General features: G+C 65.0%; 45 protein-coding genes and 7 pseudogenes. 27 read left to right on the top strand and 25 right to left on the bottom strand.

The window, feature by feature from the left end; translation table 11 throughout:
* Window positions 1-105: 105 nt before the first annotated feature.
* The 5 genes from ASE50_RS06350 to ASE50_RS06330 all read right to left on the bottom strand — a co-directional run bounded on the left by ASE50_RS06350 (window position 106) and on the right by ASE50_RS06330 (window position 5732).
* A complete protein-coding gene (locus ASE50_RS06350) occupies window positions 106-867 on the bottom strand; it encodes an SDR family NAD(P)-dependent oxidoreductase (protein WP_056397257.1) in 762 nt (253 codons plus the stop codon).
* 81 nt (window positions 868-948) lie between these two features.
* Window positions 949-2034, bottom strand: coding sequence for a catalase family protein (locus ASE50_RS06345; protein ID WP_056397656.1), 1086 nt, complete (start codon window positions 2032-2034; stop codon window positions 949-951).
* Window positions 2035-2045: 11 nt separating this feature from the next.
* Complete coding sequence (locus ASE50_RS06340) at window positions 2046-4076, bottom strand: alpha/beta fold hydrolase (RefSeq protein WP_056397252.1); 2031 nt, start codon at window positions 4074-4076, stop codon at window positions 2046-2048.
* Window positions 4077-4156: 80 nt separating this feature from the next.
* Window positions 4157-4732 (bottom strand): hypothetical protein, encoded by a 576-nt coding sequence (locus ASE50_RS06335; RefSeq protein WP_321163367.1) that lies wholly within the window; start codon window positions 4730-4732, stop codon window positions 4157-4159.
* A 49-nt stretch (window positions 4733-4781) separates the two neighbouring features.
* Window positions 4782-5732, bottom strand: coding sequence for an alpha/beta hydrolase (locus ASE50_RS06330; RefSeq protein WP_235512219.1), 951 nt, complete (start codon window positions 5730-5732; stop codon window positions 4782-4784).
* A gap of 270 nt (window positions 5733-6002) precedes the next feature.
* Between ASE50_RS06330 and ASE50_RS06325 the strand changes: the two genes are divergently transcribed.
* Window positions 6003-6749: a Crp/Fnr family transcriptional regulator gene (locus ASE50_RS06325; protein ID WP_162234708.1), complete on the top strand. Its 747-nt coding sequence runs from the start codon at window positions 6003-6005 to the stop codon at window positions 6747-6749.
* A gap of 230 nt (window positions 6750-6979) precedes the next feature.
* Window positions 6980-8002, top strand: coding sequence for an IS110 family transposase (locus ASE50_RS06320; protein ID WP_055996930.1), 1023 nt, complete (start codon window positions 6980-6982; stop codon window positions 8000-8002).
* Window positions 8003-8331: 329 nt separating this feature from the next.
* Here the strand turns inward: ASE50_RS06320 and ASE50_RS06315 are convergent, their stop codons facing one another.
* Window positions 8332-9228, bottom strand: coding sequence for an AraC family transcriptional regulator (locus tag ASE50_RS06315; protein WP_056397243.1), 897 nt, complete (start codon window positions 9226-9228; stop codon window positions 8332-8334).
* Window positions 9229-9376: 148 nt separating this feature from the next.
* On the opposite strand from ASE50_RS06315, the gene ASE50_RS06310 reads away from it, so the two are divergent.
* From ASE50_RS06310 to ASE50_RS06290, 6 genes and pseudogenes are all read left to right on the top strand, one after another.
* The gene (locus ASE50_RS06310) at window positions 9377-10102 is read left to right on the top strand and encodes an SDR family oxidoreductase (RefSeq protein WP_056397236.1); all 726 of its coding nucleotides are present in this window, start codon (window positions 9377-9379) and stop codon (window positions 10100-10102) included.
* 270 nt (window positions 10103-10372) lie between these two features.
* Window positions 10373-11482: an alkene reductase gene (locus tag ASE50_RS06305; protein ID WP_056397233.1), complete on the top strand. Its 1110-nt coding sequence runs from the start codon at window positions 10373-10375 to the stop codon at window positions 11480-11482.
* 542 nt (window positions 11483-12024) lie between these two features.
* Window positions 12025-12366: pseudogene (locus ASE50_RS19455) on the top strand (SDR family NAD(P)-dependent oxidoreductase); the annotation flags it as partial.
* On the top strand, window positions 12269-13060 hold the full coding sequence (locus tag ASE50_RS19665) for a GMC family oxidoreductase (protein ID WP_321163366.1): 792 nt from the start codon (window positions 12269-12271) through the stop codon (window positions 13058-13060). The pseudogene ASE50_RS19455 and the gene ASE50_RS19665, both read left to right, overlap by 98 nt.
* Window positions 13061-13071: 11 nt before the next feature.
* On the top strand, window positions 13072-13875 hold the full coding sequence (locus tag ASE50_RS06295) for an SDR family NAD(P)-dependent oxidoreductase (protein ID WP_056397228.1): 804 nt from the start codon (window positions 13072-13074) through the stop codon (window positions 13873-13875).
* 118 nt (window positions 13876-13993) lie between these two features.
* Window positions 13994-14709 (top strand): annotated as a pseudogene (locus ASE50_RS06290) (IS5 family transposase); the annotation flags it as partial.
* Here ASE50_RS06290 and ASE50_RS19445 read toward each other — a convergent pair.
* The 3 genes and pseudogenes from ASE50_RS19445 to ASE50_RS06280 form a co-directional block, all read right to left on the bottom strand.
* Window positions 14695-14865: pseudogene (locus ASE50_RS19445) on the bottom strand (ATPase); the annotation flags it as partial. The pseudogenes ASE50_RS06290 and ASE50_RS19445 overlap by 15 nt on opposite strands.
* 10 nt (window positions 14866-14875) lie before the next feature.
* Window positions 14876-15360: pseudogene (locus ASE50_RS19440) on the bottom strand (IS3 family transposase); the annotation flags it as partial.
* A 149-nt stretch (window positions 15361-15509) separates the two neighbouring features.
* Complete coding sequence (locus ASE50_RS06280; protein WP_056397223.1) at window positions 15510-16376, bottom strand: AraC family transcriptional regulator; 867 nt, start codon at window positions 16374-16376, stop codon at window positions 15510-15512.
* Between the two features lie 203 nt (window positions 16377-16579).
* On the opposite strand from ASE50_RS06280, the gene ASE50_RS06275 reads away from it, so the two are divergent.
* Window positions 16580-17254 carry a fatty acid hydroxylase family protein gene (locus tag ASE50_RS06275; RefSeq protein ID WP_156347405.1) on the top strand — a complete coding sequence of 225 codons (675 nt, stop codon included), beginning with the start codon at window positions 16580-16582 and terminating at the stop codon, window positions 17252-17254.
* On the opposite strand, the gene ASE50_RS06270 is transcribed toward ASE50_RS06275, so the two are convergent.
* The gene (locus ASE50_RS06270) at window positions 17195-18154 is read right to left on the bottom strand and encodes an IS481 family transposase (protein ID WP_056397219.1); all 960 of its coding nucleotides are present in this window, start codon (window positions 18152-18154) and stop codon (window positions 17195-17197) included. The genes ASE50_RS06275 and ASE50_RS06270 overlap by 60 nt on opposite strands.
* Here ASE50_RS06270 and ASE50_RS19210 point away from each other — a divergent pair.
* The gene (locus tag ASE50_RS19210) at window positions 18100-20331 is read left to right on the top strand and encodes a glycoside hydrolase family 3 N-terminal domain-containing protein (RefSeq protein ID WP_268794918.1); all 2232 of its coding nucleotides are present in this window, start codon (window positions 18100-18102) and stop codon (window positions 20329-20331) included. The genes ASE50_RS06270 and ASE50_RS19210 overlap by 55 nt on opposite strands.
* Before the next feature lie 56 nt (window positions 20332-20387).
* Here the strand turns inward: ASE50_RS19210 and ASE50_RS06260 are convergent, their stop codons facing one another.
* Entirely contained in the window at window positions 20388-21425 is a 1038-nt protein-coding gene (locus tag ASE50_RS06260; RefSeq protein ID WP_321163365.1) for an NAD(P)/FAD-dependent oxidoreductase, read from the bottom strand.
* A gap of 41 nt (window positions 21426-21466) precedes the next feature.
* Window positions 21467-22570 carry an aldo/keto reductase gene (locus tag ASE50_RS06255; RefSeq protein ID WP_056397212.1) on the bottom strand — a complete coding sequence of 368 codons (1104 nt, stop codon included), beginning with the start codon at window positions 22568-22570 and terminating at the stop codon, window positions 21467-21469.
* 95 nt (window positions 22571-22665) lie between these two features.
* Between ASE50_RS06255 and ASE50_RS06250 the strand changes: the two genes are divergently transcribed.
* Entirely contained in the window at window positions 22666-23553 is an 888-nt protein-coding gene (locus ASE50_RS06250; RefSeq protein WP_055998375.1) for a LysR family transcriptional regulator, read from the top strand.
* A 229-nt stretch (window positions 23554-23782) separates the two neighbouring features.
* Here ASE50_RS06250 and ASE50_RS06245 read toward each other — a convergent pair whose 3' ends face one another.
* The 3 genes from ASE50_RS06245 to ASE50_RS06235 all read right to left on the bottom strand — a co-directional run bounded on the left by ASE50_RS06245 (window position 23783) and on the right by ASE50_RS06235 (window position 27637).
* Window positions 23783-24064: a hypothetical protein gene (locus ASE50_RS06245; protein WP_156347404.1), complete on the bottom strand. Its 282-nt coding sequence runs from the start codon at window positions 24062-24064 to the stop codon at window positions 23783-23785.
* Window positions 24065-24076: 12 nt separating this feature from the next.
* Window positions 24077-24571 (bottom strand): class I SAM-dependent methyltransferase, encoded by a 495-nt coding sequence (locus ASE50_RS06240; protein ID WP_082438846.1) that lies wholly within the window; start codon window positions 24569-24571, stop codon window positions 24077-24079.
* A gap of 237 nt (window positions 24572-24808) precedes the next feature.
* Entirely contained in the window at window positions 24809-27637 is a 2829-nt protein-coding gene (locus ASE50_RS06235; RefSeq protein WP_056397206.1) for a tandem-95 repeat protein, read from the bottom strand.
* A gap of 206 nt (window positions 27638-27843) precedes the next feature.
* Here ASE50_RS06235 and ASE50_RS06230 point away from each other — a divergent pair, with 206 nt between their 5' ends.
* On the top strand, window positions 27844-28848 hold the full coding sequence (locus ASE50_RS06230) for an AraC family transcriptional regulator (RefSeq protein WP_055998366.1): 1005 nt from the start codon (window positions 27844-27846) through the stop codon (window positions 28846-28848).
* Between the two features lie 402 nt (window positions 28849-29250).
* On the opposite strand, the gene ASE50_RS06225 is transcribed toward ASE50_RS06230, so the two are convergent.
* A complete protein-coding gene (locus ASE50_RS06225) occupies window positions 29251-29709 on the bottom strand; it encodes a GNAT family N-acetyltransferase (RefSeq protein ID WP_056397204.1) in 459 nt (152 codons plus the stop codon).
* A gap of 141 nt (window positions 29710-29850) precedes the next feature.
* A pseudogene (locus ASE50_RS18180) lies at window positions 29851-30608 on the bottom strand (IS5 family transposase).
* A 560-nt stretch (window positions 30609-31168) separates the two neighbouring features.
* On the opposite strand from ASE50_RS18180, the gene ASE50_RS06210 reads away from it, so the two are divergent.
* The gene (locus ASE50_RS06210) at window positions 31169-32008 is read left to right on the top strand and encodes a hydroxypyruvate isomerase family protein (RefSeq protein ID WP_056397201.1); all 840 of its coding nucleotides are present in this window, start codon (window positions 31169-31171) and stop codon (window positions 32006-32008) included.
* 394 nt (window positions 32009-32402) lie between these two features.
* Entirely contained in the window at window positions 32403-35327 is a 2925-nt protein-coding gene (locus ASE50_RS06205; protein ID WP_235512218.1) for a TonB-dependent receptor domain-containing protein, read from the top strand.
* 24 nt (window positions 35328-35351) lie between these two features.
* On the opposite strand, the gene ASE50_RS06200 is transcribed toward ASE50_RS06205, so the two are convergent.
* Both ASE50_RS06200 and ASE50_RS06195 read right to left on the bottom strand, forming a co-directional pair.
* Entirely contained in the window at window positions 35352-36785 is a 1434-nt protein-coding gene (locus ASE50_RS06200) for a sensor histidine kinase (protein WP_056397198.1), read from the bottom strand.
* Entirely contained in the window at window positions 36775-37440 is a 666-nt protein-coding gene (locus tag ASE50_RS06195; RefSeq protein ID WP_200909514.1) for a response regulator transcription factor, read from the bottom strand. The genes ASE50_RS06200 and ASE50_RS06195 overlap by 11 nt, the downstream gene beginning before the upstream one ends.
* A gap of 97 nt (window positions 37441-37537) precedes the next feature.
* Between ASE50_RS06195 and ASE50_RS06190 the strand changes: the two genes are divergently transcribed.
* The 10 genes and pseudogenes from ASE50_RS06190 (at window position 37538) to ASE50_RS06150 (ending at window position 46170) form a co-directional block, all read left to right on the top strand.
* Window positions 37538-38608, top strand: coding sequence for an ABC transporter substrate-binding protein (locus ASE50_RS06190; protein ID WP_056397196.1), 1071 nt, complete (start codon window positions 37538-37540; stop codon window positions 38606-38608).
* Window positions 38605-40098, top strand: coding sequence for an OprO/OprP family phosphate-selective porin (locus ASE50_RS06185; protein WP_056397192.1), 1494 nt, complete (start codon window positions 38605-38607; stop codon window positions 40096-40098). The genes ASE50_RS06190 and ASE50_RS06185 overlap by 4 nt, the downstream gene beginning before the upstream one ends.
* Before the next feature lie 22 nt (window positions 40099-40120).
* On the top strand, window positions 40121-41422 hold the full coding sequence (locus tag ASE50_RS06180) for a CitMHS family transporter (protein WP_055998178.1): 1302 nt from the start codon (window positions 40121-40123) through the stop codon (window positions 41420-41422).
* Window positions 41423-41426: 4 nt separating this feature from the next.
* Window positions 41427-41905 (top strand): annotated as a pseudogene (locus ASE50_RS19435) (YjbE family putative metal transport protein); the annotation flags it as partial.
* Between the two features lies 1 nt (window position 41906).
* A pseudogene (locus tag ASE50_RS19430) lies at window positions 41907-42160 on the top strand (TerC family protein); the annotation flags it as partial.
* A gap of 117 nt (window positions 42161-42277) precedes the next feature.
* A complete protein-coding gene (locus tag ASE50_RS06170) occupies window positions 42278-43327 on the top strand; it encodes an AbrB family transcriptional regulator (RefSeq protein WP_056397189.1) in 1050 nt (349 codons plus the stop codon).
* Window positions 43324-43989 (top strand): alpha/beta fold hydrolase, encoded by a 666-nt coding sequence (locus ASE50_RS06165; RefSeq protein WP_056508072.1) that lies wholly within the window; start codon window positions 43324-43326, stop codon window positions 43987-43989. The genes ASE50_RS06170 and ASE50_RS06165 overlap by 4 nt, the downstream gene beginning before the upstream one ends.
* A gap of 25 nt (window positions 43990-44014) precedes the next feature.
* Window positions 44015-44719 (top strand): NAD-dependent deacylase, encoded by a 705-nt coding sequence (locus ASE50_RS06160; protein ID WP_056397183.1) that lies wholly within the window; start codon window positions 44015-44017, stop codon window positions 44717-44719.
* Between the two features lie 168 nt (window positions 44720-44887).
* Window positions 44888-45415, top strand: coding sequence for a sterol desaturase family protein (locus ASE50_RS06155; protein WP_055998190.1), 528 nt, complete (start codon window positions 44888-44890; stop codon window positions 45413-45415).
* 26 nt (window positions 45416-45441) lie between these two features.
* Entirely contained in the window at window positions 45442-46170 is a 729-nt protein-coding gene (locus ASE50_RS06150; RefSeq protein WP_056397180.1) for a fatty acid desaturase, read from the top strand.
* 20 nt (window positions 46171-46190) lie between these two features.
* Here ASE50_RS06150 and ASE50_RS06145 read toward each other — a convergent pair whose 3' ends face one another.
* Both ASE50_RS06145 and ASE50_RS06140 read right to left on the bottom strand, forming a co-directional pair.
* Entirely contained in the window at window positions 46191-46565 is a 375-nt protein-coding gene (locus tag ASE50_RS06145) for a hypothetical protein (RefSeq protein WP_056397175.1), read from the bottom strand.
* Between the two features lie 77 nt (window positions 46566-46642).
* On the bottom strand, window positions 46643-47275 hold the full coding sequence (locus tag ASE50_RS06140; protein ID WP_162236170.1) for a TetR/AcrR family transcriptional regulator: 633 nt from the start codon (window positions 47273-47275) through the stop codon (window positions 46643-46645).
* A gap of 87 nt (window positions 47276-47362) precedes the next feature.
* Here ASE50_RS06140 and ASE50_RS06135 point away from each other — a divergent pair, with 87 nt between their 5' ends.
* From ASE50_RS06135 to ASE50_RS06125, 3 genes are all read left to right on the top strand, one after another.
* On the top strand, window positions 47363-48826 hold the full coding sequence (locus ASE50_RS06135) for an efflux transporter outer membrane subunit (protein ID WP_056397167.1): 1464 nt from the start codon (window positions 47363-47365) through the stop codon (window positions 48824-48826).
* A complete protein-coding gene (locus ASE50_RS06130; protein WP_056397165.1) occupies window positions 48819-49973 on the top strand; it encodes an HlyD family efflux transporter periplasmic adaptor subunit in 1155 nt (384 codons plus the stop codon). The genes ASE50_RS06135 and ASE50_RS06130 overlap by 8 nt, the downstream gene beginning before the upstream one ends.
* Window positions 49974-50150: 177 nt before the next feature.
* A complete protein-coding gene (locus ASE50_RS06125) occupies window positions 50151-51677 on the top strand; it encodes a DHA2 family efflux MFS transporter permease subunit (protein WP_056397160.1) in 1527 nt (508 codons plus the stop codon).
* 24 nt (window positions 51678-51701) lie between these two features.
* Here ASE50_RS06125 and ASE50_RS06120 read toward each other — a convergent pair whose 3' ends face one another.
* Genes ASE50_RS06120 through ASE50_RS06105 form a run of 4 tightly spaced genes read right to left on the bottom strand, consistent with a single transcriptional unit; the run spans window position 51702 to window position 57277 of the window.
* Window positions 51702-52196, bottom strand: a complete 495-nt coding sequence (locus ASE50_RS06120; RefSeq protein WP_056397645.1) for a DUF427 domain-containing protein — start codon at window positions 52194-52196, stop codon at window positions 51702-51704.
* Between the two features lie 2 nt (window positions 52197-52198).
* A complete protein-coding gene (locus ASE50_RS06115; protein WP_162236169.1) occupies window positions 52199-53908 on the bottom strand; it encodes a tryptophan-rich sensory protein in 1710 nt (569 codons plus the stop codon).
* A gap of 55 nt (window positions 53909-53963) precedes the next feature.
* Window positions 53964-55013, bottom strand: coding sequence for an alpha/beta hydrolase (locus tag ASE50_RS06110; RefSeq protein WP_056397157.1), 1050 nt, complete (start codon window positions 55011-55013; stop codon window positions 53964-53966).
* 14 nt (window positions 55014-55027) lie between these two features.
* A complete protein-coding gene (locus tag ASE50_RS06105; RefSeq protein WP_235512217.1) occupies window positions 55028-57277 on the bottom strand; it encodes a glycosyl hydrolase family 95 catalytic domain-containing protein in 2250 nt (749 codons plus the stop codon).
* Window positions 57278-57671: the final 394 nt, after the last annotated feature.

Here is a 57671-nt window from a genome sequence, read left to right as displayed (position 1 = left end):
GACGTGACTCCATTGGCATGAGCAATTTGCCCGTGATGAATCTGGCACCAGCGGCACGGTCCAATCCTGAATAGTGGGCGGGCGCAAGGGCCCGCCTCACATTCATTAAGACAGCGGCGGTTGCCCGTTTGACGCGGTCAGCCCGCCATCGACCGGCAGATTCACGCCCGTCACGTAATGCGCATCGTCGCTCGCCAAGAACGCGATCGCCCCCGAGATATCGGCGGGCTGGGCACCGCGGCCCATCGGAATACGCTCTTCGAACTTGGCAATCAGCTCAGGCTGTTTCTTCATGCCCGCGGTCAGCGCGGTGTAGGTGAGCGACGGATTGACCGCGTTGACGCGGACGCCGTGCTTCGCCTCGTCCATTGCCAGCGCGCGGGTAAAGTTGCTGACCGCCCCCTTCGCCGCGCAGTAGAAGCTGTGGTTCCAGTCGCCACCCAGGCCCGACACTGACGACACGTTGACGATGCAGCCCTTGGATTGCCGCAGGTGCGCGATCGCCGCGCGGCTCATGTGGACGACACCATAGAGATCGGTTTCGATCACCTTGGTGAATTCAGAGAAGTCGCCCTCGTCGACTTTGCCCAGATGATCGACGCCGGCGTCGTTGACCAGCACGTCGATCCGACTGAAGCGATCGATCGCAGCCTGGACGAGAGCTTCACATGCCGCGCGGTCCGACACGTCGATCTCGCGGGTTTCGACTGTGCCGTGCAGCTCGCCCGCCAGCTTGTCGAGCGCGGCCTTGTCGATGTCGCCTAACACCAGCGTTGCGCCTTCCTCAGCGAAGCGGCGCGCGGCGCCTTCACCGATCCCCGAGGCGGCACCGGTGATGACGATGACCTTGTTGGAAAAGCGCGCCATTACGCATTCTCCGCCTGAACGTCGTGCTTGCCTTCGAACTTCATGATTGTCCTTTCACTATCGTCAGCACTGGCGTTCAGCTTAGGCTGGAATGTCCCGGATGTCGGCGGTGTTCGCGGCGGCAATGCCGTTCTCTCGGTGGCGGAAGTCGCTGAGCGCCTGGTAGACCTGCATGCGCGCGCGCATCACGCCGCCGAGCGGGCGATGCACTTCCAGACTGTGGGCCGGGCGGAACGTCATCACCTCGTCGAAGTAGCGGACGCGGTCGGGACCATAGGCTGACTGCCGCGGCAGTCGGATCGTGGCGACGGTGCGATACGGGCTTTCGCTCGTCGGCCAGTCGACGGAGGTGTCCTCGATGGGCTGCGTCTCGGCATCGGTCCACAGCTGCGCCCGAAGCTCGAACACCGCATCGTTGCCCTCGAAGTAATCCACCGCGGCATGGCGGAAGCCATCCTCGTCCTGATGAGGGTCGAGCTGCCAATCGGCGAGTGCCTTTTGCTCGGCTGCAACGGGAAACGCCCCGATCTTGGCGACATGGTCGCCGAAGCGCACCGGGCATTGGCTGAAATATTCCTCGATCAGCGGGTGGCTGAAGGGATGGCCGTAGAAGTCCAGCGTCGGGCTTGGACCCGCGCCGACGGCGTTCAGCACCTTGTTGATGTTGCGAGCGACGGAAGCGGCCGCGCTTTTCACCCCCTCAGGCATCGGAACCGTCAGGCCGATCTTCTTGGCCTGGGAAAGGAAGCCGGCGGCGGTCCCCGCCGGAAAGGTCGTGCCGCTGGCAAGGACGAAGTCCTGCGTTGGCGCATCATGGCCGGGCAGCTTCGCGCCCTCGACGCCGAACACCTTGATAGACATGCCGCGATGGGTCGAGACGCGATCGCCGAGCTTCTCACCGGGTCCTTGCGCGAAGCGGACGGCGACATCGAACGTGCCAGGTTCCGCGAACAGGCCCTGTGCGAGCTCGGGCGGCAATCCGGGCGCGACGATGAGCTTGCCGATCACGCACGCCGTGCTCTTGGCGTGGCTCGCCCGCACCGCGTGCCCGTCGCGCTTCTCGACCGTCTGGCTCTCCTGGGTCATGCCCTGGATGATGCCGTCGGTGCTCTCCTGTTCGTCGGGCTCTCGTGTTTCGACATCGGGCGAATAGCGAAGATAGGTCATGGGATGTCCGATCACTTGGCGGGAGCGAAGGAGAACAGCTGCGTCTTGATCGACGGCGGTGCGCCGGGCGTGAACCAGTTGGTGTCCTGTATATGGCTGGCGGTGACGTACATCGTCCCGTCGCGCCCTTCCGAGAAGGTGTCGGGCCAACGCAGCCGGCGATCGGTCAGCACTGTCTCAACGGTCGCTCCGTTCAGACGCTTGATCGCATAGTCAGTGGGCGAGGTCAGGTAGAGCACGCCTGCCTTACTCATCCACAGACCATCAGCGACGTGGGTCTGCGCGACCGTCTTCACCGCTGCCGCCCTATCGGCCTCGCTGACGTCTGATCGCAGCTTCGCGGTGTCGATCGAATAGAGCGTCTTTCCGGTCAGCGCCTGATAGAAGAGCGTCTTGCCGTCCTTGGAGATGGCGATGCCATCGGCGGCGAAGGCGGGCTGCCGGCCATCGGGGCGGACCAACGGCTTGCCGTCGAGCGTAACCTTCACCGTCTTGTCGATCTGCGTCGAGGCGTACCCATCGAGCGCGCGGTGGCTCTTGCCGCTTTCCAGGTCGACGACGATGATCGCGCCGCGCGTGCCGCTGTCGGTGATGTAGCCGGTCTTGCCGTCGGGCGAGAAGCGGATGTCATTGAGATACGTGCCCTGCAGCGCGACGTCGCCGGGAACCAGGATCGTCTTCGTCACCGTGTTCGACGCCAGATCGATGCGGACGAGCTTGGGCGCGCCTTCGAGGATCTTCTCGTTCCCCGGCGCGCCGGGATCGAGCACCCAGAGATTGCCGTGACCATCGGGCACGATCGACTGCACGCAGACGAAATATTCACCGACCGGCAGTTCGTTGGCGCGGGCGTTGCGCCAGCTGTTCCACTTGGCGTCGGGATAGGGGCGTAAGGATCCGTCCTTCATCACTTCGGCGACGGAGATAGGCGCGTCGTCGGTCCAGCGGGGGAAGTTGACGAAGCGCCGTCCATCCTCGGTCACCGCCACGCCGGTCGCCTGATGATCGAACTGCGCCACCTGCGTCAGCTGTGCGCTGCGTCCCTGGGCATGGGCAACGCCGGCTGCGGCAGCGGCGACCAAGCCGATGGCGGCAATCCCGGCGGCATAGGGGGCGGCTTTCTTCATGGACAGGTTCCTATCGGTGACATCGGTGAGCACGGCGGGATTGCCGGCGAAGAGGGTAAGGAGGTGGCGCACCACCGCTTGCGGGTTCTCCCGCTGCGGGAAGTGGCCGACCCCGGTCATGGTGATGCGCGCGAACGGCCCGGCGAATTTCGCTCGCACGTCCTTCGCGGTCGAGGGAGGGTTCACGCCGTCGGCATCGCCGTGGATGTAGATCGTCGGCAGCGACAACGTCTTGGTCGCCTTGACCTTGTTCTCCAGCCAGGCGCTTCGTGGATCGGGTTCCGCTTCGCCCCAGCGTGCGCGATAGCTGTGGAGCGTCACGTCGACCCAGTCGGAATTGTCGAACGACCGGGCGACACGGTCGAACGTCGCCTCGTCGAACCATCCCGGTGGCGACCAGTTGACCCAATGCAGATGGGTGAACCCGCGCCAGTCCGCACGTACCGCCTCCGCCCCGCGCGCGGTTGCCATGAACCAGTGATACCATTGCCGCTGGGTCTGCTCGAACGGCGGCGTAGGCATGCCGCCGAGCCGGGGCGGGGTCGACAGCATGGCCATCCGCTCTACCCGATCGGGCCACCCGACGGCCAAGGCCTCGGCGGTGTTCGATCCCCAATCGTGCCCGGCGACCATGAAGCGGTCGATGCCGAGCGTGTCGAGCAGCGCGATCATATCGATCGCGAGCATCGCGCTGTTGCCGGTTCGCGAGGTATCGTCGTTGTGAAAACGCGTGGCGCCGAACCCACGCAACGTCGGGACGATGACGCGGAACCCTTCCGCGGCCAGTGTGGGCGCCACCTGATCCCACGTCGAAGCGTCATCCGGCCAGCCATGGAGGAGGAGCACCGGCTGTCCCTCCTCCGCGCCGTGAATCGACACCTCCATGTTGAGGTCGCCGGCGGTAATCATCGGCATTCGTCAGCCTCCTGGCGGTTCAAACCTTTGCGGACGTTTCGTCGACCCTGCCATTTCACCGTCGCTGCGAAACCAGCGGTTCAACGGCCTTCAGAACGGCCAAGTGCCCAATTCGCCTCCAAGCCGATCTGTCCACGGTCAGCGTCAAGGGACCGAACGCCACCTTCGCCGTTCAGGCGCGACCGCCAACAGGCTCGTGATAGGGGCAGCCGTTTACCCAGGAACTGGGCGGCGGTCTTGTTCTGGAACACCGGGCCGTTGACCATGACGAAGTCCTGCGTCTGTCCGTCGGCACCGGGCAGGCGTTCACCGTCGACGTCCATCACCTTCAGCGCCAGACCACGCGGCAGGCTGATGGTATCCGGCAGGATGTCGCCCGCGTTGGTCGAGAAGCGCATGACGACCTTGTGCTCGCCCGGGGTGGCAAACAGGCCTTGGGCCAGCTCGGGGGAAAGCCGGTCATGGACAACTAGCACCCCATCGAGGAAGCCGTGCGCCTTGGCGTGGACCGAACGTACAGCGTGACCATAGTCCTCCGCTGTCGTCTCAAGAATCTTGTCGAACGTCTCGTTGAGCTTCGTGATCGTCTCGGCTTCGTCGGGTTTCACATCCTCAACGTCGGGAGAATATCGGACGGGGGTCTGGGTCATGGTCATTGGTCCTCTCCGGCAAGGAGGCGGCGGCTCGACGCCGCCGCCGTCACGCTCAGCGGCGGGTTGCTGGCACTTCGAACGCCATCTTTAGCCGTGCGACTGCGAGATCATTCGCCTGCTTGGCGCCGTTCACGGCCTTGGCCATGCCGAAGAACTCATGGGTCACGCCCGGGAAGGTCTTCTGCTCGACCTTGTCACCGGCCGCCCGCATCGCGGCCGCCAGCGTCTCTCCATCCGAGCGTAGCGGATCGATCTGCGCGTTGATGATGGTCGTAGGGGGAAGCCCGCGCAGGTTGGCCGCGACTAGGTTCAGCCGGGGATCCTGCGCGTCGGCCTTGCTGGTTTGGTAGTAGTAGCCGAACCACGGCAGCATGGCACTGTTGAGCGGCTTGGCGTTCGCCGAGTCCCGTCGCGATGGGAGCGTCATGCTGCTGTTTGCGATCGGATAGACCGAGACGATGTGCCGCGGCAACGTCAGGCCGTTGTCACGCGCGTAGATCGCGGTCGCGACCGCAAGGTTGCCGCCGGCGCTCTCGCCGACCGTCGCGATCCGTGCAGGGTCGCCACCCCAACTCGCCGCATTCTGCAGCGTCCAGCGATAGGCAGCAGCCGCATCATCATGCTGCGCCGGAAACTTGAACTCGGGTGCGTGGCGGTACTCGACCGAGACGACGATAGCGTTCAGCGCCTTCGACATGGCCTGCGGTGCGGCATCGTAGGTGTCGACGTCGGCAATGACCCAACCACCGCCGTGGTAGTAGACGATGACCGGCATCGGCTTGCCACCCGCAGGTGCGCCGGCCGGCTTGTAGATGCGCGCGAATTGCTTGGGGTCGCTGCCGTACGGCAGGTCCTGCGTCGTCACCGACGAATCAGGCGCGGTCGACATTCCCTTCTTCCGCATCGCCGCCTTGGCTCCGTCCGCGGCCGAAGGCTGCATGCGGGCTTCCGCAGGCGTGAGCGTTTCGATCGGCTTGCCTCCGAGCGACGCGAGCGCGTCCAAGACTGACTGCATGTCGGGTGCGGCTTTCGGGGGCTGCACAGATGTCGCGGGCGGCGGTGGCGGAGGAGGGGCGGCAATCGAGCGAGGTGACTGGGCCAGAGCTGGAATGCCTGCGATCGCGGTCGACGCGGCGATCAGCGTTAGAATGGTTTTGCGCAATGGTCCCTCCTGTAACTGTCTGTTTCCCAACCATTGGGCGAGCCTCAGCGTTTCGGTACGAAAGTAGACCCAAGCGTTTGAGCAGCGAGGTTCGGAAGTATGGACGGCGGCATGGATGATCAGGCTTTGAAGGTGGATGGGACCCCCAGTTCCAACGCGTTGCCGTGCGAGGCGAATGCGCTGCTACGTCTTTTGAATGACGCTGACCGCGCCGCCCTTGCGCCGCATCTGGAACTGGTGCCGTTCCGCAACGGTGACATGATCGCGCGCGCCGGCGATGCGGCAGACAGCATCTGCTTCCCGTTGACCGGGATCGCTGCGATACTCGACTCACTCGAGGGCGACCGCCGCTACGCGGTCGCGCTGGTCGGAAGCGAGGGGTTCATTGGTTGGCAGTTGCTACTTGGCAACAAGCGCTGGTCGCATGACGTGGTGATGCGGGCCGAACACGGCACGGCTATGAGGCTGTCGGCCACAGCATTGCACAGGATACTGGTCGAACGTCCAGAGATCCGAACCGTCCTGCTCCGCTTCGTCGACGTGGTCATGACCCAGATGTCCAGGACGATCGTCTCGTCGCTCGCGCATTCGATCGAGCGGCGGATGGCGCGATGGATCCTGCTCTATCACGACCGGGTACGCGAGGACGACATCTGCATGACGCACGAGGAGTTCAGGCTCATGCTCGGCGTCCGCCGCAGCAGCGTGACCGACGCACTCCACAAGCTCGAAGAGGATGAGGCTGTTCGCTCCGTGCGTGGGCGCGTCATCGTGCGTGACCGGGATCGGCTGCTGCGCCTAGCTGGTGACACCTACGGGTTCGCTGAGGCGGAATACCGACGCCTACTAAGCCTCTAATCAAATTGAATTTGCTGACGTTCGCCCCCCGGGGGACCGTATATATAGCTTGAAACCACTCAAATTTCGCCGACCTGCCCCGACCGGTAAGATTGGACGCTCAATCAAAATGAACGAATGGCCGAAATTGGGGTAGGGTAGATACGTCGCGAATGTCCGGATGTGATGACGTGGACGGCTCTCCAACCCTCTCGCAGAATGATCTGCGGAGAGCCGGAAGGAGAGTCACTGTGGGGAACGTCACGACTGTAGGTCTCGATATCGCGAAGAACGTGTTTCAGGTGCACGGCGTTAACGCTGAAGGTGCGGCGGTGGTCCGGCAGCGGTTGAGCCGCGGGCGCATGCTAAAGTTCTTCGCCAAGCTGCCGCCATGTCTGGTCGGCATCGAGGCGTGCGCAACCTCGCACTACTGGGCGCGCGAGCTTGTCGCGCTCGGTCATGACGTGAAGCTTATGCCGGCGCAGTACGTGAAGCCGTACGTCAAGCGCGGTAAGAACGATGCAGCCGATGCCGAGGCGATCTGCGAGGCGGTGACACGGCCGACGATGCGCTTCGTCGGCATCAAGTCGCCCGAGCAGCAGAGCGCGATGATGCTGCATCGTGTCCGCCTGATCCTCAACCGCCAGCGGACGCAGCTGTCGAATGCGATGCGAGCGCACTTGGCCGAGTTCGGGATTGCAGCGCCGATCGGGAGGAACGGTATCGAGCAGCTCCTCGACGTAATTGCCGACCCGACCGACAATCGAGTGCCGGCCGATGCACGGTTCTGTCTGGAGATGCTGGCGGCTCAGTTGCGCATCGTAAAAGAACAGATCCTTGAGAACGACCGCCGCATCTTGGCCAGCGCGCGCGAGACCGAGCTTGGCCGTCGGCTGATGGAGATACCCGGCGTGGGCCCACTGCTCGCCAGCGCCATCGTCGCCACCGTGCCTGACCCGGCAATCTTCCGTTCGGGCCGTAACCTGGCTGCCTGGATCGGGCTGGTACCGCGGCAGAACTCGAGCGGTGGCAAAGAGCGGCTCGGCGGCATAACCAAGGCCGGGCACCAGTATCTGCGCCAGATGCTGATCGTCGGCGCCATGGCGGTAGTGCGCTTTGCCGAGCGGAACGGAGCCAAACGGCCGTGGCTTGTCCAGCTACTTGCCCGGCGGAAGACGAAGGTCGCGGCGGTCGCGCTCGCCAACAAGAACGCCCGCATGATCTGGGCGATGATGGCCAGCGGCGAACGGTATCGGGAGCCGCAGGTCGCGTAATTAGGATACGGAGCGGGCAACCGCGCCGCACGAGGTTGGAAAGGGCGAACAGGAGCTAATGCAACAAGCCGGTTGAACCGCCGGATCGGGAAAACCCACAATGACCCAAGCACCTCGAGTGCGCGGATGTGATCGGGACCCGAGACGCGCGAATGGCATTACGGCCAGCGGCTACATGTCGCACCAACAGGTCGGACACATGGCCGCACCAACCAGCAATGCTAGGCGAATGTCGTACTTGCCAACGGAGGGCCGTCTACACATGGGTCTGCGTCCCAGCATCAGCTGATCACAGCATTTTGAAGCACCGGTCGCGACCCGAGCCATTGTCACAGCGCCATGGCGGCTGCTGGCGCAGCGTGGAGTCGTTCGATGTCGGCACGTGGAGGCGCGCCGAACAGTCGCCTGTATTCGCGGCTGAATTGCGATGGGCTCTCATAGCCGACGGCAAAGCCTGCGGTGCTCGCCGTGGCGCCCTCCGTCAGCATCAGGCGTCTAGCCTCCTGCAACCGCAGCTGTTTTTGATACTCCAGCGGCGTCATGCGGGTAATCGCCTTGAAGTGTACGTGGAGCGAGGAGGAGCTCATGCCGGCCTCGGCTGCGACATCGTCGATGCGGATCGGCGCGTCGAAACGCCGGCGGATGGCGGCGATGGCGCGGCTGACCTGATTGAGATGGCTGCCAGCGGTTGCGACGTGACGAAGCATCGGACCATGCGGTCCGGTGAGCAGACGATAGAGGATCTCGCGCTCGATCAGCGGCGCCAGCGCGCGGATCGTGTCGGGTCGGTCGAGCAGGCCGACCAGCCGGCATGCCGCGTCGATCAGGTCGGGATCGCCGGGGTAGACGCCAAGCACCGGCAAGTCTGTTCGGACCAGCCCGCCGCCTTCGATCGCCATGAGATCGGCCAGGATCGAGGCATCGAGATCGATCTTGCAGCAGAGATAGGGTCGCTCGGGGCTCGCATCGAGCACATGACCGACCAGCGGCAAGTCGACCGAGACCAAGAGGTAATGGGCCGCATCATAGACCACGCTGTGCTCGCCGATCGACACCCGCTTAGACCCCTGGGCTATTATGCAAAGGGAGGCCTCGTAGACGGCAGGCGTGGGGGTGCTCGGTGCGTCGGCCCGGATCAGCGAAACATGCGGCATCGCCGTGCTGCAAATGCCTGTACCCACGACGTGTCGATGGATGAGGGCAGAGAGTTCGGCGATCCGGTCCATGCCGACGATCCTTCTCCAATTGCGAGCTGTGGGCAAACATCTGGCGTTAATTCTAGAGGATCGTGCAAGCCATTAGGGCAATCACTCTACCGTGCGACATGGACGATGGCCCATCTGCGTCCCGTCACCACAACGGAAGGACTGCATCATGGCAGGAAATATTGACAAGGTCGTCCTCATCACAGGCGCGTCGAGTGGGATCGGCGAGGCAACTGCGCGAGAAATGGCTGCGACCGGCACCCGGCTGTTCATCGGCGCGCGTCGCGGAGAGCGCCTGAAGGCACTGGCGGAGGAACTGGGCGAGACCGTCGCCTGGCGCGAACTCGACGTCACCTACGGCGCCGATTTCGATGCGTTCGTGGAGGCCGCTGAAGCGCGCTTCGGACGTGTCGACGTGCTGGTCAACAATGCGGGTGTGATGCCCCTCTCACCGCTCGCTGCGCTCAAGCGCGACGAGTGGAAGCGGATGGTCGACGTCAACATCCACGGCGTCCTCAACGGCATCGCCGCGGTCCTGCCGCGGTTCGTGGCTCAGCGAAGGGGGCATGTCGTCAATGTCGCCTCGGTCGCCGCACACATGGTGATGCCGACCGCCGCGGTTTATTGCGCCACCAAACATGCCGTACGCGCCATCACTGAAGGGCTGCGGCAGGAGCATGACGAGGTCCGTTCGACGTTGATCTCGCCGGGCGTGGTCGCCACCGAGCTGGGCCATGACATCACCGATCCTGAGGTTGCTGCGGCCCTGACCGGATGGCGAAAGAAGTCGCTGACGCCGGACGCGATCGCGCGAGCCGTTCGCTATGCCATCGAGCAGCCGGAGGGTGTCGACATCAATGAGGTGATCGTTCGCCCGACCGCAGCGGACATGTAAATGCTTGGGCGTGCCGGTGCCGAAGCGGGGACGCCCAAACGACGAGTTCATACACATTGACGAGCGCTGAGATCAGTTAGCCAGGAGGGGATCGAAACGACTGGGGTTCGGTCATGATCGCATAGGAGGCCATTGCGGCCGTCAACGCGCCACCAGCATCTCTTCCAGATCGGTTCAACCGACCATGAATGTGGCCGAACGCCGGACCGTAACGGCAGCTTGTCCGTTCAGCGTTCCTGATCTTGCACTGCTTGATGGATATCGCCGACCATGCCCGACCATTCCGCATCGCCCATATTGCAGCCCGTCCAGATCGGCGACCTGTCGCTGCGCAACCGCATCGTCATGGCGCCGTTGACGCGCAGCCGTTCGAACGACGACGGGATCCCGCCCGCTTTCGCCGCAGACTATTACTCACAGCGCGCTGACGCCGGGATCATCATAAGCGAAGCGACCAACGTATCTCCCCAGGCGGTCGGCTATGCGTTAACACCGGGTATCTGGAACGAACAGCAAATCGAGGCGTGGCGCCCGATCGTGCAGGCTGTCCATGATCGTGGCGGCGTCATATTTCTTCAGTTGTGGCATACTGGGCGTATCTCGCATCCGGACCTACAGGGCGGAAAACCGCCGGTTGCGCCGTCGGCCATCAAGCCGGTTGGACAGGCATTCACCAAGGATGGGATGAAGGACCACGTAACGCCGCGAGCCCTGGAAACGGACGAGATCCCTGGCATCGTCGAGGATTATCGTCGCGCCGCCACCAACGCCAAGGCGGCAGGGTTCGATGGGGTCGAAGTCCATTCGGCGAACAACTATCTGCTTGAACAGTTCGTACGCGACAGCACCAACCGGCGAACCGACCCCTATGGCGGGTCAATCGAAAACCGTCTGCGCTTCCCCCTCGAGGTCGTCGACGCGGTCGTCGGCGTTTGGGGCGCAGGGCGTGTCGGCATCCGGTTGTCGCCAGCAACGACAATGCCCGGCGAGACGCCGCTCGACAGCACCGTGATGGAAACCTTCGGCATTTATGTTGATGCGCTGTCTCAGCGCGGCCTGCTCTATGTCCACGACATCGAGGGCGTGACGCAGCAGACACGTGATGCAGATGGCGTCGACTTTGCTGCGCTGCGCAAGCGCTTCAAAGGGGCTTATATCGCGAACAACCAGTACACGCTCAAGCTGGCCGAAGAGGTTCTTGAGCGTGGCGATGCCGACCTGTTCAGCATGGGGCGGCCGTTCATTGCCAACCCCGATCTCGTTGATCGCCTGCGCACAGGTGCGCCGCTTGCAGAGGCGCCAAAAGAGTATTGGTATGGCGGCGGGTCGGTCGGCTATTCCGACTGGCCGACGATGCGCGGGAATCCGGATCGCAGCTGACCCAGCCCCTCACATCAGAGCCAGCCGTAGGATCGAGCTCATACCGCAGATTAATCGCGATGAGGCCTCCGGGTGTCGGTGAGCGAGGTTGGGGTTGTGGCCACCGTCGGCGCAGGGGCGATCGCAAGTCCAGCCGCCGCGCCGACAGTGCTGCCATTGGCGCTGCTTCTCTAAATTTTTCCTCGGGAAGCTGCCGTGCGGTTCGGCGGGGAAAGCGCCTATGACGCAGTCCCCGCTTCCGACATTAATGGGGGTCCGAAGTTGGAGCTTTGGAAGATGACAACTGAATGTCCGGGATTGGGTCGAAGCCGCTCAACACGAGGATGAGAACAATTCTACCCTTCAAGAGGGTCAGAGCCTACGAGCGTAACGATCCGAAGACCAATCCATCAGCGGTCCTAGGCTAGTATGCCGCGATCCGATGGATCGTATTCGAATAGATATAATGACCGAGCTGCGGATATGATGCGGGCCGAAGACGTTCCCGTCTTGATCCCCAGGCGCATCGTGCGCCGGTCATTCTACCTCGGGGCATTATCACAATGTTTTGCGAGGCTGATATGGCGAAGACCATAGTGGTGACGGGCGGCAGTGCAGGCATCGGACTTGCCATTGCCGAGAAGTTTGCGATTGCCGGTTGGCAGCTAGGCATCTTGGGGCGCCACCGGGCTCGGCTCGAGCAAGCGCAGGCGATGCTTTTGTTGGCAGGCGCCTCAAAAGTCCTGGCGATCAGTGTCGACGTCGTGGACGCAGACGCGGTCGACGCCGCCGCAGCGCGAATAGAGGATGAGCTTGGGCCGATCGATGCCTGGGTCAACAACGCTATCCTGTCGCGCGCTGTTTCTGTGCGCCGGCGGGGTCGAGACGCCGCGATTACTACTCAACCTCGATCTCGCCAATTCAAGCGGTCAGGTCGGGCGCAACTTCATGGCGCATGTCGCGACGCAGGTGTGGGGTCGGTTCGATGCCGACATGCGGATGAACCGCGGCTACCCCTCGTCGCTGATCACAGAGGACATGATGCGGGCCGGCGACGCCGACCATGCCGGCGGCTATTTGATCCAAAGCCTAGGCGTGATGCCGGTGACGCTCGCCACCAATTTAGCGCGCGGTGCCGGGTTGTGGGGGCGGGCGTTGGTCGACCTTCTCGACGATTACAACCGGTTGGGTGGAATCGGCATCAATGGCGAATGCCTGCCGTCCGACGACAACCGGCTGACGCTGGCGGACGAGACCGACGCCTATGGATTGCGCAAGGCGCGGATCGACTTCAGCTACGGGCCGAACGAACGCGCGATCGACGCTCATGCGCGAAAGACGATGACCGCGATCTGGGAAGCGGCGGGCGCGCGCGACATCTTCGCGGTCGACCGCTCGGCGCACACGATCGGCACGTGCCGGATGGGCCAAGACGGCGACCGTGCCGTGGTCGACGCCGACGGACGCAGCTTCGATATCGACAACCTGTTCATCTGCGACAATTCGGTCTTCCCGAGCGCGCTTGCTGCTAATCCGGCGTTGACGATCATGGCACTGTCGCTGCGCACCGCCGACCGTTTCCTCGCGACGCGAGGTTGAAGGAGAGAGACATGGATCTGGGTATCAAAGGCCGCATCGCGTTGATCAGTGGAGCAGACTCTGGCATGGGAAAGGAAACTGCGCGGCTATTGCTTGAGGCAGGAGTCCGCGTCGCGATCACTGACAAGCCGGACGGCACGCTGGATGAGGCGGTCGACGAACTGTCGCCGCTTGGCGAGATCGTCGCGGTGACCGGGGACGTCACCAAGCTCGACGAGGTCGAAGCGATCTGGCAGCAGGTCCGCGAGAAGCTGGGAGAACCCGATATCTACGTCAACGCTGCCGGCGTCACCGGCGCGACCGGCGACTTCCTCGATGTCAACGATGCCGGTTGGCTCGAGACGCTGAACATCAATCTGATGGGGGCGGTGCGGATGTGCCGCGAGGCGATACCGGCGATGCGGACGAAGGGCTGGGGACGGATCGTGCTGTTCGCGTCCGAGGATGCAGTGCAGCCGTACGTTGACGAACTCGCCTATTGTGCGTCGAAGGCAGGTATCCTCAGCCTCGCAAAGGGACTTTCCAAAGCCTACGGCTGCGATAACGTGCTGGTCAACACCGTGTCGCCGGCGTTCATCGCAACACCGATGACCGATGCGATGATGCGCAAGCGCGCCGAGGAGAAGGGTACCACCTTCGACGAGGCGATCTCCAGCTTCCTCAACGAAGAACGGCCAGGCATGGTGCTGAAGCGGCGGGGCAAGCCGGAAGAGGTGGCAGCGGCGGTCGCGTTCCTCGTCTCCGAACGCGCCAGTTTTATAAACGGCGCTGGTATCCGTGTCGACTCCGGCTCAGTGTTCACCATCGCGGGGTGACCAGTTGGAACACAGGCTGCGGCATGCATAGCTGCCAGACAAGCCAAACCTAACCCATGGCAAGGACACCTAGAGGCTGTTATGGACTTGGAGGTGTGTCTGATTCATCCGGTATTGGATGAGCATTTGCTGCAAGCCATATCCGTCCGATATCAGCGATGAGGAATGGTCGCTGATCGCGCCATACCTGCTGTTCAGCGCGAGGATGCCGGGCAGCGGGAGCATGATCTGCGCGAAGTATTCAACGGCCTGCGCTACATCGTGAAGACGGGCGCGCCGTGGCGGTGGATGCCCAATGATCTGCCGCCTTGGGCGGCGGTGTACCAGCAGACGCAACGCTGGCTGGTGGCGGGGTGTTTCGAGGCGCTGGTGGATGACCTGCGCTCGGTACTGCGCCTGGCGGCGGGCCGCAAAGCCGAGCCGACTGCCGCGATCATCGACAGCCGGACGTTACGCTCCACGCCCGAGAGTGACGAGCGCGCAGGCTATGACGGGGGCAAGCGCAAGAAAGGGTCGAAGATCCACATGGCCGTCGATACGCTGGGGCATCTGCTCGCGCTGCATGTGACGCCAGCCAGTGCCGAGGATCGCGGCGAAGTAGAACGCCTCGCACGCACCGTGCAGGCCGTCACGGGCGATACCGGCGACATCGCGTATGTCGATCAGGGCTATACGGGCGAACGTGCCGTGAAGGCCGCAGCCGCCCATGGCATCGCGCTGGGAATCGTCAAACTGCCCGAGGCCAAACGCGGGTTCGTCCTCCTGCCGCGCCGCTGGGTCGTCGAACGGTCATTCGCCTGGGCAACACGCTTCCGACGCCTCGTCAAAGACTATGCCGTCGAAGACGAAGGCGTCGAGGTCTTTCACCGCGGGCAGCCTGGCGGCCGACATTCGGTAGCGGACCGACGCTGCATGGCGGTGGGTTGCCTCGGCACGCAGCAGGTCGGTCAGGATCTCCATCGTCGTACGCTTGCGTTTCAGGGCGGTGGTCCTGCCGGTGCAGATCGCGCAACATCCGGCTGCCCGAGAACGGGTAGATTAGGTGCAACTCGTCGATCCGTCGCATGATGGCCAGGTCGACCTCCGGTACAGGGCGCGGCATATAGTAGATGCTGCCGCGCCTGATCCCGAGCTGCCGCGCCTAGACAATCAGCGGCAGCGCATGACCCCGGTCGATCATCGCCTTGCGCTCGGCAACAGACCGGCCTTCCCGAGCGCACCAGCCAAAAAATCGTTCGCCAGCGTCAGTTCGCCGATCTTCGCGTGCAGCACCGTAATGTCCACTGCAGGCTCGGCTGCGATGGGTTCCGCGCCGAACACGTCCGCCGCGCCCCCCAGCAGTCGCGCCCGCCACTGGTTGATGAGATTCGGATGCACGTCATACTGCTGTACCAATTCGGCCAGTGTCTTTTCGCCCTTCACGGCAGCCAGTGCCACCTTCGCCTTGAACGCCGGGCTGTGGTTCCGGCGCGGTCGCTTGCTCATCTTGCCTCCTGCTCACGGCCAGTATCGCCGCTGTCAGATCAGCAATCCACTTATCCCCGCTGTGCAAATTTTCCGAGCGCACCTCTCAGGCGCCGGTTTCGTTCGGTCTGGTCAGTAGGCGCAGGGCCATACTTTAAACGATGGAAGGATCACCCTGCATGGAATTCCGGCTGTTGCCCATCGTTTCTCAAAGCTTCCGCAACTCGACGAAACTCGCTCGGCACGACGCCCACGTGCTGCTGAAAGAAGCGGGTAAAATTGCTTTGAGCACTGAACCCGAGTGCGTCAGACACCAGATTGATTGGCCGGCGTGCGATGCCGAGATCGTTGACAGCGAACTCAAGCCGTAACGAGGCGTGGTAGATACCGGGACTGACGCCTGTGCAAGCGCGGAACAACTGGTTGAAGTGCGGCCGCGATAACCCTGCGCGCTGCGCGATCTGCTCCAGCCCCAGCGGTGCATCGATGCCGTGCATCATACGGATGGCACGCCGAATGCGATAATCGCTGAACCCGTATTGCGAAGCCGTGTCGCGAACCAGCCCCGTCGCTGCGGTGCCCTGCATGACTTCCGCCGCAAGCGTGAATATAGTTTCACTGATAAGGGACGGATCGTGATGCTCCGCCCGTAGCATCTCGATAAGGTCCCGGACACGTCGCCGTATCGTCGGGCCGATGACGATGCCCGGCCGCGGAAAGAAGCCCGGGCGGTTGCACGTCATGAACGCCCGTTCGAGACTCGCAAGCCACGCTGGCTTCAGGTAAAGGGCGAGAAAGATCGTGTGCGCGTTGGTATCAAGCGGCGTGTACCGATGCGGCTGCCACGCATTCACAAGCACCGCGGTGTCTTCGGTCATCGGTACGCGCGTCGAGCCCACGACGAAAACCTGGTCTGCGCCGCTCGCTTTGAAGAGGATGTGGCAATGCGGATGCGCATGTCCGACTAGCGCCGTATTCATGTCGAGCAACGCCACGCGTCCGAACACACCCTGCGCGATCGCGAGGGCGGATGTCATGCTGCCTCCCGAGGCGGATCAGGGCCCATTGTCATGATGATCTTCTGGCATCCGCCACGCGCCCGAGCCAGCAGCAATCTCAAAAAAATCATCCGATCCGATAAATCGCAATCTTTGGGGAGCGAGCATTCCCGCGACCGATCTGCTGTTCTTCGAAAATCCCAGCGCGTCGAACGCGCGGGTAGGTCGAAGGAGAGATGCTCATGATCGAAGTTCAGTTTCAGTCGCGCGAGCGCGATGCACGCGAAAGACAGCGCCAGAAATACATTCGGAAACAGTTCGTCGACGAAACGCCGCATGGCTACCGTGGCGAGATCCACCTGCTCAAGACGCTCGTCGTGACGGTTGGGACGATCGCCTTCTGCCTGTCCCGAATGGTCCCCCCGACCGTCCTGGAATGGACGATGATCGTGCCAATCCTTCTGCTAGGAAACTGGATAGAATGGGCCGCGCACCGCTACATTATGCATCGGCCGATCCCGGGACTCGAAGCGGTCTACAAGCGCCACGTGACCGTCCACCACCAGTTCTTCACCCATCATGACCTGTCCTACAAGGGCCATAAGGAGTGGCGTGCGCTCTTATTCCCGCCGCTCGCTTCGATCGCCTTCCTCGTCGCCGCGTTACCCTTCGCGCTTCTCGCGGGGTGGCTGATCTCGAAGAACGCTGGGTTCATCATCATGGTGTCGATGGCCTCCTATTACCTCCTGTATGAAGGCCTTCACACGCTCTCTCATCTCGAGGACAAGGATTATCCGTGGCTGCGTAGAATACCGCTAATCAATACTGTGCGACGCATGCACGCAAAGCATCATGTCCTAGGTGTTCAGTCCCGGCATCTGGTGGATCGGGTTGACGATGAACCGGTCTGGCTCTGACGTCCAGATCTTTGCGATGTATTCGTAGGGTGTGAGCCCGCTAAGCGTCTTGAGCCGGCGGGCAAAGTTGTAAGCTGCCATGAAGTCAGCGAGGTGCGTCCGGAGCTGGTCGTGGCTCTCGTAATGGAAGCGTTTGACGGTCGCCTCCTTTATGGTGCGGTTCATCCGCTCGACTTGGCCGTTCGTCCAGGGATGGTTCGGTTTGGTGAGCCGATGCTCGATGTCGTTGGCCTCGCAGATCATGTCGAAGCGCATCTGACGCGACCAGGCGGTGTTGCGGTTGCGGGGCTGCTCGGCGAACTGGATGCCGTTGTCGATCAGGATGGTGTGGATGCGATACGGCACGGCTTTCAGCAGATGTTCGAGAAACTCCCATGCTGTTCGGCGATCAGCCTTGTCGACCAACTGCGTGACGGCGAACTTGCTGGTGCGGTCAATACCGACGAACAGGTAGAGCTTGCCTTCGGCAGTCTGCACCTCAGCGATATCGATGTGGAAGAAGCCGATCGGGTAGCGCTTGAAGCGCTGCCGCTTCGGCTTGTCGCCCTCGACGTCTGATAGGCGGGAGATGCCGTGCCGCTGGAGGCAACGATGCAGCGCTGAGCGGGTCAGGTGCGGGATCGATGGCTGCAGCGCGTAGAGGCAGTCGTCGAGCGGCAGCAGTGTGTGGCGCCGGAACGCCACAACCATCGCCTCCTCGGCCTCGGACAGGGTGGTGAAATGAGGGGCCTTCGGGCCGGTCTTCAGGTCCTCGACCGTCGCCCTCTTACGCCATTTCGCGACGGTCTTCGGGTTGATCCCCAACTCACGGCTCAGCGTCGAGAGCGAAGCTTGCGATCGCTGTATTGCTGCTCGGACGGCGTGCGTGGTCGTGGCGCTCCCGTGACGAACTTGTCCCATACGGCTTCCTTCCATTCCAACGAAAGGATCGCACCATCAAACCGTGGGATCAAACACCTAAGGGGGGCAAGGTCGGATCGCTGCTGTTCGTCACCGACCCCGCCGTCATCAACCGGCTGCAACGCGTGGCGGTCGAGGAGACGCGGCTGAAGGTGCCGTTGATCTTCGGGTATCACGTCATCCACGGGTTCCGCACGATCTTTCCGGTACCGATCGCCAATGCCGCATCATGGGACCCGGCCGGCGTCGAGCGGGCGCAGGCGGTTGCCGCTGCCGAGGCGCGCGCGGTCGGCATTCACTGGGCTTTCGCGCCGATGGTCGATATCGCCCGCGATCCCCGTTGGGGCCGCATCGTCGAGGGGGCGGGGGAGGACCCGTTCCTCGGTTCGGCGATGGCACGCGCGCAGGTGAAGGGATTTCAGGGTCCGGCGATCGGTGCGCCCGGTCACATCGTCTCTGGCCCCAAGCATTTCGCGGGCTATGCCGCGGCGGAAGGCGGACGCGATTACGACAGCGTCTATATCTCTGAACCGCAGCTCTACAACGTCATCCTGCCGCCCTTTGCCGCGGCGGTGCAGGCCGGCGCAGGCAATGTCATGAGCGCCTACATGGACCTCAACGACGTGCCGGCGGTCGGCAACAAATGGCTGCTGACCGATGTGCTGCGCGATCAGATGGGCTTCGACGGCTGGGTCGTGTCCGACGCCAACGGCACCAAGAACCAGGTGATCCAGCATTTCGCCCGCGACGAAGCCGATGCGGCGGTGCGCAGCATCGATGCCGGCAACGACATGGAAATGTCGTTCGGCCCCGCCGCTTCCGCCGAGACGCTGGCGGCGTCGGTGCGAGCGGGCAAGCTGAAGGAGGCGGTGCTCGACCGTGCGGTGCGTCGCATCCTGATCGGCAAGTTCCGCATGGGACTGTTCGAAAACCCCTATGTCGACGAAGCGCAAGCCAAAAAGACTCTGGCCGATCCCGCCCATCGCGCCGAGGCGCAGGCCGCGGCCGAGCGTTCGTTCGTGCTGCTGAAGAACGAGGGCGGTGCCCTGCCGCTGGTGGCGGGCGCACACAAGCGGGTCGCGGTGATCGGGGCGATGGCCAATTCGAAGCGTGACATGCTCGGACCTTGGGCGTTCCAGTACGACCTGCCCGAAACAGTGACGGTGTTCGAGGGCGTCCGCGATCGGCTAGGGTCGGCCGCGACCGTCGAGACTGCGCCAGGCGTGCAACTCAAGCGCGACGTGCCGTCGATGTTCGAAGCGATCACCATCCCCGGCGCGGCGAAGCCCGAACCGCGTTGGGACGCGGCCCGCGCGGCAAGCGAGTTCGATCGCGCGGTGGCGCTCGCCAGGCGTTCCGATCTGATCATCCTGACGCTCGGCGAGGCGGAGGATATGAGCGGCGAGGGGGCCTCACGCTCCGACCTGAAGCTGCCGGGCGACCAGTTGCGCCTGTTCGAAGCGATGCTGGCGACCGGCAAGCCGGTGCGGGTCGTGACGATGAGCGGCCGTCCGCTCGAACTGGGGGCGGTGATCGAGCGCGCGCCGGCGATCCTTCACGCCTGGTATGGTGGCACGCGCGGCGGCACCGCGATCGCGCGCACGCTGTTCGGCGACGTTAATCCCGGCGGCAAGCTGCCGGTAACATGGCCACGCAGCGTCGGGCAGGTGCCGATCTATTACGCGCACAACACGACCCATGCGCCCAAGGATCAGGGCAAGCGCTATTGGGATATTCCCTCCACGCCGCAATTTCCCTTCGGTTACGGGCTCAGCTACACGACCTTCGAGATCGGTGCGCCGGTGCTCGATACTGCTACCATGGGTGCCGGCGGACGCGTCGTCGTGTCGGTGCCGGTGGCCAATCGCGGCACCCGCGCCGGGGACGAAGTGGTGCAGCTCTATGTTCATCAGCGATCGGGCCGAGCGTCGCGTCCGGTCCGCGAGTTGAAGGGGTTCGAACGCGTATCGCTGCGCGCAGGCGAGCAGCGGACGGCGCGCTTCGAACTCGACGAACGCAGCCTCCAATACTGGAGCAGTGCCGCGAAGGGCTGGGTGATCGATCCCGGCACGTTCGATCTCTACGTCGGCGCAAGTTCGAGTGCTGAAGCGTACGCGACCTTTTCGGTTGCCGGTCTTCCCCGGCCCGGGGTTAGTTGGAGTGGTAGAAAAAAATGAACGAAAGGCCGATTTTCGGGCTGCGGTAAATCTGTTTGAACGGCGGGTTCTGGGTCTCAGCATCGGACATGCTGTTTGGAAACAGCCCGATTTGTCGATCCGACGAACTCCGCGAGATGCTGTCCCGACAGCCAGGCAGCTTCGATCCGCGGTCCGAGAAGCCAGTCGCCGCAGGCGCCTAGCCGGATATCAGCGTTCCAGATCGCGCCGTGGTTCAACGCTTCGACCCTCGCATACCGCCAGCGATGAACGCTGGTCGCGATGACGGCAGGCAATTCGGCGCCGATATTATCCGCGAACGCCGCGAGAAGCGCGCGTTGTACCGTGTCCGGTTCGTCTTCGAGATGCGCGCGCGACCAATCGGCACTGGCCTGAAGGACCCAGGCCTCCGGTCCAGTCCGAGTTGGCTTGGCCGAGTTGCGGACAGCGGATCCGATGATGCCGAGATCCGTAAGCCGATCGTGATCGATAGGTACAAGACCGTCGAATGCTGCCATGACGGTCCAGCACGGATCGGACAATGCAGAACGGGCTGCATCGGCCAATGCGACATCGTGGGCGGTGACTAAGGGCGCGACCTGTTCGGCCGGCACCGCGACGATCGCCGCGTCGAACCGCTCGTTACCGATCCACCATTCGCCATCATAGGTCAGGGTGTCGATGGCAGTGTTCCAGCGGACGTCGCCGCCGTTCGCCATCGCACGGATCGGTGCGCTCATCGCCGGCGTCCCGACCCACGCATCCGGGCCAGCGGGCGACCAGCGAGCGACATGGCCGTCTTGCGCCCAGCGCTCGACCTGCGCGACGAACGCGGGATCGCGTGCCGTCAGATATTGCGCGCCGTGATCGAATGCGGCCTCCCCCACCGGGGTGTCGATGCGGCGGGTCGACATGCGGCCACCCGGCCCGCGCCCCTTGTCAAACACGATGACGTTGTGACCCTGATGACGAAGCGTCTGCGCACACGAAAGGCCCGCCATTCCCGCCCCGATGATTCCGATCCGCATGACTATCCCCGTGCCGGCGTTCGGCAAACGAACTTGCTGTAGACCGGACGGTTTCAAACGCGGAGTTTGTCGATTGGAGCCGACCACGCGCAGATTTCGTCTTGGGCGATCGGCTCCAGGATGACGGTTCAACTTCGAATGTCTCCGCCGCCGAAGACGACCTGATTGCGCATGGCGGGGGCGAACAGGCCGTATAGAAACGACAGGTTGCCACCGCTCACCGCATCGAGCGCCGCACGGTGATCGGATGACAGGGTAAGGCCGAGGGCGGCGACATTGTCGGTTACCTGCTCCGCCCGGCTCACACCCATCAGCGTGGATGTGACGCTAGGCTGCCCGACCACCCAGGACAGCGCGACGCGCGCCGGCGTCTCGTCAATCTCCGCGGCGACGCGTTTCAGTTCGTCGAGGATTTGCCAGTTGCGCTCGGTGAACAGCGTGTCGCCGAACGGATTGTCGCCATCGAGCCGCTTGTCGTTGGCGGGCCGCGCTGCGTCTTCCTGCCCGGCTTGGTTGGGGACGCCGCCTGCGCGCTTCGGACCCGCCTCGACGGTCGTGCGGTCGTATTTGCCGGTGAGCAGGCCATAGGCGAGGGGGCTCCAGGGCACGAGACCCATGCCCGCCGATCGCGCGAGCGGCAGGTGCTCCGCTTCGACGCCGCGTTCGACCAGCGAATAGAAATATTGCAGGCCGATCGGCGCCGGATCGCCATGGATCCGCGCCAGCGTCGCGAGTTCGGCGACGTACCAGGCCGGGGTGTTGGATATACCCCAGTAGCGGATCTTGCCCGCTGCGACGAGCGCGGTCATCGTCCGCAGCAGTTCCTCGGGCGGGGTTATGCCGTCCCAGACATGTACCCAGTACAGGTCGATGAAGTCCGTCCGGAGTCGGCGGAGCGATCCTTCGACGGACGCCAGGATGTGGCGCGCGCCGTTGCCGCCTGCATGATAGCCGCGGCCGGTTGCAAACCCCGATTTCGTCGCGATCACCAGCTGATCGCGCGACGATTGCGCGGCGACGAAACTACCGACCATCTCCTCCGATCGCCCGCCTGCGTAGACGTCGGCGGTGTCGATAAAATTGCCACCAAGATCGGTGTAGCTATCGAACACCGCGCGGCTTCCGCTCTCGTCCAGCCCCCATCGTGGCGTGCCAAAGGTCATCGTACCGAGTGCCAGCGGGCTGACGAGAAGGCCGGAGCGGCCGAGCGGGCGATAGGTGTCGAGATTCATGATCGCATCCTGCAGTGTGTGGTCTCCAGATGGACGCCGGACGGCGTGAGGATTAGATCATTTGCGGCGCATGGGTTGCTGAAGGATGTTCAGGAATGGATCGCGATCTTTGGTCCGGTCTCGCGGTGTTCGAGACGATCGTCGAGGCTGGCAGCTTCGCGCGAGCGGCGACGCGTCTTGGATTGTCCGCCTCGGCTTTGAGCCATGCGATGCGGTCGCTCGAAACGAAACTGGGCGTCCGGCTGCTCGACCGTACTACCCGGTCGCTGGCGCCGACGCTTGCCGGCGAGGAACTGCTGGCGCGGTTGAGGCCGGCGATCGCTTCGGTCGCGGAAGCGCTGTCCGACCTGAATAACGCCCGCGAACGACCGGCGGGGCGGATCCGGGTCAGTGCGCACCGGGTCGCGGCGCTCTACGTCATCCTGCCGCGACTGGCTGACTTTGCGCGGGCCTATCCCGACATCGCGGTTGAACTGGTGGTCGACGACGGGTTCGTCGACATCGTCGCGGACCGTTTCGACTGCGGGGTCCGGCACGCGCAGACCCTGCAGGCCGACATGATATCGGTACGGATCAGCGCAACGGTGCCACTCGTCTTCGTTGCCGCCCCGGTCTACCTCGCCGACCATCCCGCACCCGCCGATCCCGACGATCTCGTCGCGCATCGGTGCCTGTGTTATCGGTACACGTCGTCTGGCGTCGTACATCGATGGGAATTCGAGCGGGACGGCCGGACGGTGGAACGGTCGGTCCGCGGCGACTTCATCACCAACGATATCGACGTGATGCGCGACGCCGCGGTGGCAGGGCTGGGCGTGACTTGCCTGCCGCTACCGCACGCCGCGCAAGCACTGGCCGACGGTACGCTGGTTGAAGTGCTCACTGGCTGGGCACCCATATTGGCGCCGAACCACCTCTATTATCCGAGCCGCCGCCAACCGACTGCCGCTTTCCAGGCCTTTGTCGCGGCGATGCGCGTCTGATCGCAAGCGTGCTTTGATAAGATCAATGGCATTTGATGGTCAGGACCACGGGGCGCTTCGTTGGGGAACGTCGCCGTCAGCTTCGAAGTCCCGAGGGCATGAATGAGTGTCTGGAGTTGGGAAACGGGAAGGCTGGCCCGAACGTTTGGAAGTGGGTCCTCGTGGCCGCAAGTCTGCCGGGCAGCATTTCCTCGTTCAGCTCGCTCCCAGCTGCCTCAAGGCGGACTTTTCAGCGAGCGACAGGTTGAGCGCGAGCCGCGACTAAGAAGGCGAGGTCCCAAACGATCACACCACCCGCAGCGCGATGCTCTTCCTCTATCCGCTCCGCCAGCGTGTCCGGGTCAATCTGCTCCACGGTCGCGATACCTCGCTCGACTATTCGCGGCAGCATCGCCTGCGTGAGTGTTGGCAGGAAGGAGGGCTGGTTAGGGTTGATCAGGATGGCCTCGCCGCGCGCCTCCTCAACCGAAAGCCCCAATTGCTGCATCAGTTCGGCGAGCCGTAGCGCCAACCGCACATCCCCTCATTCTGCTGCAACTGTGCTCCAGTTCCAGTTATAAAGCTGGCGGTGCAACGCGAGGTGCCCAAGTCCTGCGGGAAGGGCGGTGCGTGCATGTTCCTGAAATGCCAAGACGGCATTAGGATTGGCCATCGTCGCTAGTCGCTCCAGTGCCTTGGCGGCATCGGGTAGGTACATCAGAACGCGACGGCCGACGATCGCGTCAAAACGGCCGAGATCGGGCAAGTCACCCGAAAGATCGACCGCCCGGTACTGGATGTGCGCGACACCCAAGTCCGTGTCGGTCGCTTGCGCTACCGCCAGCGCCTGTTCGCTCCGGTCGATCGCCACGACTTCGCCGCCTGGCCCGGCAAGCCCAGCCACAAACCGACTGAGGTCACCATTGCCGCAACCGACATCGAGTACCCGCGCACCGGGAGTTATGCCGATGTCGGCGAAGAAGCGTGCGCTGGGAACATTGGCTGGATTGAGCGGGGAGTGCAGAGGTGAGTGAGACATTGTCTCACGATACAGATCGTGGGGCGCGTGCCAAGTGCAGCTGTCCAGCGGGTTCAGACAATCGCGGACACGACGCGGGACGGCAGACCCAATTTTTATGCGATGAACGAGTGTCCGAACTTGGTTAGTGCGAAAGGGGCCATGAATGACCGAATTTGGGTCAGATTCCCAATCTGATTACTCGAATTTCTTGCTACCGCCGGAAAATATGTCTCCAGCGGTAGCATATCGACACGCTTAGATCAGCCAGTCGCTTGATCCATAAATGACGTACGCCGCGCCGCTGTCGTTACCGTTCGCATCGTTGCCGGTTGCTCCGACGATCAGGTCGACGAGCCCGTCGCCGTTGACGTCGCCGGCGTTCGATACCGAGATGCCGGCAAAGTCGGCTCCCGCCTGCCCAGCGATCTTGAACCCGCCGGTGCCGTTGGCAACCGCGTTCAGATCGATTGTGGTACCGTCCTTCTTGCCGAACACGACGTACGCCGCGCCGCTGTCGTTACCGTTCGCACCGTCGTAGGCTCCAACGATCAAGTCGGTCAGTCCGTCGCCGTTGACGTCACCGGCGTGCGATACCGAGACGCCGGCGTAGTCGAATGCCGCCTGCCCAACGATCTTGAACCCGCCGATGCCGTTGGCAACCGTGTTTAGATCAACCATGGTACCGTCGGTCTTGCCGAACACGACGTACGCCGCACCGCTATTCTGATCATTCGCATCGTTGTAGAACGCGCCGACGATCAAGTCGGTGAGGCCGTCGCCGTTGACGTCGCCTGCGGTCGATACCGAGTTGCTGGCAAAGTCGCCTTCTGCCTGTCCGCTAATCTTGAACCCGGCGGTGCCGTTGGCGACCGCGTTCAGATCGATCGTACCGCCGTCCTTCTTGCCGAACACCACGTATGTCGCTCCGCTATTGCGACCGTTCGTATCGTTGCTGTACGCTCCGACGATCAGGTCGGCGCGCCCGTCGCCGTTGACGTCGCCAGCGTTCGATACCGAGATGCCGGCTAAGTCGGTTGCCGTCTGCCCAGCGATCTTGAACCCACCGGTGCCGTTGGCAACCGCGTTCAGATCGATCGCACCGCCATCGGTCTTGCCGAACACCACGTACGCCGCGCCGCTGTCGCTACCGTTCGCATCGTTGAGGTACGCCCCGACGATGAGGTCGGTGAACCCGTCGCCGTTGACGTCGCCGGCGGTCGATACCGAGACGCCAGCGTAGTCGAATGCTGCCTGCCCAGCGATCTTGAACCCGCCGGTGCCGTTCGCAACCGCGTTCAGGTCGATCGTGGTACCGTCGGTCTTGCCGAACACGACGTACGCCGCACCGCTGTTCTGACCGTTCGCATCGTTGCTGTCCGATCCAACGATCAGATCGGCAAGCCCGTCACCGTTGACGTCGCCTGCATTCGATACCGAGCTGCCGGCGTTGTCCAATGCCGCCTGGCCAGCGATCTTGAACCCGCCGGTACCGTTGGCAACCGCGTTCAGGTCGACCGTAACGCTGTCCGTCTTGCCGAACACGACGTACGCTGTACCGCTGTTCTGACCGTTCGCATCGTTGCCCAGCGCCCCAATGATCAGGTCGGCGAGCCCGTCACCGTTGATGTCACCGGCGTCCGATACCGAGCTGCCGGCGTTGTCGAACGTCGTCTGTCCAATGATCTTGAACCCGCCCTTGCCGGCGGCGATGTCGTTCAAGTCGATGTTGGCGATCCGGTCCTGCACCGGTGTGATCGTGAGGTCGACACGCTGTTCGGTCGTGCCGCCCTGGCCGTCGCTGATGACGATCGTAAAGGCGTCCGCGCCGTTGCGGTCGGCGTTGGGGGTATAGACGAAGGTACCGGCCCGCTGGTCGAAGGCGACACTTCCCTTGGCAGGGGTACTGCCCACCTTGATCGAATAGGTCAGCGTGTCGCCATCGATATCGGTCGCACCGATCCGGGTGGCAGCGGTTGCGGTGTCTTCACTGGTCGTCACCGCAACGCTGGCCGCTGCCGTCGGCGCGTCGTTCACCGGCGTGACGGTGGTCGTTACCCGCTGCTGGGTGGTGCCGCCCTTCCCGTCGCTGATCGTGATGGTGAAGCTATCCTCGCCGGCAAAGTCGGGGTTGGGCGTATAGTCGAAGCTGCCGGCCTGGCTGCCCGCGACAAGCGTTCCATGGCGTGGCTGATCGCCCGCCGCCACCGTGTAGCTCAGCGTATCGCCATCGGGGTCGCTGGCACCGATGACGCTGTACGTCGTGCGGCCATCCTCCTGCACGCTCAGCGTCGCCGTCGCCGGTGCGGTCGGCGCACGATTGACCGGGGGTAGGGGCGTGTTCGGGGGCGAACCGTAGCTGTAGTAGGTGACGCCGTTCACGCTCATGGTCGACAGCAGGTACAATGCCGAGACGCCGACGATATCGATCTGTCCGCCATTGGCGACGCCGTCGTCACCACGCATGCTGACGCTCGTTCCCGAAAGGTCGAACACGCCGTTCGCACCCGTCCCGATCGTGCCGTTGGCGTTGCCGCCGTCGAAGAACTTCGTCGTCGTGACGATGCGGTCATCGGCACCGAAGTTGCGGATCGTGTCCCCGCCGAGGTTCAGCCCGAGCGCGGTATCGTAGAGGAAGCTGTACGCCTTGCCGCCCTTGGCAGCATCGAAGCTGTCGTTGTTGACCGTGCCTTCGGTCAAGCCCGTCAGGCGAACGCTGGCATCGGCATAGACCGAATAGCCCTGCTTGTCGCCGAGGTAGCGCAGCGCCCCGCCGCCCAAGCCCTCGAGCTTGATCTGGTCGGGGCCGGCACGCTTGGGACCGGCGCGATCGATGTCGAGCAGACCGTTCGAGCCCAGATCGATCAAGTTGTCGGCATTGCCGTCATAGATCGAGCGGTAGTTCAGCAGCACGTCGTTCTTGCCGAACTGGCGGATTGTGTCGTCGCCGGACAGGCCGCCGTTCAGATCGGTGAAGCTGAAGGCTTCCGCCGCATCGGTACCGATAATGATGTCGGCCTGATTGTTATTGACGATCTCGCGCAACGCACTGTTCGTGCGCAGCGTGCCGTTATTGCCCAAAGCCATGACCTGTGCCCCCTGTGGACTGATGTTGGCCTCAGCCTTACCTTCGGGGTAACCATGCGTCGCTTGGCCATTCGTCCAGAACACCAGGCATTTCGTCCATTCGTCCCGGATCGGTAATCGCGTCGGCAGTATTCGGACGAAATGCCTATAGTTGTGGACAAAATGCCTCATGCGCTACTCGCGCACGACGCTATGGTCCGGCCGCGATGGAGCCGACCGAACCCGACCGTTACCGCCCGTGGCGCGCCAAGCATTTCGAGGCGGCGGAGATCGATAGCCTGAAGGCACCGCCGGGCGTCGAGGACTATCTGGAGAACGCGTTCCTGTATCGTCGCATCCCGCCGGTCAGTTTTAACGGCGAACCGGTCGATACGACGATGCGCTGGTTCGCCGGATCGAGCGCCGCCTTCCTGCACGCGATCTCACGCAACCCCGGCATGACCGGGCGGCGCAAGGAGGACGATGCTGCCGACAGCATGGACGGATTGCTGGTCTGCTTCATCAGCCATGGCCGGGTCGAGGTCGAAACCGATGGTCAGTTTCTGAACGTCGAGGAGGGTGCCGTCTTCACCCTCGATACCTCGGTGCCGCACGTCATGCGCAACTATCCGGGGCATGTCGTCGCGATCTTTCTGGCGCGCTCGAGGGTAACGGCGGCTGTAGATACGGCGCGGCTCGCCGGCATTGCCGGGCGGGTGTTCACAGGCGGCGAACTGGCCGATCTCTTCGCCCTTCATGTTCGCTATATGGTCGACGCGCTCGGCAACGTGTCGCCAGCCACGTTCGACATCGCCTTGACGACCGCCGCGGACGTTGCCGTCGCGATGATCCGGCAGGCCGAGGCCAGCCCTGCCGAGGAACGCAGCCATCTGGTCGCCCGGGCCAAGACGATCATCGCCACCGCCAGTGCGGACCCTGAACTGAACACCGCGAAGATCGCAGCGATGCTCAACGTATCGCGCACCAGCCTTTACGATGCCTTTGCGGACCAGGGTTTGAAGATCGCCACCTATCTGCGCGACCACCGCCTGCGCGCGTTCCTCCAGCTGCTACGCAGTTCACCGACCGCGCCGATCCAGGATCTGGCACGAGCTGCCGGATTTGGCAGCAGCGCCTCGGACTTCACCAAGCTGTTCCGTCGCGTCTACGGTACCTCTCCGTCCGATATGCGCGCTACCTTGCTCGCGGAAAAGACTACGCAACCGGATTGAGCCAAAATCACTGCCAATCCCATTGGCGATCCCCCAAGGCGTTGGTGGAAACCCTGGATCCCACTCCTGGCAGCACGACCCTGAGAGATGAAACGCACAGCAGCGAGCGAACGTATCAGGTCCATGAACAAGCGTCCGCTTTTGGTCACCGCTAATGGCGACCCGAACGTCTGCAACTGGGTCTCCGCAGCCGCTGAGCGGCCGACCGCCGCATGACCAATCTTGCCCGCTCCCCCGATGCCAGTGGCTTTCCCGAAACCCATCGCCTTGGGAGGCTCCTAGCTTCCCGGTTCTCTGTCTCCAGGTGTCAGTTCCGAGAAAGTGCAACTCGCAGGCGTCCGTCAGCGCGACAGGCGCAGCCGGTTTCATTTCACAAGTTCCCAAACGAGAAGCGTCCACGTGTCAGGTCAACGGGATGCCATAAGCGTAAAATTTGTTGTCGCGTGTCCACCCGGCCTTTTCATAAAGGAATTGGGCGGTCGTGTTGGTGGCAGCGGTAGAGAGCGAAAGCCGCGCTGCGCCGACGTTCCGACCATACTCACATGCCCCATCCAGCAAGGCGCGTGCAGCGCCCATGCCGCGCGCGTCAGGCGAGACGAACAGGTCATTGAGGATGAACGTGCGCGCGAGCCTGGCTGACGAGAATGACGGAAATAGCTGTGCGAAACCGACAGCCCCGCTTTCCTCGCAAGCCAGCAGGATGATCGACTGCTGATGTTCGAAGCGATCGAACAGGAAAGATCGAGCGCCGATCAGGTCGGACGGTTGCTCATAAAACTGGCGGTAGGCGTCGAACAACGGCACCAGCGTGTCCAGATCAGCAATGGTGGCTTGGCGAACAATCAACGACGGCGACTCCACAACGGTTTATCCGTCCGACGACGACCGGAACGGCGACGGCACGATAGTCGATAATCCGTGTTGGGAATTGAAGCCAGCATTCCCGAAACTCGCTTCCAATGGGGGGGGGGCGTCCGACCCCTTAGGGTCAGGACTCGTTGATCACAGCCAGAAGATGACGGTGGCAGCGAGGGCGATTGCGGAGAAGAAGGCGGTGGGGCAGCGGTCGTAGCGGGTGGCGACCCGGCGCCAGTCCTTGAGGCGGCCGAACATGATCTCGATGCGGCTGCGACGCCGATAGCGGCGCTTGTCGTACCGGACCGGTTCGTTGCGCGACCTGCGGCCTGGGATGCAGGGCTGGATGCCTTTGGCCTGGAGGGCGTCCCTGAACCAGTCGGCGTCGTAGCCGCGATCACCAAGCAGCCACTGCGCCTTCGGCATGTCATCGAGCAGCGCTGCCGCGCCGGTGTAGTCGCTGACCTGGCCCGCGGTCATGAAGAAGCTCAAGGGGCGCCCGTTCGCATCGGCGATGGCGTGAAGCTTGGTGTTCATGCCGCCTTTGGTGCGGCCGATCAGGCGGCCGAGATCCCCTTTTTAACCCGCAGGCTCGATGCCGTGCGGTGAGCCTTCAGGTAGGTTGCGTCGATCATGACCGTCTGCGGCTCGGCGCCAGCTGCAGCCAGACCTTCCATCATTCGCGTGAACACACCGGCCTCGCCCCAACGCTTCCACCGATTGTACAGCGTCTTGTGCGGGCCGTACTCGCCGGGCGCATCTCGCTAGCGCAGCCCATTGCGATTGACGAATACGATGCCACTCAGCACCCGCCGATCGTCTACCCTCGACCTCCCGTGGCTCTTGGGAAAGAACGGCCGCAGCCGCTCCATCTGCTCGTCCGTCAGCCAAAACAGGTCACTCATCCCGGTCTCCTTGCGGAGCCTGAATCAGATCGCGACGCTCACATCAATGGGTCTTGACCCCAAGGCGATCAACCTTGAACGTCGTTTTAAACGTGTCCAGTCCAACTTGCCCGGTCGCAGACCATCACGACTGGTCCAGCACGACTGTTACCACAAGCACGCCAGCAACTGTCGTTGAAAGCACGAAGCTATGCTGTTTCAGGGATATCTGCAAAATCCCCATCTAAAATATACTTCATTTTCAATGCCTTGCTTATACCAATTTGGACGTCAACACCCAAGATTCGTGCTTTCGACGACAGTGGTCGCCCCGCCCAATTTTCGGGTATAAAAGCAAGCTTTCTCAAGTAGTTCCATTATCGTAGCACACTGGACGATGAGCGCGTTGCCGGGCAATGCGAGTTGCCCTAAGCTATGACCCAAACTCATTATATTTTACATAATAAGTCTTATCGGATTTGGCTCCAGCCTCGGTCAGCGGTTCAACCGACCGAATTGCAAGGCGGCGCATCTGCTGCTTTGTCCTTTGCCGCCTGCGGATTTTGTCATAGCATTCGCGGATGATTGATCGGCGCACCGTCCTCGGCTCTTCCCTCGCGCTCGGTGCCACGGCGGCGATGCCCGCGCCGTCGGTCAGCGCCGGCCGGCTCAAACAGTCGGTAAGCCGCTGGTGTTACCAGGATATTCCGCTCGACCGGCTGTGCGCGGCGGCGGCGGGCATGGGCCTGCAGGGCATCGACCTGTTGCAGCCCGCCGAATATGACGTGCCGCGCCGCTACGGGCTGCGCTGCACGATGGGCTATGCCGCCGACGTGATGACGATCGCGAACGGCCTCAACCGCCGCGAGAACCATGCGGCGATCGAGCAGGCGTTCCGCGTCGGCATCCCGCAGGCGGCGAAGGCGGGCGTGCCCAACGTCATCGCCTTTTCGGGCAATCGCCGCGGCCTGTCGGACGAGGAAGGTGCGGCGAACGCCGTCATCGGCCTGAACCGCGTCAAGCGGATCGCCGAGGATCACGGCGTGACGATCTGCATCGAACTGCTCAACAGCAAGGTCGACCATGCCGACTATATGGCCGACCACACCGCATGGGGGGTGCGCGTCGCCAGCGAGGTCAATTCGCCGCGCGTAAAGCTGCTCTACGACATCTATCATATGCAGATCATGGAAGGCGACCTGATCCGTACCATCCGCGACAACATCCGCTGGCTGGGCCATTTCCATACCGGCGGCGTGCCGGGGCGTCACAATCTGGACGCGACGCAGGAAGTGAACTGGCAGGCGGTCGCCCGCAGCATCGCCGATCTGCAATTCGACGGTTATTTCGCGCATGAATTCGTGCCCGTCGGCGATCCGTTGACCGCGCTGGCTCAGGCGGTGCGTACCTGCACGGTGTGAGCGGCGGGATGGTTTCGTTCCCGTTTCCTTGACGTCACGCCGGACGTGATCCGCCGTGCCGATGCACGATCGATGCCGCGACGTTTTCGAACGCGTCCTATCGCGGCGGTTCCTGCGCGCCACCTCCCGCACAAGCCGTCCGAAACGGCAGACGCGTCCGGCGGCAGGGCGACATACAAAAAATTGTTTTCACAATCCCTTGGGTCCTTAAAGCGTTGGTAACGACCCCGGCAATAACGGGTCCACCGTGTCGTGACGAACGACGCATGGGGACAGGCGGTACATCCGTCGCGTTATTTGAGGGAAATTCTCGGTGCATCTGTTCAACTCGGTATCCGCCACCTTGCGTTGCGGGATCTCGACCGCTGCCTTACTGACCGCGACGGCTTTTCCGGTGCATGCGCAGCAAGCGGTGCCGGCACCGGTCGCTACCACCGCCGATCCCGCAGCGGTGCCGCAGGTCGATGGCGCGGCAGAAGCGCCCGTCGATGCCGGGCCGCCCGCGACCATCGTCGTCACCGGTACGCTGTTCCGCGATTCGAACGCGAGCTCGATCTCGCCGGTGACCGTGCTGACGTCGGAGACGCTCGAACGCGCCAACATCACGACGGTACAGGACGCGATCCGTTCGGTTTCCGCTGACAGCGCCGGTTCGATCTCGACCGGGTTCCGCAACGGCTTTTCGGCCGGCGGTGCCGCCGTGTCGCTGCGCGGCCTCGGCGTTTCATCGACCGTCGTGCTGATCGACGGGCTTCGTTCGGCGAACTTTCCGCTGAACGATGACGGGCACAATGCCTATGTCGACCTGAACTCGATCCCGTTCAGCGTCGTCGACCGGGTCGAGGTGCTGAAGGACGGCGCGTCGTCGACCTATGGCGCGGACGCGATCGGCGGCGTCGTGAACCTCATCAGCAAGAAGCAGTTCCAGGGCGTCGAAGGCTCGATGCAGGGCGGCACGACCGAAAAGGGGGACGGCTCGCGCTACCGCGCCACGATGACCGCCGGCTATGGCGATTATCGCGAACAGGGCTTCAACTTCTACCTGAACGGTGAATACACCTACGACGCGTACATCACCAACAACTCGCGCGGCTATCCCTTCAACACGCTCGACCTGCGGCGAAGCGGCCTGTCCGACCGCAACCTCAACGACGAATCGCTGGTCGCGCAGAACCCGCAGGCGGTCGTGGTCCGGGTCAGCCAGAGCGATCTGAACAACCCGTTGTCGGGCAAGGTCGGTGCCCCGCTGTCCAACCAGTATCAGCTGCTCAATCCCGGTTCCTGCCCGTTCGGCACCTATACGGTGAACACGGCGGCGGCGCAGGGAACGGGCTGCGCCCACAACCTGCCCGACGAATATTCGATCATCCAGCCGCAGCAGCAACGCTATTCGACCACCGGTCGCCTGAGCATCCGCCTGAGCGACAGTTTCGAAGCGTTCGCCAGCGGCAGCTATTCGCATTCCGAAGTCGACATCAAGGGCGCGCCGACCGGCATCCGCCAGACGCAGCCGTTCGGCGGGTCGGCGGCGCTCGCCTCCAGCAGCCCGGGCATCGTCCTGCCGGTCTATGTCTGCTCGGCCGGCGTCAATTGCGCGACCGCGGCCGACCGACGCCTGAACCCCAACAACCCCTATGCCGCCGCCTTTGCCAACAATCCCGGTCAGGGGGCGGCGCGCATCTATTATTCGTTCGGCGACATCCCGGCGAACAGCCACCGCTATGTCGACGTGTTCCGCACGACGGCCGGCATCTCGGGCGATCTGGGCGGCGGTTTCAAGTTCCGTCTGAACGGCGTCTATGCCCGCGACAATTTCAGCGTCACGCAGCGCGGGTTCCTGAATATCCAGGGCCTGCTGAACGCGGTGAACACCGGCAGCTATAATTTCGTCAACCCGCAGCAGAACACCGCCGAGGTGCGCGCTCAGATTTCGCCCGACCGCACCACGCCGTCCTATTCGACGGTCGCGACGATCGGCGGTTCGCTGCTGAAGTCGGTGATGGTGCTGCCCGGCGGCGACCTGAACGCCGGTGTCGGTTTCCAGGTCCGTCGCGAGACGCTGATGAACCGCAACCAGAACCGCGACCTCAGCTATTACGGGCTGAACACGTCGTCGGCGCAGGGCCGTCAGACGGTGACCGCCGGCTTCTTCGAAATCGACGCGCCGTTCTTCCGCGAATTCGACCTGAACGTGTCGGGCCGCTACGACAGCTATTCGCAGGGCTATAACCGCTTCTCGCCAAAGGTCGGCATGAAGTTCATGCCGATCGACCAGTTCTCGCTGCGCGCGACCTATTCGAAGGGATTCCGCGCGCCGACTTTTGCCGAAAACAACCCGGCCAGCAGCTATTCGGGCTTCTCGTCGTTCACGCCGCCGGCCAGCTTCATCGCGGCGCATCCCGGCAACACGGCCTATACCGCCACCTATAACATCGGCGGCGGTTCGACCGGCAATCCCGACATCCTGCCCGAAGTCTCGCGCAGCTTTTCGGCCGGTGCCATCTTCAAGCCGGTGCGCTGGTTCAACCTGACCGTCGACTATTACAACATCAAGAAGTCGGACCTCATCATCAGCGGCCCGCTGCGCGCCAATGCGATCAAGGCCTATTACGAGCAGACCAACGCGACTGCCGGCTGTGCCGCGCTCGCGGCGGTGGGCGACGGCTATCGGTGCAACGTCATCGACGCGCCCGATCCCAACAACCCCAACGCCCTGCCCCGCCTGCTCGTGTTCAACGTGCCCTATGTCAACGCGAACTATCAGGTCAGCTCGGGCGTCGACATGCAGGCGAACCTGAACCTTCCGCTGTCGGACCGGGTACGCCTGATCAGCCGGCTGGACATCACGCAGGTCATCAATCTCAACCTCGTGACCCCGGCGGGCGTGGTACAGAAATATGCCGGTACGCTGGGGCCGTACCAGCTGTCGTCGGGCGGCGGTACGCCGCGCACCCGAGGCAATTGGCAGAACTCGGTCGAAATCGGCAATTTCGCGCTGACATCGACGACCTATTATGTCGGCCGGATCAAGCAGGTTGCCGCCGACCAGATCCCCGACGTCAACGGGGTGATCGACCTGTCGTGCAGCAAGGCGCTGACCGCGCAATGCTATATCCGGCCGTTCATCTATGCCGACCTGAACGCGGCGGTGGCGGTGAACGACAAGTTCCGCTTCTTCGTCAACGTCCAGAACGTGACCAACAACCGGGCACCGCTCGCATCGGGGGCCTATACCAGCAATCCGAACTATCTGAGCAGCTGGCATTATGCCGGTCTGGTCGGCCGGGCGTTCAGCGCAGGGGCGAACTTCAGCTTCTGAGCGTAAACGTCGATGCGTCCAGCGTCAGTCGGGGCCGATCGCAGCGATGCGGTCGGTCCCGACATCGTCGAAGTGGAGCGTCACGCGGAAACCTGGTCGGGTATTGCGAAACTCGATCCGGCCGCCCAGGCGCTGGGTGGCGGAGCGAACGATCGCGAGGCCCAGGCCGCTGCCTTCGCGCCCCGCGCTCGTCGCTAGCCGCACGAAGCGTTGTCCGACCCGGTCGAGATCGTCGTCGGGCAGGCCGGGCCCGTTATCGGCGACGCTCAGCGTCACGCTGCCGCCAGCCTCGGCGATGCCGATCGTGACCATGCCGCCATCGCCGGTATAGCGGATCGCGTTGTCGAGCAGGTTCGACAGGATTTGGAACAACAGCGTGCGGTGGCCGGCGATCGCCACGTCGGCTTCCGGCGCATCGAGATGGATGTCGACCCCCGCCTCGATCGCCTGACCGATCCGACGATTGAGGACGGCCACCACCACCTCGCGCACATCGACCCGTTCGCGGGGGGGCGATGCGCCGGCTTCCTCGGCGCGGGCAAGGGCCAGAAGTTGCGTGACGAGGCGTTCGAGCCGGTCGGCTGCATCGACGATCTCGCCAAGGGCCGCCGGATCGCCGCGCCGCGCCAGCGCGACCTGTACCTTCAGCACGGCGAGCGGCGTGCGCATCTGATGCGAGGCATCGGCGGTAAAACGGCGGATGCCGGCCGTTGCGGTGTCGAGGCGGGCTAGCAGGTGGTCGAAGGCCTCGGCAAGCGGGCGTAGTTCCACCGGGAGCGGACCGGTATCGAGGGGCGACAGGTCGGGCGTCGCCCGCGTGTCGCGCGCCGCCACCGTGCCGCGCAGTCGGGCGAGCGGACGCAGGCTCCAGCCCAGCGCCGGGCGGATCAGCAGCATTGCCACGCCGACCAGCAACACCTCGCCCAGCAGCAGCGCGACCAGCAGCCGGCGTTGCAGCGCGTGGCGTCCGTCGAGCGTCTCGGCGACCTGCACGATCACCGGCCCGTCGATGCGCGGCAGGTCGCGACGCACCTCGGCGATGCGGATCGGCTGATCGCGATAACTGGCATAGCGGAAGCGCGGCGTATCGATCGCCAGATCGGCGATGCGCGGGGCCGACAGGCCGGCATAGCCGGTCAGCAGCCGGTCACCGACCGCGATCCGGTAATAGACATTGTCGCGTTCGCTGTTTTCCAGCATCCCGAACGCGGCGGCGGGCAGGTCCATCGTCACCTCGCCGCGTTCGACCTGCACCGTTTCGGCGACCGCGCCCAGCGCGCCGCCCAGCACCCGGTCGTTGGTCCGCCGCACCACATCGGCGATCAGCGTCGCCCCGGTGAGCCCCAGCAGCACCGCGATGCCGAGCAGGGGTGCCAGCATTGCCGCGAGCAGCCGGGTGCGCAGTGCCAGTGCCCGGCCGCGGTGGTGTTCGGTGCCGGCAGGACGCTCAGCCGGCATCGAGCAGATACCCGACGCCGCGCACGGTGCGGATCGCCGGCCCATCGGGGGCGAGCTTTCCGCGCAGCCGGGTGATGTTCACCTCGATCGCGTTGGGACCGACCGGATCGTCATAGCCGAACACTTCGGATTGCAGCGTTTCGCGTGGCACGATCTGTCCGGCACGCGCCGCCAGCGCGTCGAGCACCGCCCATTCGCGCCGCCGCAGGTCGAGCACGCGATCGCCGATCTGCGCCTGTCCCGTCGACCGGTTGAGCACCAGCGATCCAATCACCAGTTCCGGCGTCGGATCACCGCCGCGCCGGCGGCCGAGCGCGCGGATACGTGCCTCCAGTTCCTCGGGCGCGAAGGGTTTGCGCAGATAGTCGTCGGCACCCAGATCCAGCCCGCGCACCCGGTCGTCGAGCGCATCGCGCGCGGTCAGCATCAGCACCGGCACCTTGTCGCCGCGCCGGCGCAGCGCCTGCAACACCGCGAACCCGTCGATATCGGGCAGCCCGACGTCGAGGATGACCAGCGCATACGGCTCGTCGGCCAAGGCGATCAGCGCGTCCTCGCCGCGCGCGACCGGATCGACCGCGTGGCCGGCGCTGCGCAGCAACGCGGCGATGCTGCGCGCCAGCGGGGCATCGTCCTCGACGATCAATATTCGCACCGGAAACCAATGCGGTGAAAGGTGGCTGACAGGTTCGATGCGTACGACATGCCCCAGTGCTTACCCGAACCGAGAGACGGGAAGCGAGAGGATGTGCATGAAACGACTCCTGATCCTGTTGATGACGCTGATCGGTCTGGCCGGGCCGGCGGTGGCGCAACGCCCGGCGGGCTATCCGCAGTCGTACGACGCGCTGATCGAAGCGGCGCGGGCCGAGGGCGGCGTGCGCGTCTATGGCAATGCCGATGCGGCGGCGATGGCGGCGCTGATCGCCGCGTTCCGCCGCACCTATCCCGGCGTCGCCGTGCGCTACGAGGTGCTCGAGTCACGCGACATCTATCGCCGCGTCGTCACCGAAGCGCAGCACCGCGTGGCCGGGGCCGACCTGATCTGGTCGTCGGGTATGGATCTGCAGGCCAAGCTGATCAACGACGGCTATGCGCAGGCCTATCACAGCCCCGAAAAGCCCGCTTTGCCCGCCGATGCGGTGTGGAAGAACATGGGATATGGCGTCACCGCCGAGCCGGTCGCCTTCGTCTACAATCGCCGGCTGATCCCGCCGGGGCGGGTGCCGCGGACCCATCAGGCGTTCGAGGCATTGTTGCGCGCCGGCCGCGTGCCGCTGACCGGCAAGGTCGCGACCTATAATCCGGCGCGATCGAACGTCGGCTATCTGTATCTGGCCGAGGATTATGCCATCACCCGCGACACCCGTTCGCTGGTACAGGCGATGGCGGCGACGCGGCCATGGCTGTCGCCGCAGACCGAACCGATGCTCGCGGCGGTTGCGGATGGCCGCATCGCCATCGCGTACAACGTCGTCGGCCCCTATGCGCTGGCCGCCGCGCAGCGCGACCGCCGCATCGGCGTGGTGTTTCCGCGCGACTATACGCTGATCGCCTCGCGCGTCGCCTTCATCGCCCGCGATGCGCGGCGTCCGGCGTCGGCGAAGCTGTTCCTCGATTTCCTGCTGTCGCGCACCGGGCAGACGCTGCTGGCCCGGCAATGGCTGTTGCCGGTGCGCAGCGACGTGCGCGCGCCGCGCCTGTCGGCCGGACAGCAGCGCCCGATCCGCGTCGGGCCCGAACTTCTCGTCAATCTCGATACGATCAAGCGCCGCCGCTTCCTGGCCGACTGGCGCGCGATCCTCACCGAAGGAAGCAAATGATGAAGCTTTTCCGAAGCGGTTGCGCGCTCGTCGCGCTGGTCGCCGCCACCCCGGCGCTGGCACAGACGCCGAGCGCCGCCGAACTGGCCGAACTGGTGCGCGCACAGGCCACCGAGATCGCGACGCTGCGCGCCCGGCTCGACCGGTTGGAGAGCGCAAGCGCCGTTGCCGCCCCGGCCACGCCCGCCACGCCCGCCGCCGTCGCACCACCGCCGGCACAGCTTGCGCAGGTGCCGTCGCAGTCGGGCGGCAACGTCACCAGCCCGTTCGCGCCGCAGTTGGTTCCCCCCGGCCCGGCCGAACGCGACGTCGCGCAGGCGCGGCAGGCCAATGCCGCCGGCGTTACCACCGAATGGGGCGCGGGCCTGCCCGTGTTCCATTCGGCCGACGGCATCTATACCTTCAAGCCGCGCGGCCGCATCCTGACCGATGTCAGCTCGACCTTCGGGTCGGACTATACCGCGCGCAACATCACCACCACCGGCATGCGTGCGCTGCGCCTCGGCCTCGAAGGCGGGGTCGGCACGCACTTCTTCTACCAGTTCGAAAGCGACTTTTCGGAGAACGAGGTCGACATCGTCACCGCGTTCATCGGGTGGCGCAACCGGATCGCGCCGGGCATCGATTACGACGTCCGCGCCGGCCACCTGTTCAACGATCGCGGGTTCGAAGGATCGACGGGTTCGGATTCGACGCCGTTCATGGAACGCACCGTCGTGTCGACCGCGATCATCCCGCAGCGTGGCTTCTATGGCATCGGCATCATGCCGCGCCTGTTCTGGAAGACCGGCCACGCGTCGCTGACGCTCACCGGCGACCGGATCGACGGTAACCAGTCGGGCAACGACAGCCGCACCGTGCTGGCCCGCGCCCATTGGAACCCGATCAAGACCGGCAACAGCGTCCTGCATCTGGGCGCATGGGGGTTCGACGAAGGGCTGGCCGCGGGCGCGACCACGCTGACCCGCAACACCGTGATCGGCGGCCGGTTCAACGGTGCGCTGCGCGTATCGTCGGGCGCGCTGACCGGCGGCACCGGCACCACCGGCTATGGCCTCGAACTCGGCGGCTATGTCGGCCCGGTGTGGCTGATGGGCGAAGCGGGGCAGCGCCATGCCCGCCTCGACGCCGGTCGCCCCGATTTTGTGAGCAAGGCGTGGAGCCTGTCGGGCGGGTGGTTCGTCACCGGCGACCTGCCGCCCTATAATCCGCGTCTCGGCAGCTTCGGACAGCCGCGCGTGCTGCGTCCGATCTTCGAAGGCGGGCCGGGCGCGATCGAGCTGACCGCGCGCTACGAGAATCTCGATTACGCCGATCTGCTGACCGGTGGACAGGGCTGGGCCGCGACGATCGGTGCCAACTGGTATCTCAACAGCTTCACCCGCTTCCAGGCCAATCTGGTCCACTGGAACACCGATAATCGCGCCGGCGCCTATGTCGGGCCGGACGACGGCCAGACCGTCATGACCCGCATCGCCGTCACCTTCTGATCCCTCGGGGAGCATTACGCATATGGATCTCGCCCTGCTCGGCTTCCTGATGGTCGCCACCTTCATGACGCTCATCATGACCAAGCGGATGACCCCGCTGGTCGCGCTGATCACCGTCCCCACCGCCTTCGCCCTGCTCGCCGGTTTCGCCGGCGGCTTGGGCGACATGATGATCGACGGGATCAAGAACCTCGCGCCGACCGGCGTGATGCTGTTGTTCGCCATCCTGTTCTTTTCGATCATGACCGATACCGGCCTGTTCGACCCGCTGGTCAACCGGTTGCTGAAGGTCGTGCATGGCGATCCGATGCTGATCCTGATCGGCACGGTCGTGTTGTGCGCGATCGTCAGCCTCGATGGCGACGGGTCGACGACCTACATCATCACCATCGCCGCGCTGCTGCCGCTGTACAAACGCTATGACATGAACCGGCTGTATCTGTGCTGCCTGCTCATGAGCACCAGCGGCGTGATGAACCTGACGCCATGGGGCGGCCCGACCGCGCGTGCCGCCAGCGCGCTGAAGATCGATCCCGCCACGCTGTTCCTGCCGCTGATCCCCGGCATGCTCGCCGGTCTCGCCTTCCTGATCGGCCTCGCCATCTGGTTCGGCCGCAAGGAACGACGCCGCATCGGCCATGTGAAGGCCAACGGACCGACCGCCTTCACCGGCATGGCGGTGTCGCAGTTCCCCGAAGCGCGCCGCTATCACCTGCGCTGGTTCAACGGTGCGCTGACGCTGGCGCTGATCGTCGGGCTGGTGGTCGGCCTGCTGCCGCTGTCGGTGCTGATGATGCTGGCGTTCGCCATCGCCATGATCGTCAACTATCCGCAGGTCGCCGAACAGAAGGAACGCATCGCGGCCCATGCCGGCAACGTCCTGTCGGTCGTGTCGCTGATCTTCGCCGCCGGCATCTTTACCGGCATCCTGTCGGGCACCGGCATGGTCGAAGCGATGAGCAAGGAAGTCGTCGGCTTCATCCCGCCGGCGCTGGGGCCGTATATGGCGCCGATCACCGCGCTGCTCAGCCTGCCCTTCACCTTCTTCATCTCCAACGACGCCTTCTATTTCGGGATGCTCCCGATCCTCGCGGAAGCCGGCGCGCATTATGGCGTGTCGCCGATCGCCATCGCTCGCGCCTCGCTGATGGGACAGCCGGTCCATCTGCTCAGCCCGCTCGTCCCCTCGACCTATCTGCTCGTCAGCCTTGCCGGTATCGACCTTGCCGATCACCAGCGGTTCACGCTGATCCCGGCGACGGCGGTCTGTGTCGTGATGACGCTGGTCGGGATGATCGTGCTCGCCTTCCCGTTCGTCAGCTGAACCGATGACTGAACTTTGGAACCATATCGTCGCGGACTTCGCCAATATCGGCAGTCCGTCTGCGCTCGCCGCCTTTACGCAGGTCGTGCTGATCGACGTGATGCTGGCCGCCGACAATGCGATCGTCGTCGGGGCGCTGGCCGCTGGCTTGCCGGCGGACATGCGGCGCAAGGTGATCCTGATCGGCGTCGGTGCGGCGCTGGTCCTGCGCGTCGCCTTCGCACTGGTCGTGACGCAGTTGTTGCAGCTTACCGGCCTCGTCTTTGCCGGCGGGCTGCTGCTGGTATGGGTCGCGTGGAAGATGTGGCGCGAACTGCGCGACCATGACGACACGCCGGGCGAGGACGGCACGCTGAAGGCCGCCGCCCCGCGCAGCTTCGCCAGCGCCGCATGGGCGGTGGCGGTCGCCGATGTCAGCATGAGCCTCGACAATGTGCTGGCGGTCGCCGGCGCGGCGCGCGAGCATCCCGGCATCCTCGCCGTNGCCGCATGGGCGGTGGCGGTCGCCGATGTCAGCATGAGCCTCGACAATGTGCTGGCGGTCGCCGGCGCGGCGCGCGAGCATCCCGGCATCCTCGCCGTCGGCCTGATCCTGTCGGTCGCGCTGATGGGCCTTGCCGCCAACGGGCTGGCGCGGGTGATCGAACGCTATCGCTGGGTCGCCTATATCGGCCTTGCCGTCATCGTCTATGTCGCCTGCCGCATGATCTACGAAGGGCTGGTCGATCCGTCGCGCGGNATCGAACGCTATCGCTGGGTCGCCTATATCGGCCTTGCCGTCATCGTCTATGTCGCCTGCCGCATGATCTACGAAGGGCTGGTCGATCCGTCGCGCGGCGTGCTGAGCCTGTTCGCTTGAAACGGGACGCGGCGAACATCGTCCTGCGCTTCGTCGCCGCGATCACGGTGGGCGGAGCCGGCGGCGCGATCTTCGCCGCGGTCGGCGCGCCGCTGCCATGGGTGCTGGGATCGATGGCCGCCTGCGCCGTCGCCAGCATCGCCGGCCTGCCGATCGCCGCCAGTGGCGCGACCCGCCGACCGATGGCGGCGGTGATCGGTCTGGTGCTCGGCAGTTCCTTCCATCCCGGCCTGATCGCGCTGGCGCGCGAATGGTGGCTACCGCTGCTGTTGCTGCCGCCGTTCCTCGCGCTGGCCGGGTTGCTGTGCGTCCTGTGGTTCCGGCGGGTCGCCGGCTTCGATCCCGCCACCGCCTATTTCGCCGGCATGCCCGGCGGCATCGCCGAAATGGTGGTGATGGGCGGCGAACGCGGTGCCGACGAACGCACCATCGGCCTGATCCATGGCGCGCGGATCTTTCTCGTCGTCTTCCTCCTGCCCTTCGTCATCCGTCATTTCCATGCGGCGGCGGCGATCGCCGCGGCACCGGTCACGTCGATCAGCCCATGGCCGTCGCCCGCGCTGTTCCTGTGGGGCGGGATCAGTCTGGCGGTGGGCCTGTTCCTCGGTCGCGCGCTGCGTCTGCCGGCATGGCATCTGATGGGGCCGCTGGCGATCAGTGCCGCGCTGCACATGACCGGCGTCACCGATTTCCGCGTACCCGGCTGGCTGCTGGCGGCGGCGCAGATCGGGCTGGGCGCGACGATCGGCTGCCGCTTCGCCGGGCTGGATCTTCGGGCGTTCGTCCGCCTGCTGGCGCTGGCCGCCGGATCGACGCTGATCCTGATGATGCTGACCTTCGTCGTCGCCATCCTGCTGGGCCGGGCCGCCGGGCTCGACATCGCGCTGCTCGCGCTCGCCTATTCGCCCGGCGGGCTGGCGGAAATGAGCATGGTCGCGATCAGCCTGTCGCTCGAACCCGGTATCGTCGTCGTCACCCATCTGGCGCGGGTCGCCATCGTCCTGCTGTTCGCCCCCCTCGCCTTTCGTTCGGAGAAGCCGTCATGACCCCAAAACCGACACCGCTCGTCCTGCTCCCGGCCATGGGATGCGACGGCCAGCTATGGGCGCGACAGGTCGTCGACCTCGGCGACATCGCCCATCCCGAACTGGGCGACCTGAGCGTCGACGACAGCCTGTCGGCGATGGCCGCCCGTGTGCTGGCCCATGCCCCGCCGCGCATCGCCGTCGCCGGGGTCAGCCTGGGCGGCTATGTCGCGCTGGAGATGATCCGCCAGGCACCCGAGCGGATCGAACGCGTCGCGCTGTTCGGGACGCGGGCGACGATGGCGATGCGCGCGCGCACCGTCGACGAACAGGGGCTGCTCGCCACCGCGCCGCATGCAGATCCGATGCTGACCCCGATCGTCAGCGGCCCGGTGCAGGCAATGGCCGAACGCGTCGGTGCCGAAGTGTTCGAACGGCAGCAGCGCGCGCTGCTCGCCCGCCCCGATCTCGACCTCGCCATCGCTGCGGTCCATGTGCCGACGCTGGTCGCGGTCGGTGATCGCGACCGCATCTGCAAGGTCGAGGATGCGCAGGCATTGGCGGATCGTATTCCCGACGCCCGCTTCCATGTCATCCGCAATTGCGGTCACCTGTCGCCGATGGAGCGATCGGGCGAGGTGACCATGTTGTTGCGCCACTGGCTGACCGACCGCTTGCGCTGACCACGGTGTCGCCTATGCAGGTCCGATGCAGCCAATCCGCAACATCGTCGTCCTGACGGGAGCGGGCGTTTCCGCGGAGTCGGGGATCGCCACGTTCCGCGGTCCCGGGGGCCTATGGGAAGGGCACCGGGTCGAGGATGTCTGCACCCCCGAAGCGTTGCGGGCCGATCCCCGGCTCGTCCACCGCTTCTACGACCTGCGGCGCGCGGCGCTGACCGACATGACGCCCAACGCCGCGCATGTGGCGTTGGCGCGGCTCGACCGGGACTGGACGGGCGAACTGCTGGTCGTGACGCAGAATGTCGACGATTTGCACGAGCGCGCGGGCGCGCGCCGACTGCTGCACATGCACGGCGCGCTGCGCTCGGCGCTGTGCGCCGCGTGCGGCACCCGCGTAGCGCATGCCGGGCCATTGCCGCCGGGCAGCGTGTGCAGTGCCTGCGGCGCGGCGGCGTTGCGGCCCGATATCGTGTTCTTCGGCGAAATTCCGTATGCGATGGACCGGATCGTCGATGCCATCGGCGCCTGCGATCTGTTCGTATCGATCGGTACGTCGGGCGCGGTCTATCCCGCCGCCGGCTTCGTCGAATGGGCCAATGATCGCGGCGCGGCGACGCTCGAACTCAATCTCGAACGTTCGGCCGGATCGGACCGTTTCGACGAAAGCCGCCTCGGCCCGGCAAGCGAACTGGTGCCGGCATGGGTCGCGCAGGTGCTGGCCGGGCAATGACGGCGGCGGCCAGGCGACGCGTCGCCACGGTTTGGTGACCGCGCCAACCGACCGGATACCGCCGATTTTCCCCGGCGGCGCACTCGCATCGCCGACCCGCATGCCTTATGTGGACCGCATGTTGTTCTGGTCCTTCCCGCCCGTCGCGCGTCGCAATGGTGTCCCGCAATGACCTGGCTAGAGAAAATCGCGATCGTCGCCTTCATGGTCCTGTTCATGGAGTGCTTCGCATGGGCGGCGCATAAATACGTCATGCATGGCTGGGGTTGGGGCTGGCACAAGTCGCATCACGAGGACCATGCCGGGTGGTTCGAGAAGAACGACCTCTATGCGGTGGTCTTCGCGATCGTGCCGATCGCCCTGTTCGTCGTCGGTCTGTGGTGGGAGCCGCTATGGTGGGCGGCGCTGGGCATCACCGTCTATGGCGGGATCTATGCCTTCGTCCATGACATGCTCGTCCATCAACGCGGTGGATTCCGGTGGGTGCCCAAGCACGGCTATTTCAAGCGGCTGCTGCAGGCGCATCGGCTGCACCATGCCGTCGAGGGCAAGCATGGTACGGTCAGCCACGGGTTTCTGTTCGCCCGCAAACCGGCGGTGCTGAAGGCGCAGTTGCGCGCCCACGCCGACCAGCGCCAGCGCGTTCCGCAGCGCGACCGACAGGATGATCTTTTGCCGTCCGACGCTGAGCGGTGAGGTCGATCGCGTCCGGATCGAAGGCCATGCGTCAGACGCTGATCGGCGTATCGCTGTCGGTTGCGATCGTCGTCACCTGGCTGGCGATCCATATCACCGGCATATTCTTCTGGCAGTGGAGCGTCGGCACGCTGCCGATCGCCATCGCGCTGATCCTGGTGCAGACATGGCTCAGCACCGGGCTGTTCATCATCGCGCACGACGCGATGCATGGCGCGCTGGCGCCGACCCATCCCGTCCTGAATCGGACGGTCGGTACGCTGTGCCTGTCGCTCTATGCGTGCCTGTCCTACGCCGCGCTGCTGCCGCAGCATCATCTGCACCACAAGCATGCGGGCCGGCACGGCGATCCCGATTTCCATGGCGGCGATCCCCGTCTGGCCGCGTGGTTCCTGCAATTCTTCCGGACCTATTACTCGCACGGACAAATCGCCCGCATCACGGTGATGGCGCTGATCTACATCTTCGGGTTCGGCGCATCGCTCGGCAACATCGTCCTGTTCTGGGCGGTGCCTGCGTTGGGGGCGGTCGGGCAATTGTTCGTGTTCGGAACATGGTTGCCGCACCGCGAACGCGAAGCGCCGTTCGTGGACGCGCATCGCACGCATAGTCTGAAGGTCGGTCCGGTACTGTCGCTCCTGACCTGTTTCCATTTCGGCGGCTATCATCACGAACATCATCTATCGCCTGGTACGCCGTGGTGGGGACTGCCCGCCCGACGGCGGTCGATCGCGGGCCGGACCGACCAGCGCTGACCCCTGATCCTCGCTATCCGTCAGGCCACGCGCAGGGTCGATTGCATCAGCACGTCGTCGGGCGTCCGGCGGTGATCGATCCACCATTTCGCATCGACCTGCGCGGCGAGTCCGGCGAGGCAGGCGGGGTGCGAGCGAACCAGTTTCGCCAGCCGTTCCGCCCGGATCGTGTCGGCCCACGCCACCTGTCGCGCACTGCCGGTCAGCGGCGGCAGCGCATGTCCGGCGATGGCGGCGCGATCGGCGGCGGCCTGTTCGGCCCGGGCCGTCGCCATGCAATCGGTGCAACGCTGTCGTTCCAGCCGCAATTCGGTGCGGGTCTGGTCGGCGGCGGTGAAGGCGAAGATGTCATGGTGCTGCGTATGGCCGCAGCGATGCCGGATCGTTCGTTTCATGCGCGCGACGATGAGTCGGCGATTCGGGCCGATCCACCGGCTTGAGTCGAGCCGAGTCGCCCGCGCGGCGAACCGAATCAGGCGATGGCGAACAGCCGCAGGAAATAGCCGGCGAAGCGCCGCGCCTCCGCGTCCATCCCGTCCGCCGGCGCGGGTTCGACCCCCCACAGGCGACGATTTTGCTGCGCGCCGGTCATGCCGATCAGCATCCGCGCCATGTCGGTCGGCCCTTCGTCGCGCAGCCGGCCCGCCGCGATCTGTTCGGCGATATAGGTGGCGAGCGCGCGTTCGATATGGCCCGCCGCCTGTTCGTAGAAGATCGCCCCCACTTCGGGGAAACGGCCGCTTTCGCCGACGACCAGACGCCATGCCGCCACCGCGTCGGGATGCGCAGTCTTGTTCATGAACACCCGGCAGAAATTGACGAGCGTCGCCGGCATGTCGCCGGGCGTCAGCAACTCGTCGGTCACCCGCTGGCGAAAGGCGGCGGTGACGTCGGCAATCACCGCCGCGAACAATTCCTCCTTCGACCGGAAATAGCTCCACAGGGTCGCCTTCGACCCGCCGAGGGTCTTGAGCAGGCCCGACATCGATGTCGCGGCATAGCCGTCGTCGAGGAACGAGCGACGCGCGGCGGCGACGATCGCGTCGCGGCGATCCTGTTTGCGCGCTTCGCGTTTGCCGGGCGCGGTTTCTTCGATGGTACTCATAAACTGTACCGTTGGGTACAGATAATCGTTGACAGGCGCAAGCCGCAGGATCATGGCACGCGGCGTACCCACTAGTACGGTTTTCGCATGACAACTGAGATTCCCCGGAACGCCCGTTCGCTGGTGCCGCTTGCGGTCCTGTTCCTGTCCGGCTGCGCGACCGTACCCCGTCTGGCGGATGCGCCGGTGCCGCGGACGTCGACCAGCTTCGCCGCCGACCGCAGCGTTGCGGCAACGGGCGATGCCGCTTGGCCGGCGCAGAACTGGTGGCAAGGCTATGGCGACCCCCAGCTCGATACGCTGATCGCCGAGGCGCTGGCCGGATCGCCCGATCTGGCGGCCGCCACCGCCCGCGTCGCGCAGGCCGAGGGCTATGCGCAGCAGGCTGGGGCGGCGCGGCTGCCGACGCTGGGCGTCACCGGCAATGCCGGCCTGACCAAGCAAAGCTACAACAACGGCATCCCCGCCGATTTCGTGCCGAAGGGCTGGAACGATACCGGCCGGGTGCAGGGCGAACTCGGCTTCGATCTCGACCTGTGGGGACGCAACCGTGCGGCCTTTGCGGCGGCGCGGTCGGATGCGGCGGCGGCGCGGCTCGATCTGGCGCAGGCGCAGCTGACGCTGTCGACCAACATCGCCGATGCCTATGCCGATCTGGCGCGGCTGTTCGCCGAACGCGTGGTGGCGCTGGCGGCGCTCGACGTGCGGCGGCAGACCGCGAAGCTGACCGCCGACCGGGTGACCGGCGGGCTGGATACGCGCGCCGAGCAGAAGCAGGCGGACTCGGCGGTGCCGGCGGCGCGCGCCGATGTGGCGGCAACCGACGAAGCCATCGCGCTGACCCGCAACCGCATCGCCGCGCTGCTGGGCAAGGGGCCGGACCGGGGGCTGGCGATCACCCCGCCCGCCGCGACCATCGCCGCGCGCGGGCTGCCGATCGGCGTCACCACCGACCTGATCGCGCGGCGTCCCGATATCGTCGCGGCACGCACCCGGGTCGAGGCGGAAGCGAGCCGGATCAAGGTCGCGCGCGCCGATTTCTATCCGGCGTTCAATCTGTCGGCGGTGTTCGGTCTGCAATCGCTGGGCCTGAGCAACCTGATAAAAGGCGGATCGACCGCAGGCAGCATCGGTCCGGCGTTCAGCCTGCCGATCTTTCGCGGCGGCGAGTTGCAGGGCCGCTACCGCGTGGCGCGGGGCAGCTATGACGCGGCGGTCGCCGATTACGACCGGACCGTGACCGACGCCTATCGCGCGGTCGCCGATGCGGTGGTCAGCCAGCGCGCACTGACCACGCGGCTGACCGAATCGCAACAATCGCTGACCGATGCGCAGGCCGGGTATGATGTCGCGCGGCTACGCTTCGAAGGCGGGCTGTCGCGCTTCACCGACGTGCTGGTCGCGCAGGACCGGGTGTTGCAGGCGCGGCGGATCGTCGCCGACCTGCAGGCACGTGCCTTTACCCTCGATATAGCGCTCGTCCGTGCCCTGGGCGGCGGTTTTACCGCGCCGGCCACCGCACAGCAGAACAAGGACCTGACCCATGGCTGATGCCGATCCCGCCGACCGCAGCTTCGCCGAGGCCAAGGCCGCATCCGACACCCCTGCCCCGTCCAAGCGCAAGAAGCTGTTGACCGGCATCGCCGCGATCGTCCTGTTGGGCGGCGCGGGCTATGGCACCTGGTATGCGCTTGTCGGCAGCAACTATGTCGAGACCGACAACGCCTATGTCGGGGCCGAAACCGCGCAGATCACGCCGATGGTCGCCGGACAGGTGATCGCGATCGGCGCGTCGGAAACGCAGGCGGTGAAGCGCGGCGACGTGCTGGTCCGGCTCGACGACAGCGACGCGCGGATCGCGCTGGCGAGTGCGCAGGCCGATCTGGCCAAGGCGCGTCGCGAGTTCGGACAGACGTCGGCGACCAGCGGCGCACTGTCGGCGCAGGTTGAGGCCAAGGGGGCCGAGGTGACCAGTGCCCGCGCGCAACTGGCATCGGCGCAGGCGTCGTTCGACAAGGCGCAGGTCGATTTCAACCGTCGGCAGCGGCTCGCCCCCAATGGCGCGGTATCGGGCGACGAACTGACCGCCGCGACCAATGCGCTAGCGTCCGCCCGTGCCGCGCTCGAACAGGCGCGCGCGGCAGTGGCCGAGGCCGGGTCGCAGCGGGTCGCGGCGGCGGGCAATCTCGCCGCCAATCAGGCACTGATCCAGGGGGCGACGGCCAACAGCGCGCCCGACGTGCTGGCGGCGGAGGCACGCGTGCGGCAGGCGCGGCTCGACCTCGACCGCACCATCGTCCGCGCCCCGATCGACGGCGTGGTCGCCAACCGCACCATCCAGGTCGGACAGCGCGTCGCGGCGGGCACGACGATGATGCGGATCGTCCCGGTCAACAGCGCCTATGTCGACGCGAACTTCAAGGAAGGCCAGCTGACCAAGGTCAAGCCGGGCCAATCGGTCAAGCTCACCTCCGACCTGTATGGCGACGATGTCGAATATCATGGTCGCGTCGTCGGCTTCTCGGGCGGCACCGGCTCCGCCTTCGCGCTGATCCCGGCGCAGAACGCGACGGGCAACTGGATCAAGGTCGTGCAGCGCCTGCCGGTGCGCGTCGCGCTCGACCCGAAGGAACTGGCGGCGCACCCGCTGCGCGTCGGGCTGTCGATGACGGCAGAGGTGGATGTTTCGGGGCGGTAGTCGGCACGATTTCCCCTCCCTGACAAGGGAGGGGTCGGGGGTGGGTCGGCCCGCGAGGGAGCGTACCGCCAGCCCCAAACCTACCCACCCCCAGCCCCTCCCTTGTCAGGAAGGGGAGCATTGCGGGCATCGACGAACGGTTCGGGTCGAAGAAAACCCATAAGGGAGCAAGGCGGCATGGCCGGCCAGGATGATTTCAAACCCTTTACCGGCCCCAAGCTGCTGTTCGCCGGGCTGGTGCTGGCGCTGACCAATTTCATGGTCGTGCTCGACACCACGATCGCCAACGTGTCGGTCGGGCATATCGCCGGGTCGCTGGGCATCTCGACTAGTCAGGGGACGTGGATCATTACCTCCTATGCGGTGGCAGAGGCGATCTGCGTGCCGCTGACCGGGTGGCTGGCCGGGCGGTTCGGGGCGGTGCGGACCTTTGTTATCGGGATGATCGGCTTCGGCATCTTTTCGATCTTGTGCGGGCTGTCGACCAGTCTGGCGATGATCGTGGTCGCGCGGATCGGTCAGGGGCTGTGCGGCGGGCCGTTGATGCCGCTGACCCAGACGATGTTGCTGCGGATCTTTCCGCGCGAACAACATGGGCAGGCGATGGGGATGTGGGCGATGACCACGGTCACCGCGCCGATCCTCGGCCCGATCCTTGGGGGCACGATTTCCGACAGCTGGTCGTGGCACTGGATCTTCTTCATCAACATTCCGGTCGCGATCTTCTGCGTGTTCGGTGCGCTGCGCCTGCTGAAACCCGCCGAGACGAAGCGCGAGAAGCTGAAGGTCGACAAGATCGGCCTCGCGCTGCTGATCCTGTGGATCGGCGCGTTGCAGATCATGCTGGATATCGGCCGCGAACATGACTGGTTCAGCGATCCGACGATCGTCATCCTCGCGATCGTGGCGGCGGTGGGCGCGGCGGTGTTCATCGTATGGGAACTGACCGAGCGACAGCCGATCGTCGACCTGCGCGTGTTCCGGCACCGGGGGTTCACGGTCGCGGTCGCCGCGCTGGCCTTTGCGTTCGGGACCTTCTTCGCCTCGGTCGTGCTGATCCCGCAATGGTTGCAGGCGAGCCTTGGCTACACCTCGACCTATGCTGGCTATGCCACCGCGTTCAACGGCGTGGGGGCGGTCATCATGTCGCCGTTCGTGGCGAGGATGCTCAAGAAGCGCGATCCCCGCGCGCTGGTGTGTTTCGGCATCTTCTGGATCGCGGCGGTCAATCTGCTGCGGGTGGAGTGGACGACTGGCTCCGATTTCTGGACGCTGGCGTTTCCGCAGATGTTGCAGGGGTTCGGCATGCCGTTCTTCTTCATCCCGCTGACCACGATTGCGCTGGGCGCAGTCGATCCGAAGGAGACGGCATCGGCGGCGGGCGTTATGAGCTTCCTGCGGACGATGGCCGGGGCGATCGGGACGTCGGTGTCGATGACGCTCTATGCCGACAACATGACCGTCGCGCGCAGCGAGATGGTGTCGCGGCTGAACACCGGCGCGACCGAACAGGCGCTGACCGCACAGGGATTTTCGATCGATCAGGTGCGCGGCGCGGTGGAGATGACGGTGGCGCAGGAGAGCAGCACGCTGGCGATCAACCATATGTTCCTGTTGTCGGCGATCATCTTTGCCGGCGCGGCGCTCATCATTTGGCTGGCACCGCGGCCACAACGGGTGGCGGGACCGGGCGCGGCGCACTGACGGTAGGGTAACCGCCCGGCCGGATCACCACCCCATGCTGCCCGGCACGCCCTTATACGGTCCGGCGAGGTCGGGGGTGATCCAGCCCCCGTAGAAGCCGCCCGGTTGCGGCACGACGCGTCGGCCGTCGATGCTGCACCGGTCGAGCGGCCCGGCGTAGAAGGCGACATGATCGCGCAGCATCGCGAAGGCCGGTGTCGGATCGGGATAGCTCCACGCCACATCCCGCAGTATCTCGCCGCCGATGGCGAGGTGCCAATAGACCGCCTGCCCCTTCCATTCGCACAGCGATCGGCGGGGCGAGCGTTGCAGCACGCCCGCCGCAATGTCGCCGGGCGGGATATACCAGCTGGGCGGATGGCTGGTTTCGAGCGTGCGGATCGCGGCGCGGGTATCGGCGACCACGACGCCGCGATGCTCGATGCGGACATGGCAGTCGCTCGGCGCGGCGATGGCGGGGCGCGGATAGTCCCACACGCTTTCCTGCCCCGGCCCGACCGGATCGGGTTGTGGCCACAGGCTCATCGCTTGTTCTCCTGCCAGATGCGGGTGGCGAGCAGCGTGGCAAAACCCAGCCACGCGACGAACGGCACGCCCAGCGCCGCCGCCGGGCGATCAACCTTCGCCGCCGTCACGACATAGGCGGTCCCGGTCGCGATCATCGCCCCCGATGCCGCCGCGCTCGCCCCGAGTTTTCGTTCGCGGAAGAAGAGCTGCGTCCAACCGCCGACCATCGCGCTGTTGACCAGCCACGCCCCAACTGCCGCGTTGCGCATCGGCCCGGCCGGTTCGCGCAACAACCGATAGCCGCCGACCGCAAGACCCGTTTCGAGCACCGGCCACACGGCGCCGAACGCGGCGTCGGGCGGGGTGAAGTCGGGCTTGTCGAGCCGGCGATACCAGCGGCGGATGCCCGGATGCGAACGATCGGGGGCGTTGCGCCGCCCGACCACCGCACTGACGCCCAGCACCGCGCCGACGATGCCGAGCGCCAGCAACGGCGACAGCCCGGTCTGTTCGGGTGCTTCCGCCGGTCGTTCGCTCTCGGGCAGATAGCGCGACAGATCGGGTTCGGGCGTGTCGCCGCCGAACATCTTGCCCGACAGCTTGCGCACCGCCGGACGGCTCGCAAGATCGAGCGCCCCGTGCAGCAGGCGGATGCCGAGCCGGCTGTGCGGGTTCATCAGCCGCGGCGCGATCTTCGGCACGCCCTGCGCATCCTCGACCATCGGCCGCATCTGCTGTTCGTACGCGGCAAAGGCGGCGGGGACATCGGGCTGTCGGATCAGTTCCTGTGCCAGCACGTATGCGCCGGTCACCGCCAGCGTCGTACCATAGCCCGCGATCGGGGTCGCGCACCATGCGGCATCGCCGGTCAGCGCCACCTCGCCGTCCGACCAGCGCGGCATCCGTACTTGTCGCAGCACGTCGAAATAGAAATCATCGGTGTCGGCCATGCCTTCCAGCACCCGCTGCGCCTGCCATCCGGCATCGGCGAAGCGTTCGCGCAGCCATGCTTTCTGCCGCGCGACGTCCCAATCCTGTTCGCCGCCGGGCGGCTGTTGCACCGACAGCATCGCGCGGGTCGTGCCGTGCCGATCGGGGCGGAGCGACACGCTGCGCCCGCCCGGCGCATTGTACCAGCGCCACAGCCGGTCGTCGTCGGCGGTGCGCGGGATGGTGAAATAGGCGATGGTCAGGTCCATCCAACGCGGATCGTTCTTGTCCGCAAACACCCTCTCACGCGTCGTCGATCCGACCCCTTCGGCGACGATCACCGCGTCATAGCGTTCGGTCGTGCCGCCGGCGAAGCCGACCGTCACGCCATCGCCATCCTGGTCGACCGTCGCGATATGGTCGCCGAAGCGATAGGTCGCGCGTTCGCTGGCCGGTTCGTAAAGCAGCCGCGCCAGATCGCCGCGCAATATCTCCATCTCGGCGGTCGGGCCGTCCTCCTCCTGATCGGCGGTCAGGAACTGCGCATCGACCTTGCCATCGGCATCGACCCAGGCGGTTCCCTCCTCGCCGGTGCCTTGTTCCAGCGCGATCCGCTCCAACCCCATGCGCCGCAACACTTCGCGGCCGGGTCCGCGCACGTCGATATTCTGCCCGCCATCGCGAAATTCGCTCGCACGTTCGACGACGGTGACGTCGAACCCGGCCCGGCCGAGCCACCACGCGACGATATTGCCGGCGACGCTGGCACCGGTAATCAGGACGGAACGGGACATGGACGACACTCCTTCGCCGCGCATAACGGTCGAAGGACGTTCGGGTCCCCTGCCCTTATTTCGGAAAGACCAGCGCGTCGGCAAAGAACGGGATCACCACCGTCTGCATCTGCGTCGCGACGCCGCTGGTGTGGTCGCCGACATAGACCTGATAGCGATGTTTGATGCCGTAGCGGTCCATCGCCGCGTGCAGCTGTTCGGCCCCTTCCTTCAATCCGTCGCGGTCACCGACGTCGAGGCCGATTGCGCGGTAACGGCGCAGGTCGGCGGCATGCTGATCGAACATTGCAATCGGCGTGTTGGCGGTCCAGCGCGCCAGCACGTCAGGCTGCGGCACGCCGTCCTTGATCGGCAGGTCGAGATAGAGCGGTGGCGCCTTCGGATTGGGCGACCATGCGGCGGCCGTCGCCAGTTGCGCCCGCTGTCCCCAGTTCAGCTTTTCGCTGTCGGCGGGCGACGTCATCGCCCGAAATATCTTCTCCTGCGCGGCATCGGTGACGCCCAGCGCGCGGGTCATCAGGCAGCACGGGCTCATAATGTAGAGCGCGCCGAACGTGTCGGGGTGCAGCATGCCGATGCGGATCGTGCCATAGCCGCCCATCGAATGACCGGCGAGACCGCGGCTCCGGCGGTCGGCGACGGTGCGGTAATGGCTGTCGACATAGCCGACCAGATCGCGGGCGATGAAGTTCTCGAAATCGCCGACCGTCGCTGATCGCGAATAGAAGCTGCCGTTATGCATCGTCTTGGTATCGGGCATCACCACGATCATCTCGCGCGCTCCCTTGGCAAAAGCAGCCTCGATCGTTTGCGGGACATGAATTTCGCTCGCCCATTGGTCGGCCCCGATCGAATAGCCGTGGAGCGCATAGACCACCGGATAGCGGCGGTTGGGCGATGTCCGGTAGCTCGGCGGAAGCAGGACCAGCACCGGCCGGTCGGCGCTGTTGCCTTCCAGATTGCCTTCGACGGCGGGCGAATGGACGGTGATGCGTTCGATCGTGATCGGTTTGGCCCCGGCGACCGTGGCAGGGGCCGGGGTTGCGACCTGCGCGGCGGCGAGGGCAGGCGACAGCAGCGCGAGGGCGGCGAGAATCGTTTTCATGGCGGCTCCGGGGTTCAGGCGACGATCAGCCGCTCGCCGCGCAGGCGGACGGTGCGGCCGGGGATCAGGTCGATATCGATCTTCGTATCGTTCAGGCGAACCTGCCGCCGGCCGGCGACGCCGGCGCGCAGCACCGCTTCGTCGAGCCGCCCGCCCCGCCAGCGCAGATCGACGCCCAGCCCGCCGCGGGCGCGCAGGCCAGTGATCGATCCCTGACCCCAGGCGCGCGGCAAAGCCGGCAACAGCAGCAGTTCGTCGTCGCGGCTCTGCAGCAGCATCTCCGCCATCGCGCGCGTGCCGCCGAAATTGCCGTCGATCTGGAAGGGCGGATGCGAATCGAACAGGTTGGGATAGGTTCGCGCCGGCCCCAGCAGATAGGCGAGGATGCGGTGCGCATGGTCGCCGTCCTTCAGCCGTGCCCATAGATTCGCGCGCCACGCCGTTGCCCAACCGGTCGATTCGTCGCCGCGCAGTTCCAGCGACCGGCGCGCGGCGGCGGCGAGGCCGGGGGTCCGGTCGGGGCTGATCTGGTCGCTCGGGAACAGGGCATAGAGATGCGAGACGTGGCGATGTTTCGGCTCGGGCGCGGCCATGTCCCAATCCTCACGCCATTCCTGCAACTGGCCCGCCGTACCGATCCTGTCGGGGGCGAGACGCGCGCGGGCGGCGGCGATCTCGGCGGCGAAGGTGGCGTCGGTGTCCAGCAGCTTGGCGGCGCGGCCGACCTGATCGAGCAGGTCGCGCAGGATCTGGTTGTCCATCGCCGGCCCGGCACAGATCGACGCGCCCCAGGGATGGATATTCTCGGGCGACAGCGACGGGCTGGTCAGCAACCCACCGGTCGCCGGATCGACCTGCAACGTATCGAGGAAGAACAGCGCCGCCCCGCGCAGGATCGGATAGACCGATCGCAGGAAATCGAGGTCGCGGCGATAGTCGTAATGGTCCCATAAATGGGTGCACAGCCATGCCCCACCGGTCGGCCAGAGCCCCCATTGCGCGCCGTCGACCGGTGCGGTCGCGCGCCAGAGGTCGGTATTGTGGTGGCATACCCATCCGCGCGCGCCGTACATGGTCCGCGCGGTCCGCTCGCCGGTGATCGCCAGCTCGCGCATCATCGCCACGAAGGGGGCCATGCATTCGGGCAAGGCGGTGACCTCGGCCGGCCAGTAATTCATCTCGGTATTGATATTGACGGTATATTTCGACTGCCATGGCGGATCGACCTTGTCGTTCCAGATGCCTTGCAGGTTCGCCGGCTGCCCGCCTTGCCGCGACGATGCGATCAACAGGTAGCGGCCATAGTTGAAATACAGCGCGGCCAGCGCCGGGTCGTCGGCCATCCGGTCGATCGCGACGCGTTCGTCGGTTGGCCGCAGGGCGGCGGGGGTCTCGCCGAGATCCAGCCTGACCCGATCGAACAGCGCGCGGTGCGCCCGCAACGCCTGTTGCCGGATCCGCGGCTCTCCCTTCGCCCGGGCGCGCTCGAACATGGCGTGCGTGCTCGCCTCGGGATCAGCGCCGACATCGTCGAACCGGCGGAAACTGGTCGCCATGGTCAGCAGGATCGTTACGCTGCGGGCATTGCGAACCTCGATCCGATCGCCTGCAGCGGTCACCTGCCCCCGCACCGCCGAAACATGCGCCCGCGCGGCGAAGCGGAGCGCGCCCGCTATTCCCGTCCGCACGCCGTTGCGACCGGTCATCGTCAGAACACCGTCGCTCGCCGAAATGCCGATGTCCGATTGCGGCGACGTCATCCCGACCGACAGCCCGAACGCTTTATCACCCTGCAACCGGACCACGATCACATCGTCGTCGGGCGCGACATAGACTTCGCGCCGGAACCGCGTGCCGCCGATACCGAACTGCGTTTCCGCCGTCGCGGTTTCCAGATCGAGCGAGCGGCGATACTCGCTCGCCTCCCCTGCCCCGACCAGTTCGAGGACCAGGTCGCCGAGCGGCTGATACGCCATCTGCGTCAACGGCGTCGCCATCACCCGAGCATTCGCCAGCTTTTCCGCATCGGCATAGCGTCCCGCCGCGATCAGGGCACGGACCTCGGGCAAGGTCGCACGCGCCGACGGGTTGACCGGGTCATAGGGGCCGCCGCTCCACAGGGTCGCTTCGTTGAGCTGCAATCGCTCCCGCGCGACCCCGCCAAAGACCATCGCCCCCAGTCGCCCGTTCCCGATCGGCAGCGCCTCGGTCCACAGCGCCGCGGGTTGCCGGTACCATAGGGTGGTGGCGGTCGATCGTGGCACAGCCGCTACCGCTGGAGAAAGGGTGGCGGTCGCAACGCCGACGGCCGCTCCTTTCAGAATGGTCCGGCGGTTCGTATGGGGAAGCTCAGTCATGTCGCGGAGACTAGGCGGTAAATCAGGGCGCACAAGCGCCGTGGAGGGCCCGCCAGACGTCGCCGAGACTACATTGCGAAGATTTTGTTCCGGCGAATCGAAGAAAGCTGTTGACCTCCCAATCGCCTCCCCCTAGATGGGTGTCACCGCAGCGGTGGCCGACACGGTCGCTTCTGCATCCTCCGGGACCTGGTGCTGACCGAATGGTTGGTGCCATGTGTTCCGGTCTCTCTATCGCCGGCTTGCTGGCGCTTCGACCTTAGGGGTTTGGAGCAGGGAGTGCTATTTGACATTGTTGATG

Origin of the sequence: Sphingomonas sp. Leaf5 (assembly GCF_001421155.1) — a bacterium.
GTDB lineage: Bacteria > Pseudomonadota > Alphaproteobacteria > Sphingomonadales > Sphingomonadaceae > Sphingomonas.
The sequence above is the reverse complement of the archived record's forward strand: the minus strand, read 5'-3'. Positions and strand labels throughout refer to the sequence as shown.

Bases quoted from the DNA above. Each gene is read 5' to 3' on its own strand.
- ASE50_RS06350 (WP_056397257.1), bottom strand. From the start codon at position 867: ATGGCGCGCTTTTCCAACAAGGTCATCGTCATCACCGGTGCCGCCTCG.
- ASE50_RS06345 (WP_056397656.1), bottom strand. From the start codon at position 2,034: ATGACCTATCTTCGCTATTCGCCCGATGTCGAAACACGAGAGCCCGAC.
- ASE50_RS06340 (WP_056397252.1), bottom strand. From the start codon at position 4,076: ATGCCGATGATTACCGCCGGCGACCTCAACATGGAGGTGTCGATTCAC.
- ASE50_RS06335 (WP_321163367.1), bottom strand. From the start codon at position 4,732: ATGACCATGACCCAGACCCCCGTCCGATATTCTCCCGACGTTGAGGAT.
- ASE50_RS06325 (WP_162234708.1), top strand. From the start codon at position 6,003: ATGGATGATCAGGCTTTGAAGGTGGATGGGACCCCCAGTTCCAACGCG.
- ASE50_RS06315 (WP_056397243.1), bottom strand. From the start codon at position 9,228: ATGGACCGGATCGCCGAACTCTCTGCCCTCATCCATCGACACGTCGTG.
- ASE50_RS06310 (WP_056397236.1), top strand. From the start codon at position 9,377: ATGGCAGGAAATATTGACAAGGTCGTCCTCATCACAGGCGCGTCGAGT.
- ASE50_RS06305 (WP_056397233.1), top strand. From the start codon at position 10,373: ATGCCCGACCATTCCGCATCGCCCATATTGCAGCCCGTCCAGATCGGC.
- ASE50_RS19665 (WP_321163366.1), top strand. From the start codon at position 12,269: ATGAGCTTGGGCCGATCGATGCCTGGGTCAACAACGCTATCCTGTCGC.
- ASE50_RS06295 (WP_056397228.1), top strand. From the start codon at position 13,072: ATGGATCTGGGTATCAAAGGCCGCATCGCGTTGATCAGTGGAGCAGAC.
- ASE50_RS06280 (WP_056397223.1), bottom strand. From the start codon at position 16,376: ATGACATCCGCCCTCGCGATCGCGCAGGGTGTGTTCGGACGCGTGGCG.
- ASE50_RS06275 (WP_156347405.1), top strand. From the start codon at position 16,580: ATGATCGAAGTTCAGTTTCAGTCGCGCGAGCGCGATGCACGCGAAAGA.
- ASE50_RS06270 (WP_056397219.1), bottom strand. From the start codon at position 18,154: ATGGGACAAGTTCGTCACGGGAGCGCCACGACCACGCACGCCGTCCGA.
- ASE50_RS06255 (WP_056397212.1), bottom strand. From the start codon at position 22,570: ATGAATCTCGACACCTATCGCCCGCTCGGCCGCTCCGGCCTTCTCGTC.
- ASE50_RS06250 (WP_055998375.1), top strand. From the start codon at position 22,666: ATGGATCGCGATCTTTGGTCCGGTCTCGCGGTGTTCGAGACGATCGTC.
- ASE50_RS06240 (WP_082438846.1), bottom strand. From the start codon at position 24,571: ATGTCTCACTCACCTCTGCACTCCCCGCTCAATCCAGCCAATGTTCCC.
- ASE50_RS06235 (WP_056397206.1), bottom strand. From the start codon at position 27,637: ATGGCTTTGGGCAATAACGGCACGCTGCGCACGAACAGTGCGTTGCGC.
- ASE50_RS06230 (WP_055998366.1), top strand. From the start codon at position 27,844: ATGGAGCCGACCGAACCCGACCGTTACCGCCCGTGGCGCGCCAAGCAT.
- ASE50_RS06210 (WP_056397201.1), top strand. From the start codon at position 31,169: ATGATTGATCGGCGCACCGTCCTCGGCTCTTCCCTCGCGCTCGGTGCC.
- ASE50_RS06200 (WP_056397198.1), bottom strand. From the start codon at position 36,785: ATGCCGGCTGAGCGTCCTGCCGGCACCGAACACCACCGCGGCCGGGCA.
- ASE50_RS06190 (WP_056397196.1), top strand. From the start codon at position 37,538: ATGAAACGACTCCTGATCCTGTTGATGACGCTGATCGGTCTGGCCGGG.
- ASE50_RS06185 (WP_056397192.1), top strand. From the start codon at position 38,605: ATGATGAAGCTTTTCCGAAGCGGTTGCGCGCTCGTCGCGCTGGTCGCC.
- ASE50_RS06180 (WP_055998178.1), top strand. From the start codon at position 40,121: ATGGATCTCGCCCTGCTCGGCTTCCTGATGGTCGCCACCTTCATGACG.
- ASE50_RS06165 (WP_056508072.1), top strand. From the start codon at position 43,324: ATGACCCCAAAACCGACACCGCTCGTCCTGCTCCCGGCCATGGGATGC.
- ASE50_RS06160 (WP_056397183.1), top strand. From the start codon at position 44,015: ATGCAGCCAATCCGCAACATCGTCGTCCTGACGGGAGCGGGCGTTTCC.
- ASE50_RS06155 (WP_055998190.1), top strand. From the start codon at position 44,888: ATGACCTGGCTAGAGAAAATCGCGATCGTCGCCTTCATGGTCCTGTTC.
- ASE50_RS06150 (WP_056397180.1), top strand. From the start codon at position 45,442: ATGCGTCAGACGCTGATCGGCGTATCGCTGTCGGTTGCGATCGTCGTC.
- ASE50_RS06145 (WP_056397175.1), bottom strand. From the start codon at position 46,565: ATGAAACGAACGATCCGGCATCGCTGCGGCCATACGCAGCACCATGAC.
- ASE50_RS06140 (WP_162236170.1), bottom strand. From the start codon at position 47,275: ATGAGTACCATCGAAGAAACCGCGCCCGGCAAACGCGAAGCGCGCAAA.
- ASE50_RS06135 (WP_056397167.1), top strand. From the start codon at position 47,363: ATGACAACTGAGATTCCCCGGAACGCCCGTTCGCTGGTGCCGCTTGCG.
- ASE50_RS06130 (WP_056397165.1), top strand. From the start codon at position 48,819: ATGGCTGATGCCGATCCCGCCGACCGCAGCTTCGCCGAGGCCAAGGCC.
- ASE50_RS06125 (WP_056397160.1), top strand. From the start codon at position 50,151: ATGGCCGGCCAGGATGATTTCAAACCCTTTACCGGCCCCAAGCTGCTG.
- ASE50_RS06115 (WP_162236169.1), bottom strand. From the start codon at position 53,908: ATGTCCCGTTCCGTCCTGATTACCGGTGCCAGCGTCGCCGGCAATATC.
- ASE50_RS06110 (WP_056397157.1), bottom strand. From the start codon at position 55,013: ATGAAAACGATTCTCGCCGCCCTCGCGCTGCTGTCGCCTGCCCTCGCC.